General features: G+C 72.4%; 42 protein-coding genes (1 of these 42 cut by a window edge). 23 read left to right on the top strand and 19 right to left on the bottom strand.

Features of this window, described 5'->3' with window-relative positions; all coding sequences use genetic code 11:
- On the bottom strand, positions 1-357 hold the start of the coding sequence (locus FED44_RS20530) for a LacI family DNA-binding transcriptional regulator (RefSeq protein ID WP_111699216.1). It extends 660 nt beyond the left edge of the window; the window shows 357 of its 1,017 coding nt (coding positions 1-357); it begins with the start codon at positions 355-357; its stop codon lies off the left edge, out of view.
- Positions 358-594: 237 nt separating this feature from the next.
- On the opposite strand from FED44_RS20530, the gene FED44_RS20525 reads away from it, so the two are divergent.
- From FED44_RS20525 to FED44_RS20500, 6 genes are all read left to right on the top strand, one after another.
- Complete coding sequence (locus FED44_RS20525) at positions 595-2,586, top strand: glycoside hydrolase family 127 protein (RefSeq protein ID WP_138461711.1); 1,992 nt, start codon at positions 595-597, stop codon at positions 2,584-2,586.
- Positions 2,587-2,774: 188 nt separating this feature from the next.
- On the top strand, positions 2,775-4,061 hold the full coding sequence (locus FED44_RS20520; RefSeq protein ID WP_111699211.1) for a sugar ABC transporter substrate-binding protein: 1,287 nt from the start codon (positions 2,775-2,777) through the stop codon (positions 4,059-4,061).
- 119 nt (positions 4,062-4,180) lie between these two features.
- Entirely contained in the window at positions 4,181-5,206 is a 1,026-nt protein-coding gene (locus tag FED44_RS20515) for a carbohydrate ABC transporter permease (protein ID WP_111699209.1), read from the top strand.
- On the top strand, positions 5,203-6,024 hold the full coding sequence (locus tag FED44_RS20510; RefSeq protein WP_111699207.1) for a carbohydrate ABC transporter permease: 822 nt from the start codon (positions 5,203-5,205) through the stop codon (positions 6,022-6,024). Before FED44_RS20515 ends, FED44_RS20510 begins: the two co-directional genes overlap by 4 nt.
- A 319-nt stretch (positions 6,025-6,343) precedes the next feature.
- Positions 6,344-9,289: a LamG-like jellyroll fold domain-containing protein gene (locus tag FED44_RS20505; protein ID WP_208759088.1), complete on the top strand. Its 2,946-nt coding sequence runs from the start codon at positions 6,344-6,346 to the stop codon at positions 9,287-9,289.
- A gap of 214 nt (positions 9,290-9,503) precedes the next feature.
- Positions 9,504-9,935, top strand: a complete 432-nt coding sequence (locus FED44_RS20500; protein WP_138461709.1) for an SRPBCC family protein — start codon at positions 9,504-9,506, stop codon at positions 9,933-9,935.
- A 60-nt stretch (positions 9,936-9,995) separates the two neighbouring features.
- On the opposite strand, the gene sigJ is transcribed toward FED44_RS20500, so the two are convergent.
- Entirely contained in the window at positions 9,996-10,880 is an 885-nt protein-coding gene (gene sigJ / locus FED44_RS20495) for an RNA polymerase sigma factor SigJ (RefSeq protein ID WP_208759087.1), read from the bottom strand.
- Positions 10,881-10,977: 97 nt separating this feature from the next.
- Here sigJ and FED44_RS20490 point away from each other — a divergent pair, with 97 nt between their 5' ends.
- A complete protein-coding gene (locus FED44_RS20490; RefSeq protein ID WP_138461708.1) occupies positions 10,978-11,769 on the top strand; it encodes an SDR family oxidoreductase in 792 nt (263 codons plus the stop codon).
- 18 nt (positions 11,770-11,787) lie between these two features.
- Here the strand turns inward: FED44_RS20490 and FED44_RS20485 are convergent, their stop codons facing one another.
- The 4 genes from FED44_RS20485 to FED44_RS20470 are packed head-to-tail and all read right to left on the bottom strand — an operon-like array spanning position 11,788 to position 15,000.
- Complete coding sequence (locus FED44_RS20485) at positions 11,788-13,632, bottom strand: ABC transporter ATP-binding protein (protein ID WP_138461707.1); 1,845 nt, start codon at positions 13,630-13,632, stop codon at positions 11,788-11,790.
- A gap of 1 nt (position 13,633) precedes the next feature.
- The gene (locus FED44_RS20480; protein WP_111699196.1) at positions 13,634-14,176 is read right to left on the bottom strand and encodes a peroxiredoxin family protein; all 543 of its coding nucleotides are present in this window, start codon (positions 14,174-14,176) and stop codon (positions 13,634-13,636) included.
- 36 nt (positions 14,177-14,212) lie between these two features.
- The gene (locus FED44_RS20475; protein WP_111699194.1) at positions 14,213-14,773 is read right to left on the bottom strand and encodes a MauE/DoxX family redox-associated membrane protein; all 561 of its coding nucleotides are present in this window, start codon (positions 14,771-14,773) and stop codon (positions 14,213-14,215) included.
- A gap of 17 nt (positions 14,774-14,790) precedes the next feature.
- The gene (locus FED44_RS20470; RefSeq protein ID WP_111699192.1) at positions 14,791-15,000 is read right to left on the bottom strand and encodes a hypothetical protein; all 210 of its coding nucleotides are present in this window, start codon (positions 14,998-15,000) and stop codon (positions 14,791-14,793) included.
- A gap of 259 nt (positions 15,001-15,259) precedes the next feature.
- Between FED44_RS20470 and FED44_RS20465 the strand changes: the two genes are divergently transcribed.
- Positions 15,260-15,910, top strand: a complete 651-nt coding sequence (locus FED44_RS20465; protein WP_138461706.1) for a S26 family signal peptidase — start codon at positions 15,260-15,262, stop codon at positions 15,908-15,910.
- Here the strand turns inward: FED44_RS20465 and FED44_RS20460 are convergent.
- Positions 15,888-17,954 (bottom strand): AfsR/SARP family transcriptional regulator, encoded by a 2,067-nt coding sequence (locus FED44_RS20460; RefSeq protein ID WP_138461705.1) that lies wholly within the window; start codon positions 17,952-17,954, stop codon positions 15,888-15,890. The genes FED44_RS20465 and FED44_RS20460 overlap by 23 nt on opposite strands.
- A 300-nt stretch (positions 17,955-18,254) precedes the next feature.
- Here FED44_RS20460 and FED44_RS20455 point away from each other — a divergent pair, with 300 nt between their 5' ends.
- Positions 18,255-20,441, top strand: a complete 2,187-nt coding sequence (locus tag FED44_RS20455; protein ID WP_138461704.1) for an ATP-binding protein — start codon at positions 18,255-18,257, stop codon at positions 20,439-20,441.
- A 13-nt stretch (positions 20,442-20,454) separates the two neighbouring features.
- Here FED44_RS20455 and FED44_RS35895 read toward each other — a convergent pair whose 3' ends face one another.
- Together FED44_RS35895 and FED44_RS20450 are read right to left on the bottom strand one after the other, a co-directional pair.
- On the bottom strand, positions 20,455-20,619 hold the full coding sequence (locus FED44_RS35895) for a hypothetical protein (protein WP_165900532.1): 165 nt from the start codon (positions 20,617-20,619) through the stop codon (positions 20,455-20,457).
- 2 nt (positions 20,620-20,621) lie between these two features.
- A complete protein-coding gene (locus FED44_RS20450) occupies positions 20,622-21,812 on the bottom strand; it encodes a glycosyltransferase family 2 protein (RefSeq protein ID WP_208759086.1) in 1,191 nt (396 codons plus the stop codon).
- 140 nt (positions 21,813-21,952) lie between these two features.
- Between FED44_RS20450 and FED44_RS20445 the strand changes: the two genes are divergently transcribed.
- The gene (locus FED44_RS20445) at positions 21,953-22,591 is read left to right on the top strand and encodes a class F sortase (RefSeq protein ID WP_244302101.1); all 639 of its coding nucleotides are present in this window, start codon (positions 21,953-21,955) and stop codon (positions 22,589-22,591) included.
- A 12-nt stretch (positions 22,592-22,603) separates the two neighbouring features.
- Here the strand turns inward: FED44_RS20445 and FED44_RS20440 are convergent, their stop codons facing one another.
- On the bottom strand, positions 22,604-23,275 hold the full coding sequence (locus FED44_RS20440; RefSeq protein ID WP_138461702.1) for a type 1 periplasmic-binding domain-containing protein: 672 nt from the start codon (positions 23,273-23,275) through the stop codon (positions 22,604-22,606).
- A gap of 175 nt (positions 23,276-23,450) precedes the next feature.
- Here FED44_RS20440 and FED44_RS20435 point away from each other — a divergent pair, with 175 nt between their 5' ends.
- The 3 genes from FED44_RS20435 (at position 23,451) to FED44_RS38145 (ending at position 27,544) form a co-directional block, all read left to right on the top strand.
- Positions 23,451-24,683, top strand: coding sequence for a HupE/UreJ family protein (locus FED44_RS20435; RefSeq protein WP_138461701.1), 1,233 nt, complete (start codon positions 23,451-23,453; stop codon positions 24,681-24,683).
- A 129-nt stretch (positions 24,684-24,812) separates the two neighbouring features.
- Entirely contained in the window at positions 24,813-26,342 is a 1,530-nt protein-coding gene (locus FED44_RS20430; protein WP_138461700.1) for a purple acid phosphatase family protein, read from the top strand.
- A 137-nt stretch (positions 26,343-26,479) separates the two neighbouring features.
- Positions 26,480-27,544, top strand: coding sequence for a DUF916 domain-containing protein (locus FED44_RS38145; protein WP_138461699.1), 1,065 nt, complete (start codon positions 26,480-26,482; stop codon positions 27,542-27,544).
- Here the strand turns inward: FED44_RS38145 and FED44_RS20420 are convergent.
- The 3 genes from FED44_RS20420 to FED44_RS20410 all read right to left on the bottom strand — a co-directional run bounded on the left by FED44_RS20420 (position 27,483) and on the right by FED44_RS20410 (position 31,747).
- On the bottom strand, positions 27,483-28,235 hold the full coding sequence (locus FED44_RS20420) for a hypothetical protein (RefSeq protein ID WP_138461698.1): 753 nt from the start codon (positions 28,233-28,235) through the stop codon (positions 27,483-27,485). The two genes, FED44_RS38145 and FED44_RS20420, sit on opposite strands and share 62 nt — an antisense overlap.
- The gene (locus FED44_RS20415; RefSeq protein ID WP_138461697.1) at positions 28,232-30,418 is read right to left on the bottom strand and encodes a prolyl oligopeptidase family serine peptidase; all 2,187 of its coding nucleotides are present in this window, start codon (positions 30,416-30,418) and stop codon (positions 28,232-28,234) included. Before FED44_RS20415 ends, FED44_RS20420 begins: the two co-directional genes overlap by 4 nt.
- 510 nt (positions 30,419-30,928) lie before the next feature.
- On the bottom strand, positions 30,929-31,747 hold the full coding sequence (locus FED44_RS20410) for a MerR family transcriptional regulator (RefSeq protein ID WP_138461696.1): 819 nt from the start codon (positions 31,745-31,747) through the stop codon (positions 30,929-30,931).
- Positions 31,748-32,060: 313 nt separating this feature from the next.
- On the opposite strand from FED44_RS20410, the gene FED44_RS20405 reads away from it, so the two are divergent.
- Positions 32,061-33,293, top strand: coding sequence for an MFS transporter (locus FED44_RS20405; RefSeq protein ID WP_138461695.1), 1,233 nt, complete (start codon positions 32,061-32,063; stop codon positions 33,291-33,293).
- An 11-nt stretch (positions 33,294-33,304) separates the two neighbouring features.
- On the opposite strand, the gene FED44_RS20400 is transcribed toward FED44_RS20405, so the two are convergent.
- Both FED44_RS20400 and FED44_RS20395 read right to left on the bottom strand, forming a co-directional pair.
- Complete coding sequence (locus FED44_RS20400) at positions 33,305-36,865, bottom strand: WD40 repeat domain-containing serine/threonine protein kinase (protein WP_138461694.1); 3,561 nt, start codon at positions 36,863-36,865, stop codon at positions 33,305-33,307.
- A gap of 57 nt (positions 36,866-36,922) precedes the next feature.
- Positions 36,923-37,795, bottom strand: a complete 873-nt coding sequence (locus FED44_RS20395; protein ID WP_138461693.1) for an AAA family ATPase — start codon at positions 37,793-37,795, stop codon at positions 36,923-36,925.
- Positions 37,796-38,169: 374 nt separating this feature from the next.
- Here FED44_RS20395 and FED44_RS20390 point away from each other — a divergent pair, with 374 nt between their 5' ends.
- The 6 genes from FED44_RS20390 to FED44_RS20365 all read left to right on the top strand — a co-directional run bounded on the left by FED44_RS20390 (position 38,170) and on the right by FED44_RS20365 (position 50,995).
- A complete protein-coding gene (locus tag FED44_RS20390; RefSeq protein ID WP_138461692.1) occupies positions 38,170-46,041 on the top strand; it encodes a type I polyketide synthase in 7,872 nt (2,623 codons plus the stop codon).
- Complete coding sequence (locus FED44_RS20385) at positions 46,038-47,069, top strand: 3-oxoacyl-ACP synthase III family protein (RefSeq protein WP_208759085.1); 1,032 nt, start codon at positions 46,038-46,040, stop codon at positions 47,067-47,069. The genes FED44_RS20390 and FED44_RS20385 overlap by 4 nt, the downstream gene beginning before the upstream one ends.
- A 118-nt stretch (positions 47,070-47,187) precedes the next feature.
- Positions 47,188-48,852: a fatty acid CoA ligase family protein gene (locus FED44_RS20380; RefSeq protein WP_208759084.1), complete on the top strand. Its 1,665-nt coding sequence runs from the start codon at positions 47,188-47,190 to the stop codon at positions 48,850-48,852.
- Complete coding sequence (locus FED44_RS20375) at positions 48,849-49,838, top strand: NAD-dependent epimerase/dehydratase family protein (protein ID WP_138461691.1); 990 nt, start codon at positions 48,849-48,851, stop codon at positions 49,836-49,838. Before FED44_RS20380 ends, FED44_RS20375 begins: the two co-directional genes overlap by 4 nt.
- Complete coding sequence (locus FED44_RS20370; RefSeq protein ID WP_138461690.1) at positions 49,835-50,767, top strand: alpha/beta fold hydrolase; 933 nt, start codon at positions 49,835-49,837, stop codon at positions 50,765-50,767. The genes FED44_RS20375 and FED44_RS20370 overlap by 4 nt, the downstream gene beginning before the upstream one ends.
- A 12-nt stretch (positions 50,768-50,779) precedes the next feature.
- On the top strand, positions 50,780-50,995 hold the full coding sequence (locus FED44_RS20365) for a hypothetical protein (RefSeq protein ID WP_138461689.1): 216 nt from the start codon (positions 50,780-50,782) through the stop codon (positions 50,993-50,995).
- A gap of 65 nt (positions 50,996-51,060) precedes the next feature.
- Here FED44_RS20365 and FED44_RS20360 read toward each other — a convergent pair whose 3' ends face one another.
- Complete coding sequence (locus tag FED44_RS20360; RefSeq protein ID WP_138461688.1) at positions 51,061-51,612, bottom strand: TetR/AcrR family transcriptional regulator; 552 nt, start codon at positions 51,610-51,612, stop codon at positions 51,061-51,063.
- Positions 51,613-51,949: 337 nt separating this feature from the next.
- Here FED44_RS20360 and FED44_RS20355 point away from each other — a divergent pair, with 337 nt between their 5' ends.
- Positions 51,950-52,315: a DUF1330 domain-containing protein gene (locus FED44_RS20355; RefSeq protein ID WP_111699153.1), complete on the top strand. Its 366-nt coding sequence runs from the start codon at positions 51,950-51,952 to the stop codon at positions 52,313-52,315.
- A gap of 124 nt (positions 52,316-52,439) precedes the next feature.
- Complete coding sequence (locus FED44_RS20350; protein ID WP_138461687.1) at positions 52,440-53,318, top strand: alpha/beta fold hydrolase; 879 nt, start codon at positions 52,440-52,442, stop codon at positions 53,316-53,318.
- A gap of 84 nt (positions 53,319-53,402) precedes the next feature.
- Here FED44_RS20350 and FED44_RS20345 read toward each other — a convergent pair whose 3' ends face one another.
- On the bottom strand, positions 53,403-54,416 hold the full coding sequence (locus FED44_RS20345) for a PaaX family transcriptional regulator (RefSeq protein WP_167521520.1): 1,014 nt from the start codon (positions 54,414-54,416) through the stop codon (positions 53,403-53,405).
- 73 nt (positions 54,417-54,489) lie between these two features.
- Complete coding sequence (locus tag FED44_RS20340) at positions 54,490-55,143, bottom strand: TetR/AcrR family transcriptional regulator (RefSeq protein ID WP_244302100.1); 654 nt, start codon at positions 55,141-55,143, stop codon at positions 54,490-54,492.
- A gap of 158 nt (positions 55,144-55,301) precedes the next feature.
- Between FED44_RS20340 and FED44_RS20335 the strand changes: the two genes are divergently transcribed.
- A complete protein-coding gene (locus FED44_RS20335) occupies positions 55,302-56,051 on the top strand; it encodes an SDR family oxidoreductase (RefSeq protein ID WP_138461685.1) in 750 nt (249 codons plus the stop codon).
- A 204-nt stretch (positions 56,052-56,255) separates the two neighbouring features.
- Here the strand turns inward: FED44_RS20335 and FED44_RS20330 are convergent, their stop codons facing one another.
- Positions 56,256-57,641 (bottom strand): alpha/beta hydrolase, encoded by a 1,386-nt coding sequence (locus FED44_RS20330; RefSeq protein ID WP_187406096.1) that lies wholly within the window; start codon positions 57,639-57,641, stop codon positions 56,256-56,258.
- Between the last annotated feature and the right edge of the window lie 30 nt (positions 57,642-57,671).

Raw genomic sequence — 57,671 nt, 5'->3', positions numbered from 1 at the left:
GCTGAGGAGGGTCTTGACGTAGTACTGCTCGCGGATGGGGTCGTCGCGCCCGTCGCAGAGGAAGACCGACATCTCCCCGGCGCCCAACGCGTCCTCCGCGCCCATCAGCACGGGGATGCTGAACCGCCCGATCGTGTCGGTGGTGATCATGCCGACCGTGTAGGTGCGTCCCGAGTGCAGGCTCCGCGCACCCGCGTTGGCCTCGAACGCCAGCTGCCTGGCCGCCTCGCGCACCCGCATCCGGGTCTCCTCGCGCAACGACCCGCGACCGTTGAGGGCCTTGGAGACCGTGCCCACCGACACCCCGGCGAGCGCCGCGACGTCGGCGATCGTGGCATGACGCTCCGACTTCCCCACGTTTCCCCCACTTTCCTTGCCGGTTGCCTGGGCCTCACTTTATAGGCCCCGCAATCGGCCGCAAGGTCACTGTAACAGCGTGGAAACAGGCTATTGACGGTCCTGATCCAGGTTGGATACCGTGACGGCAATCGTTTTCCTTCTTTCCTAATTTTTTCCTGCTGCATGTTCCTCGCCGTAACCGGGACAGGTCCTCGGCGGCGTGAAGGACGTCCCTGTCGCACGAAAGATTGAGGCATGACTCAGCAGAAGCTGTCAGACACACCCGCCGCTCCCGGCGTCCACCCGATCCAGGCGCCGGCCCCCTCCGTCCCCGACGGCGCCACGGGGCCGGTCGCTCCGGGGCCCGGGGCGATCGCCGCGCTGTGGCCGCTGGGTCCGGACCAGGTCCGTCTCGATCCGGACGGCCTGCTTGGGCGGTGGCAGCGGCGCAACGCCGCGGTCACGCTCCCGCACTGCGTGGACAACCTGCACGGTGCCGGGAACATCGGCAACCTTCGCGCCGCCGCGGGAGAGGCGGATGAGGCGTTCGCGGGCATGTGGTTCGCCGACTCCGACGTCCACAAGACCCTGGAGGCCGCCGCCTGGGAGCTCGGGCGCTCACCCGGTGACGCCGGGCTGCGGTCGTTCGTGGACGACACGGCCGCGTTGCTCGCCCGCGCCCAGCAGCCGGACGGCTACCTCAACTCCTACTTCACCGTCGCCGCGCCCGAGGACCGGTGGCGCAAGCCGGAGTGGAGCCACGAGCTGTACTGCGCCGGCCATCTCATCCAGGCCGCCGTGGCCGCCGCCAGGACCGGTGTGAGTCCCGGCCTGGTGACCGTCGCCCGCCGTTTCGCCGACCTGCTGGTGGAGCGCTTCGGGCCGGGCGGCGCCGACGAGGTCTGCGGGCACCCGGAGATCGAGACCGCCCTGGCCGAGCTGTACCGGCTGACCGGGCACCGGCCCTACCTGGACCTGGCCCGCCGGTTCCTCGACCTGCGCGGACGGGGGCTGCTCGGGCCCGGCCGGTTCGGCCCCGTCTACTACCAGGACCACGTGCCCGTACGCGAGGCCGCGGAGGTCGCCGGGCACTCCGTACGCCAGCTCTACCTCCTGGCCGGGATGGTCGACGTCGGCGTGGAGACCGGCGACCGCACACTGCTCGACGCCGCCGAGCGACTGTGGGAGGACGCCGTGCGCCGGCGCACCTACGTGACCGGGGCGCACGGGTCGCGCCACCGCGACGAGGCGTACGGCGATCCGTACGAACTGCCGCCGGACCGGGCGTACGCCGAGACCTGCGCGGCCATCGCGAGCTTCCAGTGGAACTGGCGGCTGCTGCTGGCGACCGGCCGCGCGCGGTACGCCGACGAGATGGAACGGGCGCTGTACAACGCGGTCGCCGTCGCCGTGTCCCACGACGGCAGGCACTTCTTCTACTCCAACCCCCTGCAGCTGCGCACGGGGCACACGGGCGCCGGAGAGGAGTCGGCGGCACGGCGGCTGCCCTGGTACACCTGCGCCTGCTGCCCGCCCAACATCGCCCGGCTGATGGCCTCCCTGCACGGCTACCTGGCCACCGCACACGAGGACGGCCTGCAGATCCACCTGTACGCCTCGGGCAGCGTGGACACCGAGGTCGCGGGCTCCGCCGTACGGGTGGACATGCGCACCGAGTATCCCTGGCGGGGCCGGATCGAGCTGACCCTGGACGGTGCCGCGGCCGTCCCCTGGACCCTCGCGCTGCGCGTGCCGGAATGGTGCGAAGCGCACACCGTACGCATCGACGGCGGCCCGGTGATAGCCCCCGTCCGGGACGGCTACGTACGGCTCACCCGGGCCTGGGCGCCGGGCACGAACGTCGTCCTCGATCTGGAGATGCCGGTCCGGCAGGTGAGCGCGCACCCACGGGTGGACGCCGTACGCGGCTGCGTGGCGCTGGCCCGCGGGCCGCTCGTGTACTGCCTGGAGCAGGCCGACCTGCCGCCCGGCGCGGTCATGGAGGACGTGCGGCTGGACCCCGCGGCACCGGCCGTCGCGGACCGCCGGGAGGACCTGCCGGAGTTTCCGGTCGTGCTCACCGCCGGCGGCACGCTCGCCGACACCGGCGACGCGCTCTACACCGCCGCGAGCGGAAGGGGGCGCCGCGGCACCCCCTTCACGCTCACGGCGGTGCCGTACTTCCTGTGGGGCAACCGGAGCGAGGGCCCGATGCGGGTCTGGATTCCGATCGCCGCCTCAGGATGACCGCGCGGGCCGCGCCTGGCACGCGGCCCGCGACAGCCGATGGGAACCGCCCGCGGCTCGCCTCGCCGGACTCGGGGCGGGTGGCTCCGCTTCACCTCCTGCTCTCCCCCCTCAGGCGCAGAATGCGGACCCGCGCCGGTGGAAGAGATGACATCGGCCGGACGCCGGCCGTCGAAAGGAAGAACGATATGGAAAGCCTCGACAGGGGCCGGCGCGCCACCGGCCTGGGCCTGGCGGCTCTCGCCCTCGCGGGCGGACTGACCGCGTGCTCCGGGTCGTCCGGCGGCGGTGACGGAGACACCGCCTCGGCGGGCGCGAGCCAGGCGGCCGCCGGGGGCGGGACCTACACGATCTGGGACCCGTACCCGCAGTTCGACGACTCCTCCGACTGGGTGAAGCTGCTCACCCAGTGCGGCACCCAGGCCGGCGTGACCGTCAAGCGGACCGGCTACGACACCACCGACCTGACCAACAAGGCGCTGCTCGCGGCGCAGCAGGGCAACTCGCCCGACGTGCTCATCGTGGACAACCCGGTCGTCTCGACGCTGGCCGAGGCGGGGGTGCTGACCTCGACGGACGAGACGAAGATCGACACCTCGGCCGTGTCGCCGAACCTGCTGGCGGCGGGCCAGATCGGCGGCAAGACGTACGGCATCCCGATCGGAGCCAACACCCTCGCGCTGTACTACAACAAGGAGGTGCTGAAGAAGGCCGGGGTGGAGGCCGACGGCATCAAGGACTGGGCGTCGCTGACGGCGGCGCTGGAGAAGGTGAAGGCGGCCGGCAAGAAGGGCATCACGTTCTCGGCGATCGGCACCGAGGAGGGCAGCTTCCAGTTCCTGCCGTGGTTCTGGGGCTCCGGCGCGAACCTCACCAAGCTCGACTCCCCCCAGGGCGTGGCGGCGCTGTCGCTGTGGGCCGACTGGGTGAAGAAGGGGTACGCCCCCAACTCCGTCATCAACAACACGCAGACCACGAGCTGGCAGGAGTTCGCGACCGGCGACTTCGCCTTCGGCGAGAACGGCACCTGGCAGCTCGCCAACGCCAAGAAGGCCGGCTTCGACTACGGCATCATCCCGATCCCCGCCAAGGACGGCGGCACCGCCCCCGCGCCGACCGGCGGCGAGTTCGTCACGATCCCCGCGCAGAAGGACGCGGCCCGTTACGCGACGACGCAGAAGCTCGTGACCTGCCTGGCCAGCACGGACAACTCCCTCAACACCACGACCACGCTCTCGTACATCGCCCCGACGGAGGCGGTGCAGGCCAAGCAGGTCGAGCAGAACCCGGAGCTCAAGGTGTGGGTGGAGGCGGTCAAGGCCGCCAAGGGCCGCACCAGCGACAACCTCGGCACGAAGTACCCCAAGATTTCCGAGCCCATGTGGAAGGCGATGCAGGCCGCGCTGAGCGGATCACAGCCGCCGCAGGAGGCGCTGACGGCCGCCCAGGGCACGGCGGCGAGCGCCACCCAGTAGGCACGCACTCAGCAGGCACGCAGTCAGCAGGCGCGCATCGAGCAGGCACAGTGCGCGCGGGCCCCAGGAGCAAACCCGCGCGCACGTCCCCGTCCCGCGGACGTCAGACGAAGGAAAGCATGAAACACGCGACACAGACGCCGGCCGCGCCCACGGCGGACGACGGGCGGGAACCGGCACCGGCCGGGGCGGCCGGGGGCGCCCTCCGCCGGATCGTACGGCGGCCGGGACAGCGGGCACCGGGAAAGAGCGCGCCAGGAAAGAGTGCGGCCGGGCAGTGGACGGCGTGGGCGTTCCTCGCGCCGGTGGTGATCTATCTGCTCGCGTTCTACGCCTATCCGCTGTACCGGAACGTCGACCTGAGCCTGCGTAACTACACCGTACGGTCGTTCGTGCAGGGGGACGCGCCGTTCACCGGGCTCGCGAACTACGCGAAGGCCGTGGGCGACGCCACCTTCGGACCGGCGTTGTGGCACACGGTGGTGTTCACCCTGGTGTCGCTGGCCTTCCAGTTCACCATCGGGCTCGCCCTGGCGGTGTTCTTCACCCGGCACTTCCGGCTGTCGGCCACGTTGCGCGCGCTGTTCCTGGTGCCGTGGCTGCTGCCGCTGATCGTGTCGTCCTCGACCTGGTCGTGGATGCTCAACAGCGACTCCGGTGTGGTCAACGCCGTCCTGCACGCGTTCGGGATCGGACCGGTCAACTGGCTGACCTCACCCGACTGGTCGCTGTGGTCGGTGACCATCGCCAACATCTGGATCGGCATCCCGTTCAACCTCGTGGTGCTGTACAGCGGCCTGCAGGCGATCCCGTCCCACATCCACGAGGCGGCGGCCCTGGACGGCGCGAGCGGCTGGCAGCGGTTCTGGCGGGTGACCTTCCCGCTGCTGCGGCCGGTCTCGGCGATCACGCTGCTGCTCGGGCTGGTCTACACGCTGAAGGTGTTCGACATCATCTGGATCATGACGAAGGGCGGGCCGAGCGACGCGTCCACGACGCTGGCCACCTGGTCGTACCGGCTGGGCTTCGGCAACCTGCTGCCCTCCTTCGGCCCCGGCGCGGCGGTCGGCAACCTGCTGATCGTGATCGCGCTGGTCTCCGGCCTCGTCTACATCCGCGTACAGCGAAGGCAGGCACTGGCATGACGGCGAACCGGCGCACCTGGTGGCACACCGGCCTGGGCGTGGTGTTCACCGCGCTCATGCTGTTCCCGGTCTACTGGATGATCAACGTGTCGTTCACCCGCGACCAGGACATGCGCAAGTCGCCGCCGGACTGGTTCCCCGTGAACGGGACGCTGGAGGGCTACCGGGCCGTGCTGGAGCAGCAGGGGCCCTACCTCGCCACCAGCCTCGTGGTGGGGCTCGGCACGGTGGCGCTGACCCTGGTGATCTCCGCTCCGGCCGCCTTCTCGCTGGCCAGGCTGCGCCCGCGCGGCGGCGGCGTGCTGAGCTTCCTGCTGCTGGTCGCGCAGATGATCCCCGGAGTGATCATGGCGATGGGGTTCTACGCGATCTACCTGAGCACCGGGGTCCTGAACACCGTGCCGGGGCTGATCCTGGCCGACTCCACCCTGGCGGTGCCGTTCGCCGTGCTGATCTTCACGACGTTCATGTCCGGGATCCCGGAGGAGCTGTTGCAGGCCGCCCGGGTGGACGGCGCGGGGGCGCTGCGGACGTTCTGGTCGATCGTGCTGCCGGTCAGCCGCAACGCGGTCATCACGGTGTCGCTGTTCGCGTTCCTGTGGGCCTGGTCGGACTTCGTCTTCGCCAGCACCCTCGACCAGGGCGGCGACCACCAGCCCATCACGCTCGGCATCTACCACTACATCGGCAACAACAACCAGCAGTGGAACGCCATCATGGCCACCGCCGTGATCGCCTCGATCCCCGCCACCGTGCTCCTCGTCCTCGCGCAGCGCTACGTCGCCGCGGGAGTCACCGCCGGCGCCGTCAAGGACTGAGGAGTCCCCTCCGCCCGGCCACCTCGCAAGCCATCCTCGACGATCCCCTGCTTCCCGCGGGCCGAACGGTCCCCGGAGCCACGCGCCCTCTTGGAGGACGTGCCGCATCATGCGTGACGATGTTAGCGATAACATCGTCCGGCTGATACGGCCCGGCCCCTCCGAGACGACGCGTAACGCAAGTGTGAACGACCCCCTCGTTCACGAACGCAAAGGAGTAGTACGCATGTCTCGAGCGGCATCCCCCCCGGAAAGGGCATCGGCCCCGCGCCTTCGCCCGAACCGGCGCCAGGGCACTTCCCACCAGGCAGCGGTTCTGGTGGCCGCGCTCACCATCGCGGCCGCGGGGGCCGCCCTCCCCGCCTCGCCCGCGTCGGCCGACCCGGCCCCCGCGGCCACGCTCGTGGTGAAGGCCGACCAGCCCTTCCGCCCGGTCACCCACGTCGCGACGGGGTCCCTGTACGGCCTCGCCGACGACGCGACGCCCTCCGACGCCCTGGTCAAGGCCATCAAGCCGAACACGTTCGTCCAGATGGCCGTGGGCGGCAGGCAGCAGGCGAAGGGCGACGTGCTGGTGGTCGCCGACAAGGCGGCCAGAGCGGGCGCGAAGGTCGTGAACCGCCTGTCCGACTACTACGCGGGCTGGCCGTACCAGTTCAGCTGGAACACGTGGCCGACGGTTGTCGAGCAGCAGGTCAAGGCCGTCCAGGCCTCCGGCGCGACGAACATGGCGGCGTGGGAGCTGTGGAACGAGTCGGACAACACCTGGCTCGCGTCCAACGGCACCTACGAGGACTTCTGGACGAAGACCTTCCGCCAGGTGCGGTCGCTCGACCCGACCACGCCGATCCAGGGCCCGAGCTTCTCCGACAACATCAACGACATGGAGAAGTTCCTCAGGAACGCGGTCGCGACCGACACGGTCCCCGACATCCTCGCCTGGCACGAACTGATCAACTCGGGCAAGATCGTGACTGACCTCGCCAAGGTCAACGCCATCATGAAGGACCTCGGCATCAGCCCGCGCCCGATCTCCATCGAGGAGTACGCGGCGCCCTCCGAGGTCGGCATCCCGGGCTCCCTGGTGGGGTACATCGCGAAGTTCGAGCGATACGGCATCCACGACGCCGAGCTCGCGTTCTGGAACGGCTACGGCGCGCTCGGCGACCTGCTGACCGGCACCGGCGGAAGCCCGAACGGCGCCTACTGGCTCTACAAGTGGTACGCCGACATGAGCGGGGACATGGTCACCACCACCCCGCCCAACGCCACGACCGGCCTCGACGGCGCCGCCGCCGTGCCCGCCGACAAGAAGCAGGTCAGCGTGGTCTTCGGCGGCGGCAGCGGCGCCACCGCCGTCAAGGTCGACGGGCTGGACAAGCTCGACCTGGGCGGAACGGTCCACGCCACGCTCGAGTACACCCCGTCGTACGGGCGCACCAACCCCGTCGCCGGCCCGATCACCATCTCCGACACCGTCTACAAGGTGACCGACGGGTCCATCACCGTGCCGGTGGCGATGAGCTCCGCCGACGCCTACCACCTGGTGATCAGCGGCGCCGGCACGGCGACCGACCTCGAGAACACGTATCGGATCACCAACCTCAACAGCGGGCTCGCGCTCGACACCCACGATGCGGGGACGTCGGCCGGGACCCTGGTGAACCAGGCCACCGCCGCGGGCGGCGCCACGCAGAGGTGGAAGCTCGTCTCCACCGGCTCCGGCCTGTACAAGGTGGTCAACGCGGCCGGCGGCCTGGTGCTCGGGGTGAAGGACGCCTCGTCCGGCAACGGCGCGTCCGCCGTCGTGGAGACCGACACCGGCGGCAACACCCAGCTCTGGCAGGTCGTCCCCGACGGGAAGGGCCACAACCAGCTCGTCAACTACGGCACGGGTCTGGTGCTCGCCGTCGACGGCATGAGCAAGGACCCGGGCGCCCAGGTCGTGCAGTGGAACGACACCACCGTCACGTCCTCCGGCATCGGCGGCACCCGGGTGGCCGGCAAGCTCGGCAAGGCCGTCGCGCTGTCCGGGACCAACCAGTATGTCAACGTGCCGCGGGGCGCGGTGAGCGGCGTCACGGGCGACTTCACGGTCTCCACGTGGGTCAACCCGGCCAAGAACTCGACATGGTCGCGGGTGTTCGACTTCGGCACCGGCACGTCGGCCTACATGTTCCTGACGCTCAACAAGAACACCGGGCTCCGGTTCGCCATCACGACGAGCGGCGCCGGCGGAGAGCAGCAGATCAGCTCCACCACGACGCTCCCGCTCAACACCTGGTCGCTGGTGACGGTCACCGTGTCCGGCACCACCGGCACCCTCTACGTCAACGACCAGGTGGTGGGCACCAACCCCGGCGTCACCAGGCGCCCCGCCAACCTCGGCGCCACCACCCAGAACTGGATCGGCCGCTCGCAGTACGGAGGGGACCCCTACCTGGCTGCCGCGGTGGACGACTTCAACGTCTACGGCCGCGCGCTGACCGCGTCCGAGGTGGCCGCCCTCGCGGCCGGGCAGGCCGGCGCGGGCGACGTCCTGCGCTACACGTTCGACGAGAACGGAGGAACGGCCGTCGCGGACTCGTCCGGCAACGGACGCAACGCGACCCTCGTCGCCAGCCCGGCACCCGCGACGAGTGACGCCAGCGTCCCGGACCACTTCTGGACCCTCGCGCCCTACCTGACGATCAAGCACGTCTCGGTGGCGGAAGGCGCCTCCGTCTCCGGCACGCCGACCTTCACCGTCGACCTCGGCGGCGAGGCGTCCGACGTGGCCCACACCACCATCGCGCTCGTCCGCGACGGCGTCGCGCTGACCGACAACACCAAGGCGCCCGGCAGTCACGACGACGGGCTCCACCCCGACCTCGTCGTCGACACCACCGCCTATCCGAACGGCACCTACCAGCTCAGGATCGACGCGGTCGGCACGAACGGGCTGACCACCGAGCAGACCGTCTCCATCGTGATCGACAACCCGCCGGCCTGGGCCGCGAGCACGATCTACCACACCGGTGACCAGGTGACCTACCAGGGCACCGTCTGGCTCAACTCGTGGTACTCCAGGAACCAGATCCCCGGCAACCCGTACGGGGCCTGGCAGCAGATCGTGTCCACGGCGGACGGCACCCCCGTGTGGACCCCGTCACGGATCTTCCTCACCGGAGACCGGGCGGAGTACCAAGGCGTCGTCTACCAGGCGAAGTGGTACAGCCGCAACCAGGCGCCCGGCGACCCGAACGGCCCGTGGAAGCGGGTCTGACGAGGCCGACCGGCTGATATCGCGGGCCGGGCGTCCTCCAGGCGCCCGGCCCTCCCGCGACCGGCTCACCCCGGCCCCGGCCGGGGCGAGCCGGTCGCGGCCCGGGTGCGGCACCGCCGGCACAAGGTGTGATCATCGTGACGTGAGCCACGGTGGTCCGACGCGGGCCCGGCCCCCCGCGCGGCTCCGGTACGGAGAAGGAGCGGCAACTGCGATGCGGTTCGAGACCGGCGTCGACATCGACGCATCTCAGGAACGGGTCTGGCGGATCCTGACGGACGTCGTCAGGTGGCCGGAGTTCCTCCCCACCATGACCCGGGTCGCGTACGCCGTCGACGGCCCGCTGGGGCCCGGCGTCCGCGTACGGATCAAACAACCCGCGCTTCCCCCGATGGTCTGGGAGGTGACGGAGTTCACCGACGGCGCGTCCTTCACGTGGCGGGCGGCGAGCGGGGGCGTCGTCACGGTCGCGGGCCACGTGCTCACGCCCCGGCCGGGCGGCGGGGTGTCGGTCCTTCTCACGATTGCCCAGTCCGGCCCGCTGGCGCCGCTGGTGGGCCTGCTCACCGGCGGGCGCACCCGCAGGTACGTCCGCACCGAGGCGGAGAGCCTCAAGCGCCGCTGCGAGGCGGGTTCCGGCCGCTGAGCCGGCACCGGGACGAACTCCGCCCGGCCGGCGGCGCTCAACGGCGGCCGGTGGCGGCGCTCAGTCGCCGAGGACGGTGAGGTCGAGCCTGGCCAGGCGTTCGGGATCGGACAGCACGTCGATGGCGGCGATCCTCCCGCCGGTGACGGTGAAGGCCATGACGGACAGCGGCCGGCCGTTCGCCACGACGACGACTCCGGCCGCCCCGTTGACCAGGGCCGGTCGCGCGTACGGCGAGAGCGAGCCGAAGACGGCCGCCTGCGCCGCCACCTCCCGCGCCCCGGTGACGACGGTGCTGTGGCGGGCCCGCGCGACGCCGCCGTCGGACCGCAGCACGACGCCGGGGGCGAGCACGGCGACGAGCCCGTCGAAGTCGCCGTCGCGGGCGGCGGCCAGGAACGCCTCGACGACCGCACGCTGCCGGGCGAGGTCGGGATCGGGGGCGGGGGCCTGTCCCCGTACGCGCCGCCGGGCGCGGCTCGCCAGTTGCCGGGCCGCGGCCGGGGAGCGGTCGATCATCGTGGCGATGTCCTCGAAGGGCACCGCGAACATGTCGTGGAGCACGAACGCGAGCCGCTCGGCCGGAGAGAGCGTTTCGAGCACCACCAGCAGCGCGAGCCCGACCGAGTCGGCGAGCACCGCCTCGTGCTCGGGGTCGGCCCCCGACTCGGGATCGATGACCGGGTCGGGCACACGTACCCCCAGATGCTCCTCGCGCCGGTGTTCACGGGAACGCAGCACGTTGAGGCACACCCGCGCCACCACCGTCGTGAGCCACGCGCCGAGGTTCTCCACGCCGCCGGCGCCGGCGCGGCTGACCCGCAGCCAGGCGTCCTGTACGGCGTCGTCGGCCTCGCTCATCGAGCCGAGCATCCGGTAGGCCACCGCCCGCAGCCGGGTGCGGTGCTCCTCGAAACGCTCCGTCAGCCACTCCCGCTCGTCCACCGCGTCACATTCCTCTCCGCCCCGGTGTCCCTCATTGGTAGACCCAGAGGGCCCGGCCGATGTGACCGGGGCCCCCGGACCCGAGGAGTTGACCATCATGACCTCGCTCACCCTGGTCACCGGCGGCACCGGCACGCTCGGGCGGCTCGTCGTACCGCTGCTGCGGGACGCGGGCCACCGCGTGCGCGTGCTCAGCAGGAGCGCCCGCGATCACCGGGACGGCGTGGAGTTCGTGACCGGTGACGTGTCGACCGGCGAGGGGCTCGACGCCGCGGTGAAGGGCGCCGGCACCATCGTGCACTGCGCGGGCAGCGCCAAGGGCGACGAGGTCAAGGCCCGCAACCTGGTGGGCGCGGCGTCCCGTGCGGACGGGCCGCACGTCGTGTTCGTCTCGGTCGTCGGCGCCGATCGCGTCCCCGTCGTCAGCGGCGTCGACCGGGCGATGTTCGGCTACTTCGCCGCCAAGCGGGAGGCCGAACGGATCGTCGAGGGCAGCGGACTGCCGTGGACCACCCTGCGCGCCACCCAGTTCCACGAGTTCGTCTGGACGACGCTGAGCCGGCTGAGCGCGCTGCCGCCGGTGCTGCCGACCTGGGCCGGCGTACGGTTCCAGCCGGTCGACGCGGGCGAGGTGGCGGCCCGGCTCGCCGGGCTGGCCCTCGGCGCGCCGGCCGGTCTGGTGCCCGACGTCGCCGGGCCGCGCGTGTATCCGATGGAGGATCTCGCCCGCGACTACCTGAAGGCCGTCGGCAGGCGCCGGCTCGTCATGCCGATGCCGGCTCCGGGCCGGGCCGCCCGCGCGTTCCGCAACGGCGCGAACCTGCCCCTGGACGGCGCCGGCGCGGGCGGGCGGACCTGGGAGGAGTTCCTCGCCGGGCGGGCGAGGTGACGCGGCACCCGGGTCTCGTCACGTGTCGGCCGGTGAACCGAAGACGGTGGGCCGAGCGAGCTGGAAGTCGGCCGCCTGACGGGTGAACAGGCGGGCGTACTCGCCGCCGAGCGCCATCAGCTCGTCGTGGGTGCCCTGCTCGGCCACCCGGCCGTCGGCGAGGACGACGATGTGGTCCGCGCCGCGCACGGTGTTGAGGCGGTGCGAGATGAGCAGGCTCGTACGGCCGGCGCGGAGGTCGCGCAGCCGCCGGTGGACGGCGTACTCGGCGTCGGGGTCGAGCCCGGAGCTGGGCTCGTCGAGGATGAGCAGGTCGGCGGTGTCCGCGCGGAGGAGGGCGCGGGCGAGGGCGACGCGCTGCCACTGCCCGCCGGACAGGAGCACGCCCTGGCCGGGGTCCTCGTCCGGGTCGGCGGCGAAGAACCGGGACAGGATGGTGTCGTAGCCGCGGGGCAGGCCGGCGAGCCTGTCGTGGATGCCCGCCCGGCGGGCCGCCTCGTGGAGGCGTTCCGGCCGGTCGAGGGAGCCGACGTCGCCGACGGCGACGTTCTCCGCCGCGGTGAGGTCGTAGGCCATGTAGTCCTGGAACACGGCCCCTATCCGGCGGCGCAGGTCGTCGATCCGCAGGTCCCGTACGTCGGCGTCGTCCCAGCGGACGCTGCCGCGCTCGGGGTCGTACAGGCGGCACAGCAGCTTGACGACGGTGCTCTTGCCCGCGCCGTTCAGGCCGACCAGGGCCACGCTGCGGCCGTACGGGATGGTCAGGTTCAGGCCGCGGAGCACGTACGGATGGTCGGGGTCGTACCGGAACCACACGTCGCGGAGCTCGATGCCGCGCCGCAGCGGCGTGACGCCGCCACCGGTGGCGGGCTCCGGCAGGTCGGGCCCGATGGTGACGACATGGGTGTAGTGACCGGCGAGGACGAGCGCCTCGTTCAGGTGGGCCAGCTGGATCACCATGCCGGAGAGTGACGACTGGGTGCCCGCCAGGGCGGCGGTGAGCACGGCCAGGTCGCCGATGCCTGCTTGCCCCGCCGCGATGCGGGAGACCATGACGATCAGCGCCGCGCCCGCGATGACCGTGCTGAGGGCGGTGAGCGCTCCGTTGTAACGGACGGCCGCGAGGTCCACCCGGCGTTCGGCCCGCTGCTGGGCGGCCAGCTCGGTCAGCATGCGTCCGCGCAGGAAGCCGCCGATCCCGAACAGCCGGATCTCCTTGGCGGCCTGATGGTCGAGCAGCAACGCCTGGTAGAACATCCGGCGGCGCTCGGCGGGGGCCACCTCCCAGCGCAGGTGCGCGCGGCGGCGGCTGAGCCGCAACTGCATCACCAGTTCGGGTCCGGCCGCCGCGGCCACGACGGCGGCCAGCGGCGTGCTGAGCGTGGCGAGCGCGCCGAGGAGCCCGGCGATGGTGACACCGCCGCGCAGCACGCCGAGCGCCGACTCGGTGATGAGCTGCGGCGCGGTCTGCGCGGACTGCTGGGCCATCTGGAGCCGGTCGTGGAACCCGGGGTTCTCCAGCCTGCTCAGGCCCTGCATGCGGCACACGGCGGTGAACAGTTCGTCGCTGGTGCGCCAGGCGATACGGCGCCGCTGTTCCTGCTGGACGTACCCGGACAGATGGGGAAGCAGCGCGGTCAGTGCCCCGAGTGCGGCCATCGCGGCGGCCAGCGGAGCCGTCGCCGGGCCCGTGCCGGTGGTCAGGCGGTCGATCAGGAGCTTGGTGAGCCAGGTGATGGCGACGGGAGAGGCGCCGCCCAGGACCGCCATGGCGAGATGGGTGAGGGCGAGCCCGGGCCCGGCCCGCCAGACGAGCGCCAGGGTGGGTCGCAGCGGCCCGAGCCGCGCCCTCACATCGGCCATGTCAGGTCAGGGACGGCGCGGCGAGCAGCGACTCCGGCTCGTGGCCGCTGGCGGCGATGGTCGCGTCCGGGCCGACCAGGAAGAACGACGGGAACCCCGCGACCGCGAACGCGTCCGTCAGCGCGCCGCCTTCGTTCTCCACGACGACGGTGACGGCGTCGCCGAGCGCGTCGAGCAGGCCGGCGGGCTCCTCCTCCCCCGCGACGACCACCGCCAGGTTGCGTACGCCGTCGGCCGCGGCGTCGCGGGCGGTGGCGGCGAAGCCGGGCGCGTTCGGCAGACAGTGCCGGCAGTCGGTGCTGAAGAACCCGACGAGGGTGCGCCCGCCCGCGAGGTCGTCGGTGGTGACCTTCGTGTCCGCGACCGTGAGCGCGGAGAAGGCCGGGACCTCGGCGCCCACCGGGAGCCCGAAGCCGTCCCGCGCCCTCCCCGCGGGGAGCTCCTTGGTGATCTTCCGGAGTTTCCTGATGACGGCGGCGGTCAGGAGGAGATTGACCAGGACGAGCCCGCCGAGCACGATGACGGCGGCGACCAGGACGGCCATGGGCGTTCCCTTCGACAGCGGAGAGGGCTTCGGTGGTCAGCGGAGGAGGTCGAGCAGGTCGTCGAGGAGCACGACGGCGCCGACGGCGACCGAGGCCCCGAGCAGGCACAGCGCGGCGGCGGCCGGCGAGACGGCCGCGCCGGTCCCTGCGGACGCGCCCGCCCCGGCGGAGGTCATGACCACCCCGGCGGCCGCGCACGCGACGAGCACGCCGTTGCGCGCCACGTCACGGAGGCCGATCGGCTCGTCCGACCCGCCGAAGCACCGGCAGGGTCCGGCCGCGCCCCGCCGCAGGGCTCTCGCCAGGATGACGGCGAAGCCGAGGAGCAGGGCCCCCGCGAGGACGAGGCCGGCGGTGGCGTCGCCGTCGAGACCGGGCGCCGCCAGCAGGACGACGGTTCCGGCCTCGACGGCGACGACGACCACGGCGGCCGGCGCGACGAGGGGCGTGGGAAGGCCGCCGAGTCGCCGTACCGCCGTGGTGAACTCGCCGAAAGCCCGCCGCGTGCGCAGCTTCGTGAGGACGGAGACCAGGAAGACCCCCGCCAGCACGAGCCGGACGGTCAGCACGGCGTAGACCATGACGGCGTGGATCACGAACCTGTCAGCCGGCCTCAGCAGTACCCGATGTTCTGCCAGGCGCCGCTGCAGCTGCTGCGGAAGTACGTGATGCACAGGAAGCCGGTGGGGTTGGGGTAGCAGTCCTTGTAGCGGTTGCAGCCGCCCGTAGGCCAGTACTCGACACACCGGTCCGCCTTGGCCTCGGCGGCGGGAAGGAGCCGCTCGAGCATCCGGTCTCCCAGACGGTTCAGCGTCCGCATCATGTGTGTTGCTCCCTTCGGAGGGGGTTCGCGGGCGTGGTAGGCCGCCCGCCCTGTGAGGATGCGCGGTGCGACCTGCGCCGCGGTCGCGGCCGGCCGGGCCCGGGCGCAGGCACCGCGCAGGCGCGGCGCAACCGGCGCGCAACCGGATCCGGGCAGAGTCGGCGGCGTGCCGGATCCGCGGGCGTGCGGGGCCGGCCGTACGGGATCCGGCCCGGCCGGGGGGGGGCCGGGACCGGCTGACGGGGTCCGGAGGGTGGCCATGCGACATCTCGTTACTCCGCTGCCGGCCTCGGCAGCGGTCGCCGGGCCGCTGGTCGCCGGGCTGCTGGTCGCCGGGGTCGTGGCCGGATTGTTCGCCCGGCGTCGCTTCGTCGTCGTCCGGGTGTCCGGGACGAGCATGGTCCCGGCATACCGGCCGGGAGACCGGGTGCTCGTACGGCGCGGCGGGCGCACGGCCCTGCGGCGCGGCCAGGTCGTGGTCTTCCGGCACGGCTCCCGCGACGGCACGGGCCCCGGCTCGCCCGACGGCACCGGCCCAGGCACGCGCGACGGCGCGAGCCCCGGCTCAGGCGACGGCACGGGCCCAGGCTCGGCCCACGGGTCGGGCTCCCCTTTCCCCGGCGACACGAACGCCGGCCCGAACGGCGGGCGCTCGCCGTACGGCGGGGCGGCGACGGAGGTGGCGCGGCTGGGCGGGACGTCGTGGCTGATCAAGCGGATCGCCGCGGTGCCGGGTGACAGGGTGCCCGACCAGGTGCTAGCGGGTGTGCGTGCCGCGGCGGGAGACCTGGTCCCGGCCGGACGACTGGTGGTCCTCGGCGACGGCCCCGCCAGCATGGACTCCCGGCGCTGGGGTTACCTGCGGACCGACGAGGTGCTCGGTGTGGTCATCCGCAGCCTGTCCCGCTGATCGGGCCGCCCGGGACGGCGGAGGCCACGTGTTCCGGCAGGCCGCGTTCCGCCGCCTCGGCCACGGCGAGCAACGCGCCGAGGACACGGGCGATCACCTCCTCCCGGTCGCCGCCGGTCTCCTCCAGTTCGGCGCGTTCCCGGGCGTAGGCCCGCACGAAGTCGTGGAAGCGGTAGCGGAACCGGCCGCCGGCGTCGTCGGCCGCGCAGCTCAGCAACTGGGCGTCGACGAGCAGGTCGGCGTACGCCTCGGCCTCGCGTACCGGGACGTCGAGGGCCGCCGCGAGCACCCACGCGGCGAACTCAGGGACGTCGAGCAGGCCGAGCATCCGCAGCGCCCGCCTGGCGGGCGTGCCGAGCACGCGGTAGTCGGCGTCGAGTCTCGCGCGCACCGACAGGTCGCCCGCGACGAGTTCGTCCAGGCGCCGCCGCTCCTCCCCCAGGCGGTCGGCCAGGTGTTCGGGACTCCAGTGCTCGCGCTGCGCGAGCCGTTCCCCGGCGATCCGCACCGCCAGGGGCAGGTGGCCGCAGAGGCGGACGATCTCGGCCACGACCGCGGGCCGGGCCGCGACCCGCTCCGGTCCGGCGATCCGCCCGAGCAGCGCCGCCGCGGACGCCGGGCCGAGCGCGTCGACGCGTACGGCGCGGGCGCTCAGCCCGGCCGGCCTGCGCCTGCTGGTCACCAGCACGGCGCAGCCCGGGCCGCCCGGCAGGAGCGGCCTGACCTGCTCCTCGCTCGCGGCGTCGTCCAGCACCACCAGTACGCGGCGGTCGGCCAGGACGGCGCGGAACAGCCGCCCGCGCTCCTCCAGCCCGTCCGGCAACGCCCGCGCGGCCACGCCGAGGGCGGTCAGGAGACGCGCCAGCGCATCGGCCGGGTCGGCCGGCCGCGGGCGGGTCCCGTGCAGGTCGACGTAGAGCCGGCCGTGGGCGAACACCTCCCCCAGGCTGTGGGCGACGTGGACGGCCAGCGTCGTCTTGCCGGCGCCCGCCCTGCCGTACAGCGCCACGACCGGTGTCGCGGGCGGGTCCTGCGCACCGGTGAGACACTGCCGCAGCGAATCGGCCAGCTCGTGACGTCCGGTGAAGTCCCCGATGTCCGGGGGCAGATGGCACGGCGCGGCCACCACGGGCCCGGCGTCCTCCGCACCGGCCTGGTCCGCCGTGTCTGTGCGGAGGGCGTACGGGAACCCCGCGCTCTCCCCGTACGGCTCCTCCTCGGGCCCGAGGAGCAGTGCGGCGACCGAGCCGGGCGCACCGCCGTGATCGCCGCAGTGATAATTACGGCGATCACGGCTGTCATCGCCGGTGTCGCCCCGCAGGACCGCCTCGTGCACCCGCCGCAGCGTGTGGCCGGGTTCCACGCCGAGTTCCTCTCCGAGCATGGTGCGCACCCGCTGGTAGACCCGTAACGCCTCGGCCTGCCGCCCGGCCTGGCAGAGGGCCAGCATGAGGCAGGCGTGCAGCCGTTCCCGGTACGGATGCAGCGCGGCCATCTCGGTCAGGCCGGTGACCAGTTCCGCGTGGCGGCCGCACGCCAGGTCGGCCACGGCCAGTTCCTCGCAGGTCAGCAGCCGCTCCTCCTCCAGCCGCCGCGCCTCGTCCGCCACGAGCGCCCCGTCTCCGGCGTCGGCGAAGGCGGGCCCCCGCCACAGGCCGAGCGCCCGCCGGAACAACGCGCCCGCCTTCGCCGGGTCCCCGTTCCTCCTGGCGGCCCGTCCGGCCGCCGTCAGCTCCCGGAACCGCAGCGCGTCGAGTTCGGACTCCGAGACGGCGGCGGCGTAACCACCGGGGCCGTGGACGACGCGGTCGCGATCGCCCATCGCCTGCCGGAGCCGCAGCACGTAGATCTGCAGCGTCTTGTGCGCGCTGCGCGGCGGATCGTCGTCCCAGAGCGCCTCGACCAGCGCCGGCACCGCCACCGGCCTGCCCGGCGTGCACAGCAGGGTCGCGAGCAGGCGGCGCAGCATGGCCGCGCCCAGCCGCACGGGAACTCCGTCACGGCTCACCCGCAGCGGCCCGAGAACGTCGAACTCGAACACCATCACCCCCGTGATTTCGGCCGTCGCGATCGGCGAGGCCCCCGGCGTGCTCCTCCCGTCCCTCCCGCCCTCCCCGGCGCCTCCGGAGCCCCCGGCGGCTCCAGAGCCCGGTGGCTGTCAGCGCTGCCCCCGTCGCGAGCGCCGACCCGGTGCGTCTCCGCGCCCTGTCAGGACCGGTGAGGCCCCTCCAGCCAACCAGCGGCGGCGGTACGGGGGGCAGGCGCTCGACCGGCGGTTGACCGGCGGTTAGGCTGCCGTCCGCGCGAACGTGATCGAATACCGTGGGCCGACGGAAGGGAATCGATGTTCGGCGACATGCTGCGTGACCTGCGGATCCGGGCGATGCTCACGCAGGAGGAGCTGGCCGCGCTGTCCGGCGTCAGCGAGCGGCAGATCCGGGAGATCGAGTCGGGCCGGGTCCCGGTGCCCCGCGCCGGCACCGTCCGGATGCTCGCCGGCGCGCTGAACCTGTCCCCGGACGACCGGGCTGCCTTCCAGCTCGCCGCACAGGGGGACGCCGGGCGGCCTCCGGCGCCGGAGCAGCTGCCCGCCGACGTCGACGGCTTCACCGGCCGGGCCGAGGCGCTGCGCGCGCTGGACGCGGCCACGTCCGCGGTGGTCGCCGTCTCCGGTCCTGCCGGGGTGGGCAAGACCTCCCTCGCCGTGCACTGGTCCCATCTGGCCGCGCCGCGCTTCCCGGACGGCCGGCTGTACGTGGACCTGCGTGGCTTCTCCCGCCACGACGCCATGGAGCCGGCGGAGGTGGTCCGCGGGTTCCTCGACGCGCTCGGGGTGCCGCTCGACCGCGTTCCGTCCGGCCTCACGGCACAGGTGGCGCTCTACCGCAGCCATACGGCCGGGCGCGCCCTGCTCGTCGTGCTCGACAACGCCCGCGACGCCGAGCAGGTCCTGCCCCTGCTGCCGGCCGGACCCGCCGCCCGTACGATCGTCACCAGCCGCCGGCGGCTCACCGCCCTGGTGGCGGAGACCGGCGCCACGGCGCTGACGCTCGACGTCCCGGACCTGCCGGAGGCGGTCGAACTGCTCGGCCGCCGCCTCGGCCCGGGCACGACACGGACCCGGCGCGGCGACGCGGTGGCCGCGATCGCGGCCGCGTGCGGACGGCTCCCGCTGGCGCTGGCCCTGGTCGGGGCGCGGGCGCAGCTGACCGGGTTCCCGCCCGATGCGATCGCCACGGAGCTGCGCAATCCCCGTGGACGGATCGCGGCGCTGGAGATCGACGTCGTCTTCTCCTGGTCCTACGACGCGCTCAGCCGGGACGCCGCACGGCTGTTCCGGCTGCTCGGGCTCGTCGCGGGCGCCGACATCGCGCTCGCGTCCGCCGCCGCGCTGGCCGGCCGGGCGCTGCCCGAGGTCCGGCGCACGCTGGCCGAGCTGACCGACGCCAGCATGGTCGTGGAGCACGCGCCCGGCCGCTACCGGATGCACGACCTGCTGCACGCGTACGCCGCCGAACGCGTCCGGGCCGAGGAGTCCGAGGCCGCGCGGCAGGAGGCGCTGACCCGGCTGCTCGACCATTACACGCACACCGCGTACCACGCCGAACTCGTGCTGAACCCGGTGCGCGCGCCCATTCCGATGGCCCTCGGCGCGCCCGTGGACGGCGCCGAGCCGAAGCCGGTGCTCGACCTCGCGGCCGCCGTGCGGTGGCTGAAGGCCGAGTACGCCGTGCTGCTGACCACGCTGCGGCAGGCCGAGGATGAGGGAATGCACCGGCACGCCTGGCAGCTGAGCTGGGCGCTGGACACGTTCCTGAACGACGAGCGGCGCTGGCACGACGAGGGGGCGGCGTGGGCGGTGGCGCTGCGCGCGGCCACCGCCATGACCGACCGGCCGGCGGCGGCGCACGCGCACCGCTTCCTGAGCGCCGTGCACGGCAGGCTCGACCGGTTCGAGGAGGCGCACGCCCACATGCGGGAGGCGCTCCGGCTGAGCCTCGCCGCCGGAGACCGGGCGGGCGAGGCCGAGAACCGCTTCGTGCTGTCCTACGTCTACTGGCTGCAGGGCGACGGCGAGCACGCGCTCGACCAGGCCGGGCGGTCGTTGTCGCTCTTCACCGAGATCGACGACCCCTACTGGGCGGGCAAGGCCGCCCTCGCCGTGGGCTGGTACCTGTCGGAGCTCGGCTCCCTCCAGGACGCCCTGCCCTACCACCTGCAGGCGCTGGAGCTGCAGCGGCGGGCCGGTGACCGGCCGAACGAGCTGGTCACTATCGACACGCTGGGCCTGCTCCACCAGCGGCTCGGCGACCCGATGAGCGCGATCCCGCTCTTCCGCCGCGGCCTGCTGCTGGCCGGCCCGACGGACCACCCGGCCCTGCGGGCCCAGCTGCTCGGACACCTCGGTGACGCGAGCGAGGCCGTCGGCGACCCGGAGACGGCCCGCGAGCACTGGCGGGAGGCGTACGAGATCTTCCGTGATCTCGGCCACCCCCACGCCGCCGACCTGCGCCGCAAGCTCCAGGCGTAGCGCCTGACCGGGGTCAGGCCTCGCGCTTGGGGATGATCCGCTTGACCGCCACCGCGGCCGACACCAGCGTGAACAGGCCCAGGGCGATCCAGAGCGCGTTCCAGCCCATGAACGGGGCGGTCAGCGCCGCACCGCCGAAGCCCGCCGCCACGCCCCCGATGGGTGGGTTGTTGTACATGTTCACCATTTCCTTTCCCGACGCCACGCGGCGTCCCAGAAGGCTTTCGCCTGTGCGATCTGCAGAAACACATCGAAGATCATCTCGACGAACAGCAGGCCGGCGACGGCCATCTGCCCGCCGCCCCTGCTCCGGACGGTGACGATCCGCTCGATCATGAAGACGCCCGTCACCGCCACCCAGAGCGGATGGAAGTCGAGCGTGCCCGTGACGGCGATCGACCAGGCCGTGGCGCCGAGGTACGCGAAGATCACGACGATCCCGACCAGCGACAGGAGCTGGCGGCCCCAGTAGGGCAACGTGACCCGTGTCCAGCCGTAGTCGGTGAGGTTCTCCAGCGCGCCCCGCTTCCACCGCAGGCGCTGTTTGAACAGGTCCTTCCAGGTCTCCATGACCTCGGTGGTGAGCGTGCACTCGGCGGGACACAGGATGCGGAACCGCAGGTGCAGCAGCGCCAGGGTGAGCTCGTTGTCCTCGGTGAGGACGCGCACGTCGTACACCTGGTCGCGACCGGGGAGGCGTCCGGCGCGGCGGGCCCTGACGACCTCCTTGAGGGCGAGCGCGCGGAAGAGCGTCGCCGTCCCGGTGAGCACCAGCGCCTTTCCGTGCAGCCTCCGCACGTCCCGGGCGTAGCGCGCGTACTCGTTGCGCTGGAACATGCCCACCAGCCCGCCGCCCGGCTTGCCGGTGAAGGTGCCGCCCACCGCGGCCAGCCTGCCGGTGGCGAGCCGGAGCACGGCGTGGTGGACGAAACCGGGATCGAGCGCCGAGTCCGCGTCCATGACCAGCACGGCGTCCCGCGACCCCATCAGAGGAAGCAGCACTTCGAGCACCTGGTTGAGCGCGCCCGCCTTCTTGTGGCGGTTGCCGACCGTCCTGATGACCTCGGCGCCGTGCGCCTGCGCGATGTCCGCGGTCCTGTCCGTGCAGTTGTCCGCGATCACGATGATCCGGTTGGGCCTGCGCCGCTGGGCGTGCAGCGAGGTGATCGTCTCCGCGATCTGGTCCTCTTCGTCGTGGGCCGGGACCAGCACGGTGACGCGCATGCGCGCGTGGTCGACCTCCGGGAGGTCCCGCCTGCCGTCCGCGCCCTTGGCGGCCCGGTGGCGGCCCGGGCCGGCCCGCTCGCGATCGAGGATCGCGGGGACGTGATCAGGTTGCGGCGGCCTGCGCAGAGTTTCTGACTGAACCACTAAAAAACCGTCCAGATCTTTGCAAGCTGCCACATAACCGTTTACTGCTCCCATGAGCGTACACGAGTGACTCAGGGGACTGAATTACATGAAAGCGACATATGATGTGACGGTAGCTTTCGATCAGAAGCGGTGATCAATTGGGCAGGCCCGCCGCCGTCCTCGCCGGCCTGACCGCGGCCCTCGCCGCCGTCACCGCCGTCGTGGTCGTCACCGGCCGCACCGGCGGCCGCCCGGCGGCTCCGCCCACCCCTCCCGCCGCCGTCTCCACCCCGCCGGCGCACCCGAAGGCCACGGCACGCGCGCTGCCCGCGTCACCGCCGGTGCTGCTGGAGATCCCGGAGATCGGCGTGCGCACCACGCTGATGACGCTGGGCAAGAACCCGGACGGCACGCTGGAGGTCCCGCCTCTCTCCCGGGTCGGCGAGGCGGGCTGGTACCGCCTCGGCCCGTCGCCGGGCGCGCGTGGTCCCGCCGTCATCGCCGGTCACGTCGACTCGGAGAAGGGGCCAGGGGTCTTCTTCCGCCTGGGGGAGCTGCGCCCGGGCGACATGGTGAAGATCTCCAGGAAGGACGGCAGCCGGGTGACCTTCGAGGTGGACTCCCTGGAGAGGGTGCCGAAGGACCGCTTCCCCACCCGCAAGGTCTACGGCATGGTGAGGTTCCCCGGCCTGCGCCTCATCACCTGCGGCGGAACCTTCGACTCCGCCTCCGGGCACTACCGCGACAACGTCATCGTCTACGCCCACCTCGTCTCCGGCCGCCGGCTCCTCCGTTAGCTCCTCCGCCGTCTAGTCCAGCCAGATCACGTTGCCGGTGAAGCCGGTGAGCACGGCGGCGACACCGGCCCGGACGGCACGCCCCGCGCGCTCGGGAGTGAAGCTGGCCGAGTCGTACGTCGAGGACATGCCGAGTCCCTCGCCGCGGAACGACGCACCGGCCCAGTCGGCGGCGGTGACGTTCGCCGTAGGCTCGGCCAGCTCGGCGCCGACCACCAGGAACTGCTGGTCGAGGTGGTTGGGCGTGACGAGGGCCAGGGGATCGACGAGGTCGTCGCCGGCGCTGACGACGAGGTCGGGCTTCAGCTCGATCGCCCTGCTGATGCTCGGGACGAAGTCGGCCGGCTTCGCGGCCGTGATGGTCCTCAGGCTGACCCGCTCCTCCTCGGCCCACTCCGTCACGGCGTTCACCAGCGTCCGGGTCCGGCGGTCCGCTCCCGCGGTGAGCAGCACCACGCGGTAGCCGTCCGACGGCCGGACCCCGTTCCACGAGCCGGGCCGGGGCGTGATCGTCGCCTCCGGCGCGGGCGAGGAGGCGGGGAGGAACCCCGGGCCCGGGGTGCCGACGGCGGTGGCCTTCGCGTGCGGCCGGGACCAGTCGTCACCGGAGCCGCATCCACCGGCCAGCAGGGCGGTCGCGACCGCCGCGGCCAGTGTGCCGGCAGGCAGAAGCCGAGAGCGCATGGGGATCGTCCTCCGGAGGCGCGGGAAGTGCGCCTACTTCCTATCTCATCGCCTGCGTCCTTTCCGACCTCAAGCGTCCTTCACCGGGATTGGTTCGTCATCGGTTCATTCACGAGATATCGGTCGTTCATCCGGATCGGCCAGATTTCGTACGCCAAGCCCGAAAAGGAGTAATATGCCCCCCGCCGCGCGGCGTCGCGTCTGTTCCGTCATCGCCGCCGTAGCCGTGGCCGTCCTGTCCGGTGTCCTGCCCGCTGTGCTCGGATCCGTCCCGGCTCTCGCCCACGGGTTCACCTCGACGGCCTACGTCCATCTCGCGTCGCCCCGGACCGGCCATGTCCGCGCCGAGCTCCAGCTGGAGTACGACCTGCTCGTCGTCTCCGCCGCCGACTCCGGGAAGGACGACCCGCTCTTCAAGGAGGGCACCGCCGCGTTCGAGGGCGGTGACGCGGCCGAGCAGGCCGCCGCGCTCGACGGGCACGCCGGCTCGGTCGTCGCGTACGTGACCGAGCGCTTCGGCGTCACGGCCGGGGGCACGGCGTGCGCCCCGGCCCGGGACGGCGGCTTCACCATCGGGCGACGCGAGGGCGTCCCGTACGCGCGGCTGGTCCTCGACTACCGGTGCCCGGAGTCCGCCGGCGCGCACGAGGTGCGCAGCGGGCTGTTCCCGGGCTCCGAGGGCTACGTGCGCGACAGCAAGACGATCGTCACCTACGACCTCGACCTGAGGTCCGGAAGCACGGCTCTCGACTCCCAGCATCGGTCGTTCTCCACAGAAGAGTCCTGGGCCGAGCGGTTCTGGCAGTTCTTCCGGCTCGGAGCCGAGCACCTGCTCGGCGGAGTCGACCACATCCTCTTCCTGCTGGCGCTCATCGCGGGATCGCGCCGCCTGCGCGAGATCGTGCTCGCGGCGACGACCTTCACGCTGGCCCACTCGGTGACCTTCGTCCTCGCGGCCCTCGGCCTCGTACAGGCGCCCGCGTCGTTCGTCGAGCCCGTCATCGCCCTGTCGATCGCGGTCGTCGCCGGGTGGCACCTGTGGCGCGTCTGGCGGCGCCGATCGCACGCCACAGATCTTGAAACTGCAGGGCACGGTCGCCTCGGCCTGGACCGCGCGGGCCTGGCGCGGCTCGCGGTGGTCTTCTGCTTCGGCCTCGTGCACGGGCTGGGCTTCGCCGCGGCGCTGGGGATCGACCAGGCCTGGTCGTGGACGCTCCTGTGGTCGCTGCTCGTCTTCAACGTGGGCATCGAGGTCGTCCAGCTCGCGATCATCGTCGCCGTCTTCCCGCTGCTCGCCCTGCTGCGGCACCGCCGGCCGGTCGCGGGGCTGTGGACGACCGGGGCGATCGCGGCGGGGGTGTCCGCGATGGGCCTGGTGTGGTTCGTGCAACGCGTGCTCGGAGTCTGAGCCGGAATCCGAGATCGCATCACAACTTCCGGCAGGCGCAACGGCCCGCCCGCCCGATGTTCACTTTCGCGACACCAAACCCCGAAAGCGTGCAAATCGCTCCAATTCCCCATAAATGGATGGAAAGTAATGAAGTTCGACAACGGGACCAAGGGCTCCGGCCAGGTGCTGCGGCGGGTGGCCGTCAGCGCCGGCGCGGCGGCTCTCAGCGCCACCGCCGTGTTCGGCGGCGGCCTGACGACCGCCGCCCACGCCGACAGCGCGACGCTCACCGGCGTCGTCCTCGGCGTCGGCGCCGACGAGACGCAGCGCGTCGTGTCGTGGTACTCCTCGACCGGCACCCCGCAGGTGGTGCAGGTCGCGCCGACGTCCAAGCTCGTCGAGGGCCAGTTCCCCGCGAACGCCGTGACCTTCTCCGCCACCGTCACCGCGAACAGCGTCAACGGCGGCTACAACGCGCACGCCACGATCGACAGCCTGAAGCAGAACACCGAGTACTCCTACCGGGTCGGCGCCGAGGGAAGCTGGTCCCCGGCGTACTCCTTCACGACGCAGGACTTCAACGGCAACAACCTCGACTTCCTGTTCTTCGGCGACCCGCAGATCGGCTCGTCCGGCAACGTGGCGAAGGACGGCGCCGGCTGGGCGGACACCCTGGACGTCGCCCTCGCCGCCAACCCGAAGGCCGAACTGCTGGTCTCCGGCGGCGACCAGGTCGAGACCGCCAACACCGAGACGCAGTGGAACGCGTTCCTCGCGTCCGACAAGCTGCGCCAGTACCCCTGGGCCGCCACCATCGGCAACCACGACGTCGGCGGCAAGGCGTACGAGCAGCACTTCTGGACGCCGAACACCGACCGGTCCGCGCCGTACTACAACGGCAGCGCGACGACCCGGTCGGGCGGCGACTACTGGTTCAAGTACAAGAACATCCTGTTCATCGACATCAACAGCAACGCGTACGCCAGCGGCTCCGACGCCGCGCACATCGCCTACATCACCGATGTCGTCAACAGGCACGGCGCCGGCGTCAAGCACACGGTGCTCGTCTACCACCACGCGATCTACTCGCCGGCCAGCCACGCGAACGACGGCGACAACAAGGTGCGCCGCCAGGACTTCCCGACGGCCTTCTCGAAGCTCGGCGTCGACCTGGTCCTGCAGGGTCACGACCACAGCTACTCCCGCAGCTACGTGATCAAGAACGGGCAGAAGGCGAACAAGGACGAGCAGCCCGGCGCCGCCCAGGTGTCCAAGGGCCCCGGCGGCGTCATCTACGTGACGGCCAACTCGGCGTCGGGTTCGAAGTACTACGACCTCACCGCTCCGGACACCACCAAGGACCCGAACTACGGTCCCGACCCGCTGAACCCCAAGAGCCACTGGGCCAACTCGGTCGAGAACCAGGAGCACGTCCGCACCTACGTGCGGGTCCAGGTGCGCGGGAACAAGCTCGTCGTCGAGAACATCCGCAGCGGCACCTGCGCCGCCCCCAACGCCGCGGTGGAGCTGGGCCAGGAGTCCTGGTGCGGCCCGGACAGCGGCGCCACCGCCGCTCAGCCGGTCGGCTCCACCGTCGACAAGGTCGTGATCCACACGAACGAAGGCAAGGCCGGGGAGGACACGCCGGCGGCGGCCGAGTCCGGCTGGCTGCAGTAGCCGACCGGCGGTGACGCGCGGCCGGTCACGACGAGCTGATCGGCCCGCTCGGCCCGGTGGGGCGGGCGCCGTCCGGCGCCCGCCCCACCACACGTCCTCCCTCCCTCCGCTCCCCGACCCACCCGAGGACCATTCGCATGTACTCCCCCGGACCGCGTACGACCACGGCGGCCGACACCCTCGCCCGCGCCGTTCTCGCCCGGGCCGTCGTCGTGGCGCTGCTCGCCGCGATCGGTCTCCTCGCAGCGGGGGCGGGACCCGCCGCTGCGGCGGACGGCGAGGGCTCCTGGACGGTGCGGACGGCTTCCAACGACTTCGGGTCCGACCGGCGCAACTACGCCTACACCCTCGACCCCGGAGGGCGGATCGAGGACGGTCTCGTGGTCGTCAACCACGGCACGACGCCGCTCCACCTCGCCGTGTACGCCGCGGACGCGTTCACCACCGGACAGGGCGGGCTCGACCTCGCCGGCGAGGACGCGACGCCCGCCGGGGTGGGCGCGTGGGTCCACCCCGCCCGGCCCGACGTGACGGTCCCGCCCGGAGGGTCGGCCGAGGTGCCGTTCACGGTCGCCCTGCCGGACGACGCCGCACCCGGCGAGTACATGGGCGGCGTCGTGACCGGCCCACCCCGGTCCGGCGAGGCGGACGGGCGGCGTCTCGGCATCCGGATCCGCCTCCGCGTGGGCGGGGAGCTCAGACCGAGCCTGTCGGTGGAGGGTCTGCACGTCGGCTACTCCGGCACGCCCGATCCGTTCGGGAAGGGCGACGCCACCGTCACGTACACGATCCGCAACACCGGCAACGCCATCCTCACCGCGCGGCAGGAGGTGTCCACCTCCGGCCCCTTCGGGCGCTTCGGCGTCCGCGCGGGGCGGATCGCCGACTCGCCCCCGCTGCTGCCGGGCGAGACCTGGAAGGTCTCGGTGCCGATGCGCGGAGTGGCTCCCGCACTGATGCTGACGGGGACGGTCACCCTCGTCCCGCTGCTCGCCGACGCGTCGGGCTCGGTCGCCCCACTGGCCGCCGTCGAGAGCACCACGAACGCCTGGGCCGTCCCCTGGGCCACGCTGCTCGTCCTCGTCGTCCTCGGCGGGCTCGTCGTCACGGCTCTGACCGTTCCGGCCGCGGGGCGGCGGGTCACTCGTCGGGCAGCAGATATCGCCAGGAGAGCACGAACACCTTCCCCGAAGCGGTCTTGAAGATCGGCCGGCCGTGGTCCAGCCCGGCGGGAACGGCCCTGGCGAGCGCGCTCGCCGCCTCGCCGTCCAGGTCCTTCCGCCAGACCGGGTCGGCCGGGCCGTCGGGCTCGGGGACCTTCGCGGGCCACCGGGCCGGCTTGCCCTCCACCGAGTCGACCCCTTCGGCCACCATCCGTACGCGCGGGGCGGTGTAGGCGGTGCCCTCCGTGCCGGCGCGGGCCGCCAGACTCTCCATCAGCTTCTTCGCGTCCATGAGTTCCCTGGGGTAGAACTCCGCGACCTGTTCCAGGGCCTCGGCCCGGACCTCCCGCATCTTCCCGTCCTTCCCCCGTACGGCGAGGACGGTGGTCGGCACGTCCGCCACCGACGGCGCGCCCGGGCTCGGCCGGGCCGTCGGCGGCTGCCCGGTCAGATACCTCTCCATCGCCGCGACCGTCCCGCCGGTCTCGGCGTCGGTGAGCCTCAGTTGCCTGCTCGCGTCCGCGACCACCAGGCCGTCGCCGTACAGCACCACCCGGGGCGGACGCAGCACGTTCGCGGTCGGGGTCACGAATCCGCCTTCGGCGCCCCACAGGGCGACCGGCGTGGCCGGCCCGTCGCCGGCGGGGGCCGCCGTTGTGGCCGACGTCGCCTCTCCACACGCCGCTGCCAGCGACAACACCGCCACGAGCAGGATCGTTCGCAATCTCATGCCCCAGAAACGTACGTCCCCTCCGGTGGGTTCACCAGCACCGACCGCCGGTCGCCGCTCCGGTTCGTTCCGCCGTGGCGATCGGGTGAGAGACCGGTGTGTTCCGCGGCGAAGGCGAGGATGTCCGCGGTCAGGGCGCGTTCCTTGCTCGCGGGAGAGGCGGCGTGGGCGGTGCCGGGGTCCCGGCGCATGAGGATCGGCCGGTCGCCGCCGGTGGCGTGCTGGAGCGCCGCGCACATCTTGGTGACGTGGGCCTCTCCGGTCTGCAGATCGGTCACCGCGCCGGTGAGCAGGAACGCGGGATAGGAGGTTCCGGGCGTGACGTGGTGATAGGGGGAGTATTCCAGCAGCCATGGAAGCTGCTCCGGGTCGGTGGCGGTGCCGAACTCCTCGGTCCACGTGCGTCCCAGGCCGAAGCGTTCGTACCGCGCCATGTCGCACAGCGGGCCCTCGGCGACGACCGCGGCGTACAGGTCCGGCCGCCGGACGGCGGCGGCGGTGACCAGCAGCCCGCCCGCGGACTGGCCGTAGCTGGCCAGCCGATCGCGGGTCGTCACGCCGGTGCCGGTCAGCCAGGCCGCGGCGTCGTTGAAGTCGCCGATCGCGCGGTGCTTGTGCGGCCCGCGACCGGCGTCGTGCCACCGCTGCCCTTCCTCACCGCCTCCGCGTACGCAGGCGACGGCGTAGATCCCTCCGGCGGCGACCCATGCCGCCGCGGCCGGGAAGAACCACGGGCGCATCGGCATGCCGAAGCTGCCGTAGCCGTACAGGAGGGTGGGACGGGGGCCTTCCAGTCGCCCCGCCGGGGTGAACAGGAACAGCGGGATCTCGGTGCCGTCGCCGGCCCGGTAGCGGACGACCCGGCTGCGGATCTCCGGGGTACGGCCGGCCGTCGCGCCCGCCTCGTGTTCGACCGTCCCCGTGACGCCGTCGTAGCGGTAGACGGCGGGAGGCGTGGTCGCGTCGCAGTAGCCGAACCACGCCCGACGCCCGTGCGGAAGGGCCATACGCAGGGACGACACGACGCCCGCGCCGGGCAGGGGCAGGTCGGTGAGCGGCCGGCCGGTGCCGAGGTCGTGCAGCGTCAGGGTGGACGTGCCGTGCCGGGCGCGAGCCACCAGCAGCAGGGGCCGCGCGAGCTCCGGGTCGTCCAGCACCACGCACTCGTCCAGGGGCGCCTCGGGGTCTTCGGCCACCAGGTCGCGCCATGCGGCCGGATCGGTGTCGTGCCGCGCGTCCGGGCCGGTGTCGGGCCGGCGGGCGACGCAGACGCGGCCGCACGGGGCCTGGTGGTCGGTCACCAGCAGGAGATCGCCGTCCGGGAGGAAGCGTGGGAGGACGCGGGCGCCCAGGGCGTCACCGTCCACGAACCTGACGAAGCGCGGAGCCTCCGGATCGGTGAGGTCGGCCACGTACACGTCGTTCCGCGGGGCGGGCCCGGCCGTCGCGGTGATCGCCATGAAACGGCCGTCGGCGCTGATCGTGAGGCCGTAGTAGTGGTCGGGGGCGTCCTCGCCGCCGAACACCACCGTGTCCCGCCGGTCGGGGGTGCCGATCCGGTGGAGGCGCACCCGCCGATGCAGGCGCGTGTCGCCCGGGGCGAGGTCCTCGTCGGGCACCCGGCTGACGTAGTAGAACGCGTCCCCTCCCGGCAGCCACGCGAGCGAGGTGTTGCGGGCGCGCGGCAACGGGCCGTCCACCGTCTCGCCGGTACGCGCGTCCAGCACCACGATGTCGCTGCCGGGCTGTTCGGCGACCTCCATCTGGACGGCCACGCGTTCGCCCTCCCGGGACGGCCACCAGGCGTGCAGCCCGGTCTGCCCGGACGGGTCGATCCGCACGGGATCGACCAGCACCCGCCTGTTCCCCTCGGCGTCGACGACGAGAAGGCGCCGCTGCTCGTCCCCTCGGGGCCACTCGGTCAGGAACAGGAACGGACCGCGCGCCAGCGGAGGCTCCGAGACGCCGTAGGACGACACCTGGTCCACCAGAGCCGCCCACGACCGCCTGTCACGCCATCCGGCGCGGCAGGTCCGGAAGAGACGGTCCTGGGCCTCGGCCCATTCCCGTACACGCGGGTCGTCGCCGTTCTCCAGCCATCGGTAGGGATCGGACACCGGAATTCCGAACAGGTCCTCCACGATGTCGCCGCGAAATGCGGCGGGATAGCACAAGCGCGCCATGAAACGCCCCCCGGAATGCGCCGACCCGCCTGCCGTCGATCGAGGCACTGCGGCCTCTGCGCACCGCAGCACCTCGACTCGCTGAATCGCTCAGCTGTGACTCGTCTCGGCTATCACTCACCGCGGAGAATGTCCGCCTGCCAGCCGCGTACGCCGCCGACACGGGTAGCCGGAGTCGAATCGCGGTACGGCAAGAATCCGTTCATGTCAGCCTCCCGGAACTGGGCGACACCCCCGAAAAGGGGCGATTCGCCGACAACCGTCCCCGGGCCTGCGATCGATAAACACCGGTGTGTTTTCCGGGGGCGCGCCGCCAAAATTCCGTACAAGAAAAAGAGGGCGCCGAGGAATGTGGGGTGGATGCCACTCTCGATCGAAAGTAATTCAACTCCTTTCCGGATAGATCCAAGGGAAGGGGTCGCCGAAGACATCGCAGCCCTCCGGAAGTGGGAGCTCGACGCGGCTCACCGGCGGTGAGCGACGCCCGAGGGTGCGGCTCCCAGCCCGCTACTACACCTCCCGGGAGATGGGCTCCTGCAGTTCCGTCACCCAGGTGGCCGGATCGCCGCAGCCGTACGACAGGTACACCTCCCGGGCGAAGCCGGAACTGCGGTAGCCGTTCTCCTCGATCCACTGGGCGAGCCGCTGGGTCGTGAGGTCCGCCTGGTCCATGGTGCCGTGGTGGATGACGGTGGCCGCCTGCTCGATCGCGGGCAGGTCCACGATGTCGAAGTCGTAGGCGCCGCCCGGCTCCGCGTTCACCGGGGCTCCCGCGTGCACCCGCACCCCCTCGGGGACCTGCTCGTAGTAGGCGACCGTCGGGCCGGTGACGGCCAGGCCCGCCTCGCAGATCCGCCGGCACAGCTCGTCGTACAGCGGCTGGATCACGGGGCTGATCTTCTCGGACTCGTAGCTCTCCGCGATGCCGCTCAGCTCGGCGAGACGGACCGCGGGAACACTCTTGACGACGACGTCCACGGACATGAGACCCTCCGTTTCGATCAATCGGAGCCTCGCCTCGACCCTGGCCAGCCGCATGCTCTCGTCGGCCAGCCGCGCCGCCAGTTCGGCCCGGCGAAGCCGCAGCATGCCGTGCAGTTCCTCCGGGCCGACCTTCTGCTCAAGGATCCGCCCCACCTGTTCGAGTGTCAGGCCGAGATCCTTGAGCGCGATCAGGCGGTTGAGCCGGGACAGCTGCCCCGCCTCGTAGTAGCGGTAGCCGGTGGCGTGGTCGACCCTCGCGGGCCGGAGCAGTCCGAGCGCGTCGTAGTGCCGCAGCATACGCACGGACACTCGGCCGAGGCGGGCGAAATCTCCGATACTGAACATGACGCCTCCGGTCTACGACCTCACACGGTGTCAGGGTCAACCCTGCCCCAGCGGGCAGAGCCAGGCGCTCGCCGGGGAGAGCTCCCGCGCGTGGCTTGTGGCCCGCCAGCCCTCCGGGTACGGTCTCGAACATGTCCTCGCCGCGTAAGTCCTAGCCGTCCAGCTTCGGCACGCGGGTGGAGTCTGCCCTTTTCCGGCGTCTCCCTGTGACCACTTTCCTTTCAGCACGCGATCTCCGAACCGCGTGCTGCCCGCGTGTCTGTCGAGCCCCTGACGGCGCGCCACGCCGGCGCATTCATCGACAGGACTTCACGTGCCCCACCTCCCATCGCCGCCGCGGAACCTCTGGCGGCAGCAAGACTTCCGGCTACTGCTCGGCGGGCGACTGGTCTCACAGCTGGGTGACCAGCTGCAGTTCCTCGCTCTGCCCCTCCTCGTCGTGGCCCTGACCGGTTCGCCGGCCCAGGCCGGCATCGTGCTCGGCCTCCAGACCGTCGTCCACCTCGTCTTCGGGCTTGTGGCCGGCGCCCTGGCCGACCGCTGGGACCGCAAGACCACGATGGTCTCGTGTGAGATCGGCCGTGGGGTGCTGACCGCCACCGTCCCCATCGCCGCCGCATGCGGAGTGCTGGGCATGCCGCATCTGTACGCCATCGCGGTCCTGAACGGTGTGCTCAGCACCCTGTTCGGGGCGGCGAACAGTTCGGCGCTGCCGAACATCGTCACCGGAGCCGACCTGCCCAGCGCACTCGGAGCGATCGGGGCGACCTCCAACGCGCTTCGGATCCTCGGCGCCGCCGGAGCGGGCATCGCCTACACCCTGGATCGAATGGTCCCGTTCACCGTCAACGCCGTCTCGTTCCTGGCGTCGGCCGCGGCCCTGCGGGCCATGCGTGCGGACTTCCAGCAGGAACGAGCCACGGCCACGGTGTCGCCGCGTGAACTTCTAGCGGACATCGGGCACGGCCTGTCCTGGCTGTGGCGCAAGCCGGTGATTCGAACACTGGCCCTGCTCGACGCGGGTGACGGCCTGCGCTATGGCGCCGGCTATCTCCTGATCATCATGCTTGCCCAGCACCTGCACGCGAACCCCACGCAGGTCGGCGTCATCTTCACCGGCGCGGCGATCGGCGCTCTTCTCGGGAGTCTGCTGGCTCCCGCGCTCACCCGCCGATTCCCACTCGGAGCACTGTCCATCACCATGTTGTGGGTCGAGGCGTCGGCCTTCCCCTTCTACGCGTTGGTGCCGACGTGGTGGCTGCTTCTGGTCGTGGCCTTCACCGAGTCGGTGGTCTCGCCGATCTACAACGTCGCCCTCGACTCCTACCGGCTCAGCGTCACCCCTGACGCTCTACGTGGCCGGGTCACCAGTGCGATCGACACCCTCACCGGCGGGGCCGCCGCCATTGGAACCATGGTGAGTGGCGCCTTGATCGCTTTGTTCGGGGCGCCGACCCTGACCATCGTCCTCGCGGGATGGCTCACGTTCCTCGCCCTCGCCGCGACGTCGAGCAGAACGGTCCGTACGGCCACGGCGACGGACTGAGGGTTCACGTGTCAGGGAGTGCAGACCTGCTGGTAGTTCAACTCCGCTCCGACGTGTTCGCGCCATTCCTGCTGGGTGAGCGGGCGCCCCGCTCGTTCGCACACGGCGGGGACGGCCTTCGCGGGGTCGGCCGGCAGATCCTGGGACGCGCCGTCGTGTCCCACCACGCGAAGGAGCGCGCCGTCGGCCGTGAAGGCGAGCGCGGGCATGGGCCCGTCCATCACGCTCGAATCGAACCCGCCGGTGGTCACCGTCCAGCTACCGCCGAGCCGGCGGCCCGCGACCGTGTCGAACATTGTCACCCTGGTGTCGTGGGCGACGGCCAGGATTCGCCCGTCGGGGGAGAACGTGACCCCCAGCACGTCTCCCGGCACCCTGAACACCTGACCGGTCGTACGCCAGGAGCGGGTGTCCCACAGGGCCACCGCCCTGCTCCCGTACGGCGAGGCGGCCAGCGGGCCCCTCGGCGCGAACGTCATCCACCTCCTCGCGAGCGTGCCGGGGCCTTCGGCCGGGTCGAGCACCTTACGGGCGACGAGGTCGATGACGTCGGCGCCGCCCTGGTCGGCGGTCACGAGGTATCTGCTGTCGGAACTGAAGGACAGGGCGCCTCCCGCGACGTCGCCGAACCGCATGACCTGCTCGCGTCGCGCGAGGTCGACGATGACGACGGTGCCCTGGCCGTAGTAGTCGTTGGGCAGGGCGTGGCTGACGGCGAGCAGGCGGCCGTCGGGGCTGATCCGCATGTCCGACCTGTCGTGCTCCTGGGTCAGGGGCACCTCGCCCAGCCTGCGCCCGGACGCCGCGTCCCAGATCGTGGGACCGGCCAGGCCGTCGGGGTGCAGAGTGACCACGGTGCGCCCGTCGGGACCGACCCGCATGATCAGTCCCTTCCTGCCGGCCCCGATACGTCCGGTCTGGCGGAAGCCGGGCACCGACCATCGCCGTACGGTGTCGCCGGTCAGGGCGAACAACGCGTCTCCCGATGCGGTGAACTGCGCCTGCCGAGCGTCGGGAGGCAGGACGCGCCGGGGACCGGTCAGCCGGCCGACGTCGTAGGCGGTCACCCGTCCGGCGTCGTCCAGGATGCTCAGCGTGCGGTTTCCGGAGTCGAGCCGCGGGGATCCGACGATCTCGGAGGCGACGGTGAGCCGGATGATCGGGGCCGCGTCCTCAAGCCGCCACAGCGTGATATGTCCACCCGCGGAGTCGTCGTAGGTGATCAGGAAGCGGCCGTCCGGGCCGAAGACGGCGTCGGTGGAGAGCCCGGGGAGGACGCGCCGATCCCACCTGCCGGTGGACAGGTTCCAGAGCCTCGTCCCGGTGCCCTGCACGGCGGCCAGCGCGCCGTCGGGGCTGAGGGCGAGCACGGCCCTCGCCCGGCCGGGCGGAAGTCGCTTGCCCACCGGCGTTCCCCCGCCGGGGAACGTCCGCAGCGCTCCGTCGACGACGCCGAATCCGTCGCCCGGTCCGAGCAGTGCGCCGCCAAGGTATCCGTACCGCTTCTCCGGCTTTTCCGGCGCCCGCCGCGCCACGTTCCACAGCGCGGTGTACGGCCCGCCGATGTTGTCCCGGACGACTATGTAGCCCCCGCCCGGGCTGAACTCCACGCTGTCCGGACGGCCGGCGTCGCCGATCATCTCCTTCGGCCCCCACCGGCCCCCGCCGAGCCGCCTGCCGGTCCGGAGGCTCCACAGCTCCATCGTCTTGCCCCGCGCGAGCGCCAGTGTGTCGCCGTCCGGGCCCAGCGCGGCGGTGGCGGGCGCCTCGCCGATCCCGGCGAAGGTCCTGACCGGCCGTCCGGTCGCCACGTCGTAGGCGGTGACCCGGCCGGCGCCGGCACTGACCAGCGTCCGCCCGTCGGGGCTCAGGGTGCGTCCCTCGTTGGCCGGGGCGGGATCCGTGAAGACCGACCGCTCCCGCTGGGCGAGTGAGCTCAGCACCGCCGATCCGGCCTCGGGGACCGGCGCGATGCGGTAGGCGGCCACGCTGAGCAGCATCGCCTTCACCGGGTCGGCCTCGCGCAGCGCGTCCGCCTGCAGCGCCACCCGCCGGGCCGTGGCCCGCGCCCGCTCGTCGGCCAGGCGGTTGCCGGTCTCGTCGGTCCTGACCGACTGCTGGCAGGCGAAGGCGCCGGCCGTGAGCGAGGTGACCAGCAGGACCGCGAGGCCCGTGGTGGTGAGGCGGCGCCGCCTCGTCCGCCGCACCGACCCGGACCTGCTCGCCTCGACGAACGTCCGCTCCGTGGTGTTGAGGGTCAGGTTAGTGGCGGCGGTCCATTCCAGCGCCTGACGCAGGGCGGTGCCGTGGAGGAGGTCCTCCGGGCGGCGGCCGTTCCGCGCCCACCGCCGGGCGGCTTCGCCCAGCTCGCGGTGGCGGCCGAGCGCGTCGCGGTCGCCGGTCACCCATTCGCGCAGCCTGGGCCAGGCGTACAGCAGAGCGGCGTTGCGCAGCGCGACCGTGTCCCCCTGCCGGCGTACCACCTCGGCCTGCTCGAACGCGGCGAGCACCGGCTCGGCGTGCCGTACCTCGATCAGCTCGTCCAAGGCGGCGCTGCGCGGCGTTTCGTCGTGGTCGCGGACGTCCACCAGCCGCAGCAGCAGATCCCGCGCCGCCTGACGCTCGGACGGCGTCAGCCCGGCGTAGCACCGCTCGGCCACCGCGCCCAACGCCGGCTCGTCGACCGGCCCCGCGCCGGGGGGCCGTACGTCGGCGGCGGCCCGGGCGCCCTCGGCCAGCGTCACCCGCCCGCCACCACTGCCACCACTGCCACCACTGAGCAGCGCCAGCAGCAGGCGCCGCGCGGACGGACGCGCGGACGGGTCCTTCGACAGCCCGGCCCGGACGAGTTCGCGCAGCCCTTCCGGCAGGACGTCGACGTCGGGGTCGTGGTTGAGCAGGCGGTTGACGACCGCGAACGTCGTCGGGGCGGTGAACGCGTCGCGTCCCGTCGCGGCGAACAGGACCACCGCGCCCCAGGCGAACACGTCCGCCGCCGGCTCCGCACGTCCTCCCGAGAACAGCTCCGGCGCCATGTACGTGGGCGTGCCGGCCAGCTCCCCCAGCGAGGTCAGCGACAGGCCCGCCGCCCGGGCGATGCCGAAGTCGATCACTCGTGGCCCGTCGGGGCCCAGCAGGACGTTCTCCGGCTTAAGGTCACGGTGCACCACGTCCGCCTGGTGGATGGCGGCCAGCGCGGTGGCCACGCCCAGCGCCAGCCGGTGCAGCCGGTCCCCCGAGAGCGGAGCCTCCTCCCGCACCGCCGTACGCAGGCTCGGGCCGGGGACGAACTCGGTGACGATGTAGGGGCGCTCGCCGTCGAGGTCGTGATCCAGGATCCGCGCCGTGCAGAACGACGCCACCTGCCGCGCCGCGGTGACCTCCCGGGTGAAGCGGCGGCGCAGGGGAGAGTCGCCGGACAGGTAGGCGTGCAGGACCTTGACCGCCACGCGGTTGGCCGCCTCGTCGTAGCCCTCGTAGACGACGCCCTGACCGCCCGAGCCGAGCCTGCTCGCCAGCCGGTAGGGGCCCAGCCTCTCCGGGTCCCCCGGGCGCAGCGCGTCTGCCGTCATGGTGCCTTAGACGGCGGATCACCGAACCTGGTTCGGCGGCGACAGGGCGTTGCCATGTCAGAAGGTCTCGGCGGTGCCTCCGAAAGCCGCCCGGACACCCGCCGGCAGCCCGTCGAAGACCGGATCGGGGACGGCGCCGACGGCGGAGAGGACACCGCTGAAGAACCGGCGCAGGCAGACGGCGAGGACGATCTGGAGGATGTCGGCATCGGTCAGTCCGTGCCCGCGCAGGACCGCGACGTCTCCCTCGGTCACACCCGTGGGATCCCGGGCGACGCGGTCCGCGAAGTCCATCACCGCGACGTCCACCGGCGCCAGCCCCGCATCGCGGCGGTCGGTCATGATCGACCGCAACTCCGTGTCGTCGTAGAACCGTTCGAGCAGCACGGCCGCGTGCGCGAGACCGCAGTACGAGGAACCGAGACTGCGGGCGGCCGTCAGCGTGACCAGTTCGTACCGGCGCAGGTCCATACCCGCCCTGACTTCCTCCGCCAGGCGCAGCCACGCGCCGTACACCTCCGGCCGTAGCGCCAGCACCCTGAGGTAGTTGGGCACGTACCCCCGGGCGGATCGCTCGGCCTCGTAGAGGGGTGATTCGTCAGGTGTTGCGCGGGGCCGGAGATCTCGTCCAGTAAACGCCGTGAAGAGCTCCTCCTGCGTGGCGCCGGTGCTCAGCCGCTCGGCCAGTGCGCCTCCGGTCTGGCGGCCGATGTCGTGCAGGGGACCAAGCGCCCGCGGGGTGATCAGCCGGTCACAACCGCCCCAGAGCACCCACGCCGCCGGCCCGCACCGCCGGGCGAACTCGGTCACGAGCACAGACTTGCCGATCCCGGCCTCGCCCGCCACCACCGCCACGCGTCCGCCGTGGGCGGTCCCCCGCAGCAGATCGCCGAGGAGCTCCAGCTGCCCGGAGCGCTCCCACAGCTCCATGCGAACCTCCGGCAGGAGACGTCGGCGTTGGAGCCGTCGAGTCAGCGGGGAACGACCTGAGCGCGCACACCGGGAAGAGGCGCAGGATTGGTTGTCACCTTCAACTGATCAGCATCTGCTTTCTGCCGCTGATTGTCCCGGCCTGAACGACGGGCGGGTACGGACCGCAATGGTTTTGGCCATTCCTCGCACAACACCATTCTTCAGGACAAATACGGAGTGTACCTAGGCACATACCACCAGTTGTGGTGACATGGTGACGAATCCGCCTGGCCTGTGTCAGGTGCGCAAGTCAGACACGGTGGACCCTGGCCGAGACAGCGAGCCGACCGGCGAAGTGCCGAGTCGTGGTGGACCTGAGCAGGAAGGGCGACATGAGCGCGGACGACCCGACAGCGGAACAGGCCTGGCCGGAGCACGCGGCGGCGGTGGTGGGCGTGGGATGCCGCCTGCCGGGTGGGATCGTGGACCTCGACGGGCTGTGGCAGGCGCTGCGGCAGGGCGCCGATCTGGTCGGCCGGATTCCGCCGAGCAGGTTCGAGGCCGATCGGTTCGTCGACGAGGTCACGCCAAGGCCGAACAGGAGTTACACCCGGGCCGGAGGCTTCCTCGACGGGGACGTCACCGCCTTCGACGCCGCCTACTTCGGAATCTCCCCAAAAGAGGCCGCCTCGATGGACCCGCAGCAGCGGCTGCTCCTGGAGATGGCGGTCGAGGCCCTGGACGACGCGGGCATCGACCCGGCGGTGCTCGCGGGCACGGACACCGGCGTGTTCATCGGCATCTCCGATCCCGCCTACGGCACGATGCAGGCGCTGGAGCCGGGCGGCCTGGGCCCGTACTCGATGTCGGGGGGAACGCTGTCCATCGCGGCCAACCGGCTGTCGCACTTCTTCGACCTGCGCGGGCCGAGCATGAGCATCGACACCGCGTGCTCCTCGTCGCTGACGGCCGTGGAGCGTGCCTGGCGGTCGCTCGCGGAGGGCTCCAGCCGGGTGGCGCTGGCCGGCGGGGTCAACCTGCTGCTCAGCCCGGGCCCCTTCATCGGCTTCAGTCAGGCGTCGATGCTGTCGCCGACCGGCCGGTGCCGGGCCTTCTCCGCCGACGCCGACGGGTTCGTACGCGCGGAGGGCGGCGGTGTGGTCGTGCTCAAGCGCCTGGCCGACGCGCTCGCCGACGGGGACCGCGTCCACGGCGTCATCGTCGGCGCCGCCACCAACAACGACGGCCACACCAGAGGGCTTGCGCTGCCGAACGCCGACGCGCAGGAGGCCCTGTTACGGCAGGTGTACGCCACGGCGGGCGTGAGTCCCGACGAGATCGCGTACGTGGAGGCGCACGGCACCGGCACCCAGGCCGGTGATCCGGCCGAGTGTCAGGCGCTCGGGCGGGCGCTGGGCAACCGGCGTACGCGCGGAGCCCTGCCCATCGGCTCGGTGAAGACCAACCTGGGGCACCTGGAACCCGCCTCCGGCATGCCGGGGCTGTTCAAGGCCCTGCTGGTGCTCCGGCACCGGGTGATCCCGCCCTCGCTGCACGCCGCCACGCTCAACCCCCGCATCGACTTCGACGCCCTGGGACTGAGCGTCACCACCGAGTCGCGGCCACTGGACGCGGCGGGCGAGCGACCGGTGATCGGTATCAACTCCTTCGGATTCGGGGGCGCCAACGCCCATGTGGCACTGGCCGCACCACCCGTCCCCCTCAAAGCACCGGCCGCCCCTCTCAAAGCACCGCCCGCCCCTCTCAAAGCACTGGCCGCCCCCCGCGAGGCACCGGCGCCCCCCACAGGAGCGCTGCCCGTCGTCGTGTCCGCGCGCAGCCGGCCGGCGCTGCGGGAAGCCGTGGAACGGACCGCCGCCCACCTGGCGTCACTCGACGAACGGGACTTCTACGACGTGGCCCACACCGCGACCCGGCGGCGTGGCGGCCACCGGCATCGCGCCGTGGTGCTGGCCGGCACCGCGGAGGCGGCGGCACGGGCGCTGGCGAGCCTGGTGGACGCCCCGGAGCAGGCCGCCCCTGCGAGCCCGTCCGGTGAATCCGGTGGGCCGGGTGCGGGCAGGCGGCTCGGAGCCGGGGACGCGGCGGTGGCGGAGTCGGAGGCGGTGGAGCACGGGCGGGTGGCGTTCGCGTTCTCCGGCAACGGTTCGCAGTGGGCCGGGATGGGCGCCGACCTGCTGTCCGACGACGACTTCCGATCGGCCGTGGAAGCGGTCGACGCCGAACTGTCCGATGCGCTCGGCTGGTCGGTGATCGAGGAGCTGTCCCTGCCCGCCGAACGGTCCCGGCTCTCGGCCACGGAAGTGGCGCAGCCGTTGCTGTTCGCCGTCCAGGTCGGCCTGGTGGAGATGCTCAAGGCGGCGGGCGTACGGCCGGGAGCGGTGCTCGGCCACAGCGTCGGCGAGGTCGCCGCCGCCCACACCGCCGGCGCCCTGTCACTGGCCCAGGCGGCGCGGGTGATCTCCGAGCGCGGCGTCGCGCAGTCGATCACCAGGGGGCAGGGCCGGATGGCCGCGCTCGGGCTGCCCGAGACCGCGGCCAGGCAGATCCTGGCGGGCTACCCGGACCTGGAGCTCGCGGCGGTCAACTCCGACCGCGACGTCACGATCGCCGGACCGGACGGGTCGCTGAAGTCCCTGGGTGAGGACCTCTCCGCACGCAGGGTCTTCTTCCGCGAGCTGGACCTGGACTACGCCTTCCACAGCGGTGCCATGGAGCCGGCGCGGCAGCCCCTGGCCGACGGACTCGCCGGGTTGCGGCCCGGCCCGGCGCGTGTCCCCCTGGTGTCCACGGTGACGGGCGACCTGGTCCGGGGGCCGGAACTCGACGCGACGTACTGGTGGCGGAACGTCCGGGAGCCGGTCCGGTTCGCCGCGGCGGTCGAGCGGGTGCTCGGCGACGGCTTCGACGTGCTGCTGGAGATCGGCCCGCATCCCGTGCTGCGCTCGTACCTGCGCCGGATAAGCGGCTCCGCGCGGGTACGCGCGGCCGTCGTGGCCACCCTGCGCCGCGACGAGCCGGGCCCCGCGCGGGTCCGCCGAGCGGTCGCGGACCTCGTCGCGGCCGGTGCGCGGCTCGACTGGGATCGGTACTTCCCCCGCCCCGGGGCGGTGCGATCCCTGCCGGCCTACCCCTGGCAGCGCGAACGGCACTGGATCGGCGGCCCGCACACCTGGGTGCGGACCGACGTCGACCCGACGATCCGGCATCCGCTGCTGGGACAGCGGCTGCCGGTGCTGGACCCGACCTGGCAGGGGGAGATCGACCGGGTACGGGTGCCCTGGGTGGCCGATCACCGGGCCGGCGGCGCCGCCGTGATGCCGGCCACCGGATACGTGGAGATGGCCATCGCCGCCGCCCGGCTGGCCATACCGGACACCGCCGAGGCGGTGGAGGTGGACAGGGTCGACATCAGCCGGGCCATGGTCGTCCCGTCGCAGGCCGCCGCCGATCCGGTGTACGCGCAGACGTCGCTCTGCGCCGAGACCGGAGTGGTGACCGTGGCCGGCGCCGGGCGGCAGGCCGAGCAGCCGCGCGAGCACTTCCGGGCCCGGGTGCGGCCGCTGCTGCGCCGGATCCCGCCGCCGCTGGACGTGGCCGCGCTGCGCGCCCGCATCCGCACGCGCGTGGACGTGCCCGGCTACTACGCGCGGGCCGCCGAGGGACAGATGGTGTGGGGGCCGGAGTTCCAGGTCCTGACCGAGCTGTGGATGGGCGAGCGGGAGGTGCTGGGCGCCTACTCGTGCCCGGAGCAGGGACAGGGGCGCTACCAGATGCATCCGGTGGTGCTGGACAGCGCGCTGCAGGCCGGCGTGCTGTGGCTGGTGGAGTCGCTGCGCTCGGGCCGCGGCTACATGCCCGCCGCGATCGGCTCCGTCCGCCTGTGGGGAAGGCCCTCGGCGCGAGGGCTGGTGTACGTGCGGGAACGCTCCAGCAGTGCCGAGGAGGTCTGCTGGGACCTGGTGGTCGCCGACGACGACGGCCGGATCGCCGCCGAGGTGGAGGGCTGCCGGCTCCGCCGGATGCCCGGCGTCCACATCACCCCGGTCACCCGGTACGAGACGGCGCTTCGGGCCGCGCCCCGGGCCGGCGCCCCCGCCGAGCCGTGGCCGGCGCCCGGTCCCGGGGAGATCCTGTCCGGCGCGGCCGAGCGGATCGACCGGCTGCGCTCGGCCTGGCACGAGCTGGACTACCCGCGGTACGCGGCGCGGCTCGAAGAGGTCTTCGCCCGTACGCTGGCCGGCGCGCTCGGCGAGCTGAGCGCCCAGCCGAGCACCCAGCCGAGCACCGAGCCGAGCGCGCGGCCGGCCGACGGGCGGCCGGTCGGCGTCGAGGAACTGATCGAGGCGTGCCCGGAGGCGCACCACCGGCGGATGCTGCGTGCGGCCCTGCCGCTGCTGGAGCGGCACGGACTGCTGGAGCGCGAGGGCGGCCTCCGCCTGACGCCGGCGGGCGGGGACCCGCGCGAACCGCACGGCGACCTCCCCCGCGATCCCAGCCGGGACCCCAACCATGACCTGCACCGTGACCTGCACCGGAACCTGGTCCGGGATCTGCACCGGGACCTCCTCAGCCGGGGAGCCGCCTTCGCCGCCCAGAGCGCCCTGTCCGTACGGGCCGGGCGGTGCCTGCCCGAACTGCTCACGGGCCGGCTCACCGCCTCCGAGGTCCTGGGCTCCGGCGGCGGCCAGGACCTGTTGGAACAGTTCCACGACGTCGGGCCGGTCAACCTGTTCACCAACCGGATCGCCCGGGCACTGGTCGAACAGATCGTCCGGCGCTGGCCGGCCGACCGGCCGCTGCGTGTCCTGGAAGCCGGTGCGGGGACCGGCGGCACCACCGCCATGCTGCTGCCCGTCCTGCCCGCCGACCGCACCCGCTACCTCGTCACCGACCGGGCCGAAGCGGCGTTGCCCCGGTTGCGGCAGCGCTTCGCCGGCTTCGACTTCGTCGACTACGCCGTACTCGACCTGGACGCCGACCCGGCCGGGCAGGGACTGGCCGCGGGCGGATTCGATCTCGTGGTCGCGGCGAACAGCCTGCACCTGGCCCGTGACCTGCCCGCCGCGCTGCACCACCTGTCCACCCTCCTGGTGCCCGGCGGCCAGTTGCTCATCGCCGAACCGCACCGGCTGGGGACCCTGCTGCCGTTCCTCGGCGTGCAGGAGGAGTTCTGGGACTTCACCGACCGGCACCTGCGCCCGCACTCACCGCTGCTGTCCCGGGAGCAATGGCCGGAGATGCTGGCGGAGGCCGGTTACACCGAAGTCGTCCAGACCGGCGACGACGACGAACTCGCGGCCGGCGACTTCTCGGTGACGCTGGCCACCGCCAAGGGCGCCCCGGCCACCGCTCGAAACGCCCCGGCCACCGCTGGAATCGCTCCGGCCACCGCTGGAGACGCCCCGGCCACCGTGCACGCCGCGCCGGATGCCTCCGGCACGTGGATCCTCGCCGGTGAGGACGGGACCGGCGCGCTGACCGCCGAGCTGGGGGCGCTGCTGCGGTCCCGAGGGGGCGACGTGCTCCACTCGCCGCTCAGTGACGACCCCGACCACTGGACCGACCGCTTCCCGCTCATCGCCGGGACGGTCACCGTCGCGGTCGTCCTGGGCGGAGCCGACGACACCGAGCCGGGGGCGACCATCGGCACCGAGCCGGAGTCGAGCAGCGGCACCGAGCCGAAGGCGATGGTCGAGCGGATCACCCGGCGGGCCGCGGCGCTGCGGGCCGTCGCGCTGGCCTGCGAGCAACTGCCCGAGCACGTCGCGACCACGGTGTGGCTGGTCGCCCGCCCCTGCGGCGCGTTGCCGGAACCTCGCCTCACCGACGTCCGGCTCCACCCCGAGGACGCGGCGACCTGGGGGACGACGCGTTCGCTGGGCAACGAGCAGCCGCGGCCGGCGATACGCCGGCTCTGCCTGCATCCCACCGGTGACGCCGCACAGGACGCCGGCCGCCTGGCGGCGGAACTGCTCGCCCCGGACGAGGAGGACGAGATCCTGCTCACCCGCCGGGGCCGTTTCGTGCCGCGGCTGCTGGAGCCGGGCGAGCCCGGCCGGGCCCTGGCCGCCGGCTCGGGCGACGCCTACCGGCTCAAGGTGTGCGATCCGGGGCTGTCGTACACGCTGGCCTGGGAGGAGATCCCTGTCCCGGAGCCCGAGCCCGACGAGCTCGTGGTCGAGGTGCGGGCGATCGGGCTGAACTACCGCGACGTGATGCACGCGGTGAACCTGCTGCCCGCCGAGGCCGTCGAAGCGGTCTTCGGCGGGCACGGACTGGGCCTGGAATGCGCCGGGATAGTCACCGCGGTCGGCGCCGCCGTCATCGGGACGCGGCCGGGCGACCGGGTCATGGCCGCGGGACCGGTCGGATTCGCCAGTCACGCGAGGGTCAAGGCGTGGGCGGCCGTCCCCGTCCCCGAGGGGATGACCTTCACCGAGGCCGCCACCATGCCGATGGCGTTCTCCACCGCGCATCATTCGCTGGGCTACTGCGCGCGGGTCAGGGCGGGCGAGACGATCCTGGTCCACGGCGGCGCCGGTGGGGTCGGCCTGGCCGCGCTGCAGTACGCCCGGCTCCACGGCGCCCGCGTGATCGCGACCGCCGGCACGGCCGCCAAACGCGACCTGCTGCTCGCGATGGGAGCCGACCACGTCCTCGACTCGCGCAGCCTGCACTTCGCCGAGCAGGTCAGGGAACTGACCGGGGGCCAGGGCGTGGACATCGTGCTCAACTCGCTGGCCGGTGAGGCCATCACCCGGGGCGTCGAATGCCTGCGGCACGGCGGCCGGTTCGTCGAGCTCGGCAAACGGGACATCTACCAGAACAGGTCCCTGCTGCTGCGCCCGTTCTCCGACAACATCGCGTTCTACGGCGTGGACATCGGCACCCTGATGTGGAAGGCGCCCGAGCTGATGGCGGACAGCACGTCGCAGGCCGCTTCCCTCTACCACTCCCGGCGGTTCCGGCCGCTGCCGCACACGGTGTTCCCGGCCGCCCGCGTCGCCGACGCCTTCGCCATGATGCGCCATTCCCGGCATATCGGAAAAGTCGTGGTGTCCTTCGACCCGCGCGACGAACCGGTCACCGTACGGCCCCAGCGGTCGGCGCCGCGCCTGGACCCGGAGGGAACCTACCTGGTCACGGGCGGCCTGGGCGGCTTCGGCGCGGCGACGGCCCGCCGCCTCGCCCAGTGGGGCGCCCGCCACCTGGCCCTGGTCGGCCGCCGGGGCGCCGAGGCGCCCGAGGCTCCCGCTCTGCTGGCGGAACTGGAGGCGGCGGGGGTGGAGGTCCGCGCGTACGCGGCCGACGTGGCCGACCGCGACGCCGTACGCCGGATCCTGCGCGACCTGGACACCGGCGGCCATTCGCTGCGCGGCGTCGTCCACGCGGCCATGCACCTCGACGACGGCCTGCTCGCCGACCTCGGCGACGACCGGATCCGGGCGGTCCTGCACCCCAAGGTCGCCGGCGCGATGGTGCTGGACGAGCTGACCCGGGATCTCCCCCTGGAGCTGTTCGTTATGTACTCCTCCCTCACCACCGTCGGCAACATCGGCCAGACCTCGTACGTCGCCGCGAACCTGTTCCTGGAGGCGCTGGCCCGGCGGCGGAACCGGGAGGGCCTGCCCGGCCTCACCGCCTGCCTGGGCGCGCTCGCGGAGACCGGGGTGCTGACCCGGGGCAGGCAGGGAGAGGCGCTGGCCAAGGCCGGGATCCCGCCGATGTCGCCCGACCGGGCGCTGGACGCCGTAGGGGACATGCTCGGCGAGCACGCCGACGTCGCCATGGTCGGCCGCTGCGACTGGGGGCGGTTGCGGCAGGTCCTGCCCGGCCTGCGGCGTCCGTGGCTGTCGCTGGTGCTGCCGCCCGGCACGGAGGAGCCGGGGCCCGACCTGCCGTCGCTGCTGGCGGAGATGAGCCACGAGCAGGGGTACGCGTACCTCACCGAGCAGATCACCCGGTTGCTGTCCACCGTCATGCTCGTCCCGGCCGACCAGATCGCGAGCGACCGGCGGCTGGACGAGTACGGCCTGGACTCCCTGATGGCCACCGAACTGCTGACCTCCATCCGCGCCCGGTTCGGCATCGACATCCCGCCCATGGAGCTGATGCGCGGCGGCGGCACCGTCGCCGACATCGCGCACAGCGTCCTCGTCCGCCTCGGCCCGCGGCGTGAAGAGCGGCCCGCCGGTGCGGGCCCCGTACCGGCGGGCCGACCTGAAGCGAACGAGAGGTGAGGACCGCAGTGACCCAGTCGCACACCCGGTTGGCCGGGGTGGCCGCCCATCTGCCGGAGACCACACTGAGCACGGCCGAGCTGGAAGACCGGCTCGCCGAGCGCAACCCCACCCTGGACCTGCCCCGGGGGCTGATCCACGAGCACAGCGGAGTACGGCGCCGGCACATCGCCCTCCCCCACGAGAAACCGTCCGACCTGGCGGCGCACGCCGCCCGCCGGGTCCTGGAGGACAACGACCTGCGGGCCGCCGACCTCGATCTGCTCATCTACGCGGGAGTGTCGTCCGACGCGGTGGAACCGGCCACGGGACACATCGTCGCCGCCAAGATCGGGGCCTGCTGCCCGGTGTTCGACGTGCGCAACGCCTGCAACAGCGTGCTGAACGCCATCCAGGTGGCCGACGCGCTGATCTCCGCCGGCCGTCATCGGCGGGTCCTCGTCTGCTGCGGAGAGCTGCCCACCGCCGGCACACCGTGGACGGTGGCGAGTGCCGAGGAGTACGTCACCGTCGCCGCGTCCTACACCGTCTCCGACGCCGGCGCCGCGTTGCTGCTGGAGGCCGGCTCCGAACCGGGGGTGCTCGCCCACCGGTTCTCCGCGTACTCCGCCGGGTGGCAGGCGGCGGTCTCCGCTGTCGACAACCTGACCACCGACCCGTGGGCGGGCCGGCCCACCATCGGGCCGCTCGTCGTCGACTCCGCCGGGTTGGTGCGCGGCATCGAGAACATCGACTACGCCGTCTTCCACAAACCCCTCGCCGATCTGGGGCTGACCTGGGACGACTTCGCGGCCGTCTGCGTACACCAGGCGACGCTGCCGACGCTGTGGTGGTTCTGCGACCAGGTGCGCATCCCGCAGGGCAAGGTCGTCGTCACCATCGCCCAGCACGGCAACCTCGTCGCGGCGACGCTGCTCGTGCAACTGGCGCGGGTGGTCGGGTCGGGACGGGTCCGGCGCGGCGACCTGGTCGCCCTCGTCGGCCTGGCCAGCGGGGCCAGCGCCGGAATCGTCGTCGTGCGGTGGTGACCCCGCTGACCGCACAGCCGACTCCCCCGAGCCGGAACCGCCGACAAGCGGCGGTGATCCCGGTGACCGCACAGCCGACTCCCCCGATCCGGGATCGCCGACGTGCGGCGGTGATCCGGTGACCACACAGGCGACCCCTTCGAGCGGCTCCGGCCCGGCCGAGCCGGTCAGCGAGCTGATCGTCCGCGCCGAGCACTGGTTCCGCGAGCAGCCCGACGTGATCGCCTGCCAGGTCGGCGGCCGCAGCCCGGCGGCCACCACCTACGGGGAGCTGTCACGGTCGGTGGACCACGCCGTCGCGGTCCTCGCCGGGGCCGGAATCCGCCCCGGCATGCGTACCGGCCTGCTGGTCCCGCCGGGCCCGGAACTGGGCGCGCTGGCCGTCGCCCTGGTACGGCTCCGCGCGGTGCCGGTGCTGGTCGATCCCGGGCTGCCGCTCGGCGCGATCAAGCGCTGTCTGCGCCAGGCGGCACTCGAAGCCTTCGTCGCGATCCCCGCCGTACACCTGGCCAGGAGGCTGCTGGGCTGGGCCCCTGACGTCCGCGTGTCCGTCACGGTCCCCTCGCGGCGGGCCCTTGGCTCGGCATGGCCGTCCGGAGTGCCCGCACGCGGCCTTCGGCCCGGCGAGCCTTCCGCCGGGCCCGACGACCTGGCGCTGATCGCGTACACCTCCGGTTCCACCGGCCCGCCCAAGGGCGTGCCGCTGCGGCACCGGCACCTGGCCGCGCAGCTCACCCTGCTGGGCGCGCTGGGCACGGTGGAACCGGGAACGCCGGTGATGTCGACGTTCGCGCCGTTCGCCCTCGGAGCGGCGGCGTTCGGCGCGACCGTGGTGATCCCGGACATGGACCCGCGGCATCCGGTGCGAGCCGACCCGGCCGCCCTGGTCGCGGACATCCGGCGCTATCGCGTGGCCGGGATGTTCGCCGCCCCGGCGCTACTGGACCGGCTCGCACGGCACTGCGTCACCCATGACCTGGTGCTGGACACGCTCGGCGACGTGGTGTCCGCCGGGGCGCCGCTGCCGATGCCGGTGATGGACCGCCTGCGCGGCTGCCTGCGCGACGACGCGCGGGTGCTGTCGGTGTACGGCGCCACCGAGTGCATGCCGGTGGCCGCGATCGAGAGCCGCCTGCTCGCCGAGCACGCCGCGGCCACCGCCGCCGGGGCGGGCACCTGCCTGGGCCCTCCGCTCCCGGGCACCGAGGTACGCGTCATCGCCCTCAGCGACGACCCCGTCGAACGGTGGAGTGCGGATCTGGCCGTGCCGCCCGGCGCCATCGGGGAGATCGCCGTGGCCGCCCCCACCGTCAGCGATCCCTACCTGGACGATCCGGAGGCGACCGCGCTGGCCCGGATCCGCGACGGCGACCGCGTATGGCACCGCATGGGCGACGTCGGCCGGTTCGACGAGCAGGGAAGGCTCTGGTTCGCCGGACGCAAATCGGAACGGGTCCGCACCGCCGGCGGCGACCTGCACACCGACCAGGTCGAACCCGTCTTCGCCGCCGTGCCCGGGGTCCGCCGCGCCGCGCTGGTCGGCGTCGGTCCCGCCGGCGCGCAGCGTCCGGTCCTGGTCGTGGAGCGCGAGCCGGGATCCCGGGACGACGCACGCGTGACGGCCGACGTCCTGGACGTGGCGGCCCGCCATCCGCACACCGCCGGGCTCCGGGACGTGCTGTTCCATCCCGGGTTCCCGGTCGACGCCCGGCACAACAGCAAGATCCGCCGGTCCGAGCTCGCCCGGTGGGCCGCGCGCCGCGTACGGCCGGGCCGGCCATGAGGGTCCTGGTGACCGGGGGCGGGGGCTTCCTCGGAGAGGCCGTCTGCCGGCGGCTGGCCGCCCGCGGTGACACCGTCCACGCGCTCCAGCGGCACCACAGCCCGGCGCTGGCGGCGCTCGGGGTCGTCCAGCACCTGGCCGACGTACGCGACCGCGCGGCGGTGGCGGCCGCCGTCGCCCAGTGCGAGGCGGTCGTGCACTGCGCCGCGAAGGCCGGCGTACACGGACGGGACCGGGACTACGAGGAGGTCAACGTGTCGGGCACGCGGAACGTGCTGGACGCCTGCGCGCGCCACGGGGCCCGCCTGGTCCACACGTCCTCGCCGAGCGTCGTCCACGACGGGCGGGACTTGGAGGGCGTGGACGAGTCCGTGCCGTACGCCCGCCGTTTTCCCGCCGCCTACCCCCGGACCAAGGCCGCAGCCGAGCGGCTCGTCCTCGCCGACGCCGCGGCCGGGCGGGTGACGGCGGTCGCGTTGCGCCCGCATCTCATCTGGGGGCCGGGAGATCCGCACTTCCTGCCCAGGCTGGTGGCGGGACGCCGTCTGCTGTGCCTGCTGGGCGAGGCCGACAAGACCGTCGACACCGTCTACGTCGACAACGCCGCCGACGCCCACCTGCTCGCTCTCGACCGGTTGCGCCCGGGCTCGCCCCCGGCCGGCCGGGCCTACTTCATCGCCCAGGGCGAGCCGTGCGGTTTCGGGGAATGGCTCAACCTGCTGCTGCGCGCCGCCGGGCTGCCTCCGGTGACCCGCCGGGCGCCCGTCGGACCCGTCCTGCGGGCGGCCCGGCTGCTGGAGCGGGCTCGCCGGCTGCCGGGAACGCGGCGCCTGCCACCGCTGCTGTTCCTGGTGGAGCAGGCCTCGACGGCGCACTGGTTCGACATCTCCGCGGCCCGTCGCGATCTCGGCTACCGGCCCCGGGTGAGCATGGCGGACGGACTGGCCCGGCTCACCGCCCACCTTTCCACGGAGAAGATCCGGTGACCGGATTCCCGGACTATCCGTTCGCCTCCCGGTGGTTCGCCCACCCGCGCCGTGACGGCCTGCGCCAGCACTACCTGGACGAGGGGGCGGGACAGCCGGTGCTGTTCCTGCACGGGAACCCTTCCTGGAGCTACCTGTGGCGGCGGCCGATCCTCGCGCTGCGTGCGGATTTCCGCTGCGTCGCCCCCGACCACATCGGCATGGGCCTGTCGGACAAGCCGGACGCCGGCCGTTACCCCTACGACCTGGCCGCCCGCGTGGACGACCTGGACGCGCTGACCGAACACCTCATCACCGGCGGCGGCGCTCCGGAACACGGGTGGACCCTCGTCCTGCACGACTGGGGCGGGCCGATCGGCATGGCCTGGGCCTCCCGCCACCCGGACCGGATCGCCCGTCTGGTCCTGCTGAACACCGCGGCCTTTCCGAACCCGCACGGCGAACGCGTACGTCCCCTGCTGCGCCTGCCGTACCGGGTGTTGCGTGACACCCGGCTGGGTACCCGCCTGTTCCTGCGCCACAACCTGTTCGCCCGCGGCGCCACCTGGCGTCCGCTGGGAGTCCGGCGCCGGATGCCCGCTCCGGTACGTTCGGCGTTCCTGGCCCCCTACGACCGGCCCGAGCACCGTGTGGCCATCCAGCGCTTCGTCCAGGACATCCCGCTGCGCCCCGGCGACCCTTCCTGGCCGCTCCTGCGGGCCACCGGCGCGTCGCTGGCGCAGTTCGCCGACCGGCCCACGCTGATCGCCTGGGGAATGGACGACCCGGTCTTCGACCGCGCCGTACTGGACGAATGGCGGCGGCGTTTCCCCGCCGCCCGGATTCGCCGGTATCACGGCGCGGGCCACTACCTGCTCGAAGACGCCCACGCCGACCTCGTCCCCGCCATCCGCTCCTTCCTGCGCGGTTCGCCTCGTACGGACGCCTGATGCAACCGACAGTTGCCGAGCTTCCTTGCCGTACGGATCACCACGTCGCGGAAACCTCCCCTGCCGAGCATCATCGAGCTGACCGCCGGCGATCTCGTGGCCGGGCGAGTGCTGTGCGACGACATCGGGGTCCTCTACCGCGAGGACCTACGGCGTGACCTGGGAAGCCTGAGCCTTCGAACGATGATGCGCATCGGACAGGGTATGCGCCACGCCCCCGCCCTCTGAATGATCATCAGGAGGCCCGTCTCAACCACCCCCTGAACGCCGTCCCATCGGTCACGATCGCCATGTCAGTCGGTCAGTCGAGCTGCTACCTTTCTCGCTGCTCGCAGGATCTCTTCGGACAGAGGGGAGCCCGCCGTCGCTCGAGCGAGCAGGAGAGCGCCCACAAGGGTGGACAGGGCCGCCAGCCCGGTGTCCCCGGGAGCGATCCAGCCGGCCATGTCGCGAACTCCGGCGGCGTAGGTGTCGCGCCATTCGGGGTCTCGGGCGAAATCGCCGGCGAAGCCGGCTGCCGGGCATCCGCTGCCGGGGTTGTCACGTGCTTCGGGTGCCAGGTAGGAGTCGATCAGTGACGACCACGCGGCATCGTGACCACCCTGGTCGTCGTCCAAGGCCGCCAGATACCGCAGCATGTCGGAGAAGGCCCTGGCTGTGGCCTCGTCGACGAGCGCCGCCTTGGAGGCGAATTGCTTGTAGAAGCCGCCCTGCGTCATGCCGACCGACTGCATGACGTCGGCGACGCTCACATCGCGCACCCCCTTCTCGCGGAAGAGTCGCGAGGCGGATTCCACCACACGCTTTCGATTTTCCCGTGCCTCAGCCTGTGATACTCGACTCATCTTCGATCCCTCGTCGCTTCGATTCACCAACGGGTCGGAAGCTGGATACCAGGCGTTCGGGCCGGCCTGCCGCGTGAGACGTAGATTATAGTCGCAATCTATACGCGCCGCCGCACCCCCAGAGCTCCGGGGCGCGCGCCCCCGGACGCCTCCACCCGATCACTTACGAGGCGCCGTTGTGGGCAACGCCATGCCCAGACCCGCCGATCCGGCCATGGATCAACGAGAGCGACGTGAGATGCGTCACGAACCCGGCCGCGCGGGACAAGATCGAAAGATTATGTGCGTAATCTAAGAGCCGCTGCAGCGATCCCAGCCACTCGACGGAAGGCTCGACATGAGCACCTACCTGATCAACCACCTCCGCATCCCCGGGGACGTCCCGAACGAAGCGGGTCTGACCTACCTCGAAGAGGTCGAGGCCACCGTGAAGCCCTACGGCGGCAAGTGGCTCGCCAACGGGGAAGTCAGCGTCGTGGAGGGAGCGTGGCCAGGCCTGGTCGTCCTCATGGAGTTCCCCGACCGCGCCGCCGCCGACCGATGGTACAACTCGGCGGAATACCAGAAGATCCTGCCCCTGCGTGTCAACAACGCCATCTCCGATCTCGTGCTGATCGACAGCCTTCCCGCGGACTACACCGTGCGGGGATTCGCCCAGCAGGTCCGAGCGGCCATTCAGTCGGCATCCGGCTCCCCCAGCTGAGCGGCGGACAGACGCGGCCTTCGGCGTACGGCCCTGATCCGCTCGCCGGGGTCAGGGCCCGGGGCCTGTTCTCCCCGTTCGAGCACACGAGCCGGTCGCCGGCCGATAGACAAGGGAATGACGAATGAGTTCCATCACCTCCCCCTCCCTCGCGCGGGGCAGGCATGAGATCAGCATCGAGGGTACGCGGCAGGTCTTCCATGTCGCGGGCACCGGCCCGGTGTGCCTGGTGCATTCGGGCGGTCCGGGCATCGCCTGGGAGTACCTGCGGACGCCGGCCCTGGAAGAGCACCTGACCATGGTGTACCTCGAGCCGATCGGCACAGGATCCTCCGGCCGCCTCGACGACCGCCGGGACTACCGGATCGACACCTACGCCCGGTTCGTCCATGGCGTGGTCGAGCATCTGGGCGTACCCGCCGTCTTCCTGCTCGGCCATTCGCACGGCGGGTTCGTCGTCCAGCGCTACGCGCTCGATCACCCGGGTCACGTCGCCGGAGCGATCCTCTACTCCACCTCGCCGGTCACGGGCGAGGAGTTCTGGGCCGACGCGATGGCGAACATCAGCGGATTTCCGCAGCGACTCCCGCACCGGCCCGCAGCCGGCGAGATCCCCGACGCGTTCCAGCGAGCGCTGGCCGCGCAGGACGACGAGGCGTACACCACGCCCCTAAGGGAGATCCTTCCGGCATACTTCGCCGACTACTGGGCGCACAAGCAGAAACTGGAGCCGATGCGCGCCGCGCTGAACGCCTGGATCGACCCGATGCACGGCGAGGAACCCGTGCCGTTCGACGTGCGGGACGAACTCCGTTCGCTGGAGGTTCCCGTACTGATCATTTCCGGTGCGCACGACTTCTTCGGCGGCACTCGCTGGGCGCGCGTCGCCCATGAGAGCATCACCGGTTCCCGCCTGACGGTGCTCGAGAACAGCGGGCATATGGGCCATCTCGAGCAGCCTCAGGAGTTCGCCCGCGCCATCGTCGAGTTCGTTCGCGCCTGACCACCCGCCCTGGAAGCCGGAGACCCTTCCCCTCGTGCGACTGCCGGAACGGAGCTGTACACCGTTCCGCACCTTGTAGAAGCATCAGCCGTACGCGCTGTCGGGCCTTGCGCTCCGCGATGTTCGTGTCAACGCCCGTTTCTTGCGACCGTCTCCGGCGGCCGGGACCGAGACACCGTTCTCCGACGCCTGGAAGTGGGTGATCCAGGACGCGGCGTCCGGCCAATACGGGGTCGCCACCTGAATGAGCCGCGCCTCGGCGAGCGAGCCGAGAGCGGAATGGATCTCCAGCATGAGGGCCCTGGCCTCCTGGCAGGGCCACGGTTTCGGCAGGAGGTGCTCGGGGAGGTTCGGGTCGATGTCCGGGAATTTCCGCCAGGAATCCATGACCGAGGTCCGGGCCACCAGCGCCCGGGCCGCGTCGACCTCCCCGTTGCGTACGGCCACCCGCAAATCCGAGTATCGCGCGATGAAAGCCTCATAAGCTGCGGCGAGACCGGCCAGATCGTAGGCGGCGGCCGGACCGTGCGGGCCGGCCTCCTCCTCGAACCGGGCGCGCGTCACCGACCAACGGCTCCCCTCGACACCGTCCAGAACGTCGTGGAGCGCTCGGGTCACCGGACCGGAATCGGATCCCGGCCGGATCCACACACTGTCGTACAGCCGCGCGAATCCCAGCGACCCCAAAGCCTTGCGGACCGCGTGCCGCGGGGCCTGGCCCTGGCCGGACTGGGGGACCGAGAAGGAGACGGTCACCCACTCCCCGGTCCACTGCGGCGGGCGCGCGCCGAAGCTCAGGAAATGATCCATCCGGGACCGATGCCTGGCGATCGCCGCAGGCGTGAGGTGATACACCGGCGGCCGCCCCGACCCCCGTACGGCGATCAGGCCACGCTTGGTCAGCCGGGACAACGCGGCCCGCGCGCTGGACTCGCTGATACCGAACTCCCCGAGTATCGCGACCACCGCCATCGACGGAAGATCGGCATCCGAGGAGTCGAGATACTCACCGAGCAAGGTCGTGAGCAGGTGCTGCGGAGTGGGGCCGGCCTGCGCCCGAGGGACTCCGACGTCATCCGGAGATACAACGACACTCACGCCCTCAGCTTGCCCCACCACAACGCCCTCGCCGAAGTGCCGGCGCCGAGTGACGGGGGACTCATCGATACCCTCACCCCGCCCCCTGCGGATTTCCTGGTACGGCTCGCAGCGCGATGTCCACGGTGGCGTGCAAGCCTGCCCGATCGGCGCCCGCCGCGGCGTGCACCGCGTTGCCCTCGCTGACGACCATGACATAGCGGGCGAGGGCCACCGGATCGGTCCCGGCCGGTAGATCGCCCTCGTCGACCGCGCGGGCCAGGCGCTCCGCCAGCGCCCGCTCCCCCGCTAGCCGGCTGGCGGCCAGGAACTGGGCGACGCTGCCGCCGTCGCTGCCGTCGGACAGACCGCCCTGGATGGACAGGCATCCCGGCGGGCGGTCGGTCCGGGTGAGGGCGTCGGCGTTGGCGCGCAGGAACCTGGCGATCACCTGGTAAGCCGTGGGCTCCGCGAGCGCTTCCCGCGCGTACGCCATGTCGGCCTCTGCGTAGCGCGCGACCGCCCGGCGGAACAGTTCCTCCTTGTTGCCGTAGGCGGCGTACAGGCTCGGCCGGTTGATGCCCATGGCCTCGGTGAGGTCGCTGAGCGAGGCGCCTTCGTAACCCCGGCGCCAGAACACCTCCACGGCGCGGTCGAGGGCCGCGTTCGCGTCGAAGCCTCGCGGACGGCCCCGCTCCCGGGTCTTCTCCGCCATCTTCTCGTCTCCCACCTCGGTGACGTCCCTCATCCTAACCGATCAGTACAGAAATATCTGGACGCGTACTAGGGTTCCCTATTGCGTACCGATCGATACAGAAATAGGAACAAACCCGGCTCACCCGGCCTGCCGCTTCCACAGTGACGCGGACTGGCCGCTCTGACGAAGTGAACGAAGGAGAAATCACCATGGGACAGCTCACCGGCAAGACCGCCCTCGTCACCGGCGCCACAGCGGGCATCGGCCTCGCCGCGGCCCGCCGCCTCGCCGCCGAGGGCGCCTACGTCTTCCTCTCCGGACGCCGGCAGGAGGCTCTCGACGCCGCCGTCGCCGAGATCGGCGAGAACGCCACCGGCGTAGCGGCCGAAGTGACCGACCTGGCCGACCTCGACCGCGTCGCCGCGTCGATCCGGGACCGCGGCACCGGGCTGGACATCGTGTTCGCCAACGCCGGCGGCGGCGAGTTCGCCGCGCTCGGCGACGTCACCTGGCAGCACTACGCCGACACCTTCAACACCAACGTCGGCGGCACCCTGTTCACCGTGCAGGCGGTGCTGCCCCTGCTCAACCGCGGTGCCTCGATCGTGGTGACCAGCTCCAACATCGACGTGAAGGGCGCGGCGGCGTTCAGCGTCTACGCCGCGAGCAAGGCGGCACTGCGCTCCTTCACCCGCAGCTGGGCGAGCGAGCTCGTGGACCGCGGCATCCGGGTCAACAGCATCGCGCCGGGGCCGATCGAGACCCCCGGCCTCAGCGGCCTCGCCCCGGACGCCGCGAGCTCACAGCAGTTGCTCGAGAACCTCGCTGCGGGCGTGCCGATGAACCGGCTGGGCCGCCCGGAGGAGGTCGCCGACGCGGTCGTCTTCCTCGCCTCCGACGCCAGCACCTACATGACCGGCTCCGAGATCTACGTGGACGGCGGCGCCAGCCAGGTCTGAGCACGGACGACTACCGAAGGGATTATGCGCGGTGTGCCCGAACCGCTCGCGGCGAACCCGTACGACGCCTTCGGCGACCAGGCACGCCGCGACGCGCCGGGCGACGATCGACCCAGAGTGCCCCGGTCCGCCTCCACCGCGAACGGGTGGACGCGGACCGGGATCACCTGGTCTCCGCCGGGCCTGCCGGCGTCCGCGAGCCGATCACCGGCCGACGACGAGGCGGCCGGGCCGGTAGCGGACGAAGGCGGCCCCGCCGAGGTTCAGCGACAGAGCGGAGCGCTGCAGCACGGCGGGTTCGGCGACGTCGCCCCAGCGGCCGGTCGTGACCCGCCTGTCGATCGCCCGCACACCCGCGACGATCTCCGCGGTGGTGAAGGCGCAGTGGCCCTGGCGCGCGACGTACGCCTGCCGGAGCAGCCGGTCGTCACCGGCCGCCCGGACCCGTTCGGCGAACGCCGTCTCCTGCTGCACCGGAACGAGCTGGTCGGCGATGGTGTGCAGGTTGAGCAGCGGCACCGCGAGGCGCTGACCGGCGGTGGAGGACGCCTCCAGCCTGCGCCGCGCCCCCGGATCGGCGTGCAGGTGCGCGCCGCGGGTCAAAGTGGCCAGGTCGGCGCGCAGGTCGAGGCCGGCCTTGCGATACAGCGCCCGGACCTGGCCGGCGTGCTCGGAGTCGCGCAGCAGCGCCGCGTAGTCGATCCCGGCGTTCCAGGACGTGTTGCCCCCGGCGGACTGCTCGATGGACCAGCGGCCGTTCTCGATGAACCCGAGCACCCCTTGGGAGAGCCAGGCGAACTGCTGGGCCTCCTGCCCCTCGGGATCGCCGGCCGCCGGCGGGTCGTGGTCGGGCGCCCAGTCGCTCTGGTTGAGGTAGGCGGCGGCGAGCGCGATCCTGGCCCGTCCCTGCGGGGTGGCCTGCGCGGCGGTCACGGCGTCGGTCAGCCGCTGCGCCGTCGCGGCGGCGTCCGCTGCGTCGGCGAAGCCGGTGAGCCGCACCTCCTGGCCGGGCATCAGCAGCGAGGCGATCGTGTACTCGGCGTCGTATTGGTAGTTGTCCAGGTCGACGCCTCCCGCGACGAGACCGCACAGCCCGAGGGCCCCGTGGACGCGGCCGGCCCCGTCGCGGGCGATCTGGGCGTTGACCAGGCCGCCCATGGACAGCCCGACCGACAGGACGCGGGACGGCCGGCCGGCCGTACGGCCGAAGGCGTCCAGGGTGGCGAACTGGTCGCGTTCGGCGCTGTTCAGCGCCCACCACGAGCCCTGCGGATCGAAGGAGGAACCGGCGAGCGCGTAACCCTCCGAGAGAAGGGCCGTACGGGCCTCGTCGGAAGGCGCGTTCTGCGCGACGGCCGGACCATAGCCATGGCTGAACAGCAGGAGTGTGCCGTTCCAGTCCGCGGGCACGTCGGCGATCCAGGTGGCGCCGTCGGCGAGGGTGCCGGACAGGTGCGAGGGGGCGGCGGCCGCGGCGATGGCGCCGGTCCGGGTGTCCGTCGCGGCCCCGGCGGTTCCGGTCAGGGTCGCCGCGGCGAGGGCGAGAGAGCCGGCGACGGCGGCGGGAATGCGGAGGAGGCGTCGAGGCACGAAAGCGCTCCCATATCGGAAGAGGAGGGT

The sequence above is a fragment of the Microbispora triticiradicis genome, assembly GCF_005864065.1.
Lineage (GTDB): Bacteria > Actinomycetota > Actinomycetes > Streptosporangiales > Streptosporangiaceae > Microbispora > Microbispora triticiradicis.
Note: the sequence above shows the minus strand (reverse complement) of the source record. Positions and strands in the feature narration are given on the sequence as shown.

Bases quoted from the DNA above. Each gene is read 5' to 3' on its own strand.
- FED44_RS20525 (WP_138461711.1), top strand. From the start codon at position 595: ATGACTCAGCAGAAGCTGTCAGACACACCCGCCGCTCCCGGCGTCCAC.
- FED44_RS20520 (WP_111699211.1), top strand. From the start codon at position 2,775: ATGGAAAGCCTCGACAGGGGCCGGCGCGCCACCGGCCTGGGCCTGGCG.
- FED44_RS20515 (WP_111699209.1), top strand. From the start codon at position 4,181: ATGAAACACGCGACACAGACGCCGGCCGCGCCCACGGCGGACGACGGG.
- FED44_RS20510 (WP_111699207.1), top strand. From the start codon at position 5,203: ATGACGGCGAACCGGCGCACCTGGTGGCACACCGGCCTGGGCGTGGTG.
- FED44_RS20500 (WP_138461709.1), top strand. From the start codon at position 9,504: ATGCGGTTCGAGACCGGCGTCGACATCGACGCATCTCAGGAACGGGTC.
- FED44_RS20490 (WP_138461708.1), top strand. From the start codon at position 10,978: ATGACCTCGCTCACCCTGGTCACCGGCGGCACCGGCACGCTCGGGCGG.
- FED44_RS20485 (WP_138461707.1), bottom strand. From the start codon at position 13,632: ATGGCCGATGTGAGGGCGCGGCTCGGGCCGCTGCGACCCACCCTGGCG.
- FED44_RS20480 (WP_111699196.1), bottom strand. From the start codon at position 14,176: ATGGCCGTCCTGGTCGCCGCCGTCATCGTGCTCGGCGGGCTCGTCCTG.
- FED44_RS20470 (WP_111699192.1), bottom strand. From the start codon at position 15,000: ATGATGCGGACGCTGAACCGTCTGGGAGACCGGATGCTCGAGCGGCTC.
- FED44_RS20465 (WP_138461706.1), top strand. From the start codon at position 15,260: ATGCGACATCTCGTTACTCCGCTGCCGGCCTCGGCAGCGGTCGCCGGG.
- FED44_RS20460 (WP_138461705.1), bottom strand. From the start codon at position 17,954: ATGGTGTTCGAGTTCGACGTTCTCGGGCCGCTGCGGGTGAGCCGTGAC.
- FED44_RS20455 (WP_138461704.1), top strand. From the start codon at position 18,255: ATGTTCGGCGACATGCTGCGTGACCTGCGGATCCGGGCGATGCTCACG.
- FED44_RS35895 (WP_165900532.1), bottom strand. From the start codon at position 20,619: ATGTACAACAACCCACCCATCGGGGGCGTGGCGGCGGGCTTCGGCGGT.
- FED44_RS20440 (WP_138461702.1), bottom strand. From the start codon at position 23,275: ATGCGCTCTCGGCTTCTGCCTGCCGGCACACTGGCCGCGGCGGTCGCG.
- FED44_RS20435 (WP_138461701.1), top strand. From the start codon at position 23,451: ATGCCCCCCGCCGCGCGGCGTCGCGTCTGTTCCGTCATCGCCGCCGTA.
- FED44_RS20430 (WP_138461700.1), top strand. From the start codon at position 24,813: ATGAAGTTCGACAACGGGACCAAGGGCTCCGGCCAGGTGCTGCGGCGG.
- FED44_RS38145 (WP_138461699.1), top strand. From the start codon at position 26,480: ATGTACTCCCCCGGACCGCGTACGACCACGGCGGCCGACACCCTCGCC.
- FED44_RS20420 (WP_138461698.1), bottom strand. From the start codon at position 28,235: ATGAGATTGCGAACGATCCTGCTCGTGGCGGTGTTGTCGCTGGCAGCG.
- FED44_RS20415 (WP_138461697.1), bottom strand. From the start codon at position 30,418: ATGGCGCGCTTGTGCTATCCCGCCGCATTTCGCGGCGACATCGTGGAG.
- FED44_RS20410 (WP_138461696.1), bottom strand. From the start codon at position 31,747: ATGTTCAGTATCGGAGATTTCGCCCGCCTCGGCCGAGTGTCCGTGCGT.
- FED44_RS20400 (WP_138461694.1), bottom strand. From the start codon at position 36,865: ATGACGGCAGACGCGCTGCGCCCGGGGGACCCGGAGAGGCTGGGCCCC.
- FED44_RS20395 (WP_138461693.1), bottom strand. From the start codon at position 37,795: ATGGAGCTGTGGGAGCGCTCCGGGCAGCTGGAGCTCCTCGGCGATCTG.
- FED44_RS20390 (WP_138461692.1), top strand. From the start codon at position 38,170: ATGAGCGCGGACGACCCGACAGCGGAACAGGCCTGGCCGGAGCACGCG.
- FED44_RS20375 (WP_138461691.1), top strand. From the start codon at position 48,849: ATGAGGGTCCTGGTGACCGGGGGCGGGGGCTTCCTCGGAGAGGCCGTC.
- FED44_RS20360 (WP_138461688.1), bottom strand. From the start codon at position 51,612: ATGAGTCGAGTATCACAGGCTGAGGCACGGGAAAATCGAAAGCGTGTG.
- FED44_RS20355 (WP_111699153.1), top strand. From the start codon at position 51,950: ATGAGCACCTACCTGATCAACCACCTCCGCATCCCCGGGGACGTCCCG.
- FED44_RS20350 (WP_138461687.1), top strand. From the start codon at position 52,440: ATGAGTTCCATCACCTCCCCCTCCCTCGCGCGGGGCAGGCATGAGATC.
- FED44_RS20340 (WP_244302100.1), bottom strand. From the start codon at position 55,143: ATGAGGGACGTCACCGAGGTGGGAGACGAGAAGATGGCGGAGAAGACC.
- FED44_RS20335 (WP_138461685.1), top strand. From the start codon at position 55,302: ATGGGACAGCTCACCGGCAAGACCGCCCTCGTCACCGGCGCCACAGCG.